This is a genomic window from Collinsella tanakaei (assembly GCF_016902615.1).
GTDB lineage: Bacteria > Actinomycetota > Coriobacteriia > Coriobacteriales > Coriobacteriaceae > Collinsella > Collinsella tanakaei_A.
In genome coordinates this window covers 1-57,671 of record NZ_JACJMB010000013.1, presented here as the reverse complement: position 1 = coordinate 57,671, position 57,671 = coordinate 1, and the positions used below count along the sequence as shown (strand labels likewise).

Sequence of the window (57,671 nt, the reverse complement as noted above, 5' to 3'; positions counted from 1 at the left end):
CCCGACGCCGAGCACCATCACGCCCGAGGCGAGCGGATCGAGCGTGCCGGCGTGCCCCACCCGGCGCTCACCGAGCGCACGGCGGGCGCGCGCCACGACGTCGTGCGACGTGATGCCCACGGGCTTGTTGACCGCGAGCAGAAGATTGATTGTGCTTGGTGTGCGACGTGCCATGCGCATCCCCGCTAGAGCTCGACGCGCAGGCCGGTGGGGTCCTCGCCCACGAGCTCGCAGAGCATCGGCAGGGCGTCGGAGAGCGTCTCGACGATGCTGCCCTCGTAGGTGAAGCCCGCCGCCGCGGCGTGGCCGCCGCCGCCGAAATGCGCCGCGACCCCGGAGACGTCCAGGTCGCACTTGGAGCGCAGGTTGCCGCGCACCTCGCGGCAGCGCTCGGTCTCCTTCACGAACAGGCAGACCTCCACCCCCTGGACGGCGCGGACGACGTCCACGAGGCCGTCGCACTCATCGGGCGTGACATGCAGCGACGTGAGGTCCGAGGCGTAGGCGTAGCTGTAGGCCACGCGGCCGTTGGCCACCGTGTGAATGCGCCCCATGACGAGGCTCTCGAGCTTCAGGTACTCGAGCCGCTGGCTCTGGTACACCTCGAGCGCGACGACCGAGGGCTCGGCCCCCGCATCCACCAGGCGCGCGGCGCACGCGAAGGCGGCCGGGTCGGCGTTTTGGTACTGGAAGCGCCCCGTATCGGTCACAAGCCCGCAGAGCAGGCAGGTGGCGATACCGCTCGAGATGGGGATCTCGCAGGCGCGCAGGAACTCGTCGATGATGACCGCCGTCGCCGCCGCGCTCACGAAGCGCACGCTGACCTCGGCAAACTCCTCGCGTGCCGGATGGTGGTCGAAGCACACGACGTGCCGCGCACGCGCGAGCACCGCGGCGGAATCGGCCAGACGCTCGACGACCGGGCAGTCCACCGAGATGAACAGGTCCGGGTCGAGCGGGTACTCGGCCGCCGGGATGAGGCGGTCTGCGCCCTCCATGAAGCGGTAGATGCGCGGTACGCACCCGCGATCGGCCAGAAGAAACGCGATGTCCTTCTCCGGATAGCGGGCACAAAGCGCCAGGCCGAGGCCGAGCACCGAGCCTAAGGCATCGCCGTCGGGCGAGGTGTGGCCCGAGATGGCGATGGAGGACGCATCCTCGATGAGCTCGAGGATGCGTCGATAATCGTGGAGCGTCTCAGACGGGATGCTCGCACAGCAGCTATTCATCGAGATGTGCCTCCTGGTCGACATCTAGGGAATCCCCGGCGTCCGCCTCATCGTCCGCGGGCGCCACGGGGTAGCCGTCCTCGTCCTTCTCGACGTCCATGGTCGCCGGCACGTTCTCGAGCGCGCGGGCGATGGCCTCGGCCTCGTCGGTCGAGCGGTCGATCCTGAAATCGAGCTCGGGCACGACGCGCCAGTCGAGCGAGCGGGCGAGCAGGCTGCGGATGCGGCCGCGGGCGCTATCCAGGGCCTCGAGGACCTCGGCGTAGCGCTCGGGCTCGCATGACACGTACACGCGGGCGTACGTGCGGTCGACGCTCACCTCGGTGCCCGTGAGGGTCACGAGGTCGAGCCTGGGATCGGAGATCTCGAACAGCAGGATGTAGCCGAGCTTCTCGCGAAGCTGCTCGCCGGTGCGGCGGGTTGCGGCGGTCTGCTTCACATCTACCACCTACTCCGTACGGGCGACCTCGACGACCTTGTAGGCCTCGAGAATGTCGCCGACCTTGATATCCTGGAACTTCTCGATGCCCAGACCGCACTCGTAGCCGGCCTTGACGGACTTGACGTCGTCCTTGAAGCGGCGCATGGAGGCAAACGAGCCGTCGAACACCACGACGCCGTCGCGCACGACGCGCACCGAGTCGGAGCGCTCGATCTCGCCCTCGGTGACCATGCAGCCGGCGATGAGGCCGACCTTGGGCACGCGGAACGTCTCGCGGACCTCGGCCTCGCCGGTGCGGACCTCCTCCTCGGTGGGCTTGAGCAGACCGACGCGGGCCGCGTCGATGTCCTCGATGGCCTTGTAGATGATGGAGTAGGTCTTGATCTGCACGTTCTCCTTCTCCGCGAGGTCGCGGGCCTTACCCTGCGGGCGGACGCCGAAGCCGATGATGATGGCGTTCGATGCGGCGGCCAGCACGACGTCGGTCTCGGTGATGGCGCCGACGGCGGAGTGGATGATGTTGATGCGGACCTCGGACTGGTCCATCTTGCCGAGCGCGTCGGCGAGCGCCTCGATGGAGCCCTGGACGTCGGCCTTGACGACGAGGTTGAGCTCGGCGAGCTCGTTTTCGCTCATCTCGGAGAACAGGGTCTCGAGCGTGACGTGCTTGACCTTGTTCTGCTCCTCGATGCGGGCCTTGAGCGAGCGTTGCTCGGCGAGGTCGCGGGCGTCGCGCTCGTCCTCGAAGACGCGGAACTCGTCGCCTGCGGCGGGAACCGAGTTCAGGCCGAGGATCTCGACGGCGTCGCTCGGCTTGGCCTCCTTCACGTTGTTGCCGTGCTGGTCGAGCATGGCGCGCACGCGGCCGTAGCTCATGCCGGCGACGAGCGAGTCGCCCACACGCAGGGTGCCGCGGTTCACGAGCACCGTGGCGACCGGGCCGCGGCCGCGGTCGAGCTTGGCCTCGATGATGTAGCCCGAGGCGAACGTATCGGGGTTCGCCTTGAGCTCGAGCACGTCGGCCTGGAGCAGGATCGTCTCGAGCAGGTCGTCGATGCCGGTCTTCTGGCGGGCGGACACGTTCACGAACATGTTCTGGCCGCCCCACTCCTCCGGGATGACGCCGTATTCGACGAGCTCCTGGCGCACGCGGTCGGGGTTCGCATCGGGCTTATCGCACTTGTTGACGGCCACGACGATGGGGACGCCGGCGGCCTTGGAGTGGTTGATGGCCTCGACGGTCTGCGGCATGACGCCGTCGTCGGCGGCCACGACCAGCACGACGACGTCGGTGATCTTGGCGCCGCGGGCGCGCATGGCGGTGAACGCCTCGTGGCCCGGGGTGTCGACGAAGGTGATCTGACGGCCGTTGATGGTGACCTGGGAGGCGCCGATGTGCTGGGTGATGCCGCCGGCTTCGTGGCTCGCCACGCCGGTGTGGCGGATGGCGTCGAGCAGCGACGTCTTGCCGTGGTCGACGTGGCCCATGACGGTAACCACGGGCGGGCGCGGCTTCAGGTCGGCCGGGTCGTCGTAGAAGCTGAAGGAGTTCTCCTCCTCCGGCGTGACGATCTTGATCTGGCGGCCGAGGTCGTCGGCCACGAGCTCGACGAGGTCATCGGACATGGACTGCGTCATGGTGAGCGGGGTGCCCAGCAGGAACAGGCGCTTGATGATGTCGTTGGCGGAGACGTCGAGCGCCTCGGCGAGCTCCTGGACGGTCACGCCCTGGGAGACGCGCACGGCGTCGAGGTCCTCGGGGTTCACGCCCTTGGCGATAGCCTCCTCGAGCTTCTTCTCCTCGCGCATCTGCGCTGCCTCGCGCTCGCGCTTCTCCTTGCGCTTCTTGCGGCGGCCGGTGGACTCGCGCGACGCCTCGGCGACGGCGGCACGGGCCTCCTCGAGCACGCGCTCGCGGCTGTATTCCTCCGCCTCGCGGGCCATGCGGGAGTAGTGGTCGCCATGCGTCTCGGAGGCGCCGCCGCGGCGCTTCTTGTTGTTGCGGCCGGCCTTCTCGGGCGCCGGCACGTCCATGCCGGCGGGCACGGCGGGCGCGTTGTTGGAACGGCGCGAGCGAGCAGGCGCCTCGGAGGCGGCACGCTCGTGCTTACGGCCGCGGCCGCGATCGGCGCGATGGGTATCGCCCTCGGCCTTCTTCTTGCCCTCGGCCTCCTTCTTCTCCTTCAGCACGACCTCCTGCTGCGCGATCTGGTCGAGGAGCGACCGGAAGCGCGAACCGGAGTCGGACGCCGGGACGGCGCGGCGCTTCGCCTCGAGCTCAGCCTGGCGGCGGGCCTCCTCGGCACGCTCGCGCTCGGCGCGCTCGGCCTCGGCGGCAGCAGCGCGGGCGGCCTCCTCGGCAGCCTGCGCGGCCTGCGACAGGCGGCGCTCCTCCTCGCGACGGCGCTCGGCCTCGATGCGCTCGGCCTCGGCGGCGGCGGCCTTCGCGGCCTCCTCGGCGGCGGTCGCCTCCTCCTCGGCGCGACGGGCGGCCTCGATCTCGGCGGCGCGCGCCTCGAGCACGGGCGCGAGCTTCTTCTTCACCATCGACACATACGCGTCCTCAAGGGCGCTCGAGGCCGACTTCGCGGGGATCTTCATCTCCGCGAGCTGCTCGAGCAGCTCCTTGGACGTCATTCCGAATTCCTTGGCCAGGCTGGATACACGAACCTTCGCCATATGCCAATCACCTACCTCTCGGGCGCAATCGCCCAGCATCAATCTCAACGGGTACCGACTCTTCGGGTGCGCCCGCAAACCTCGGGCGCGCTACCCGTTAGATGAGGTCCTCGGCATCCTCGAAGGCGTCGTGGTCGCCCATGTCCTCCGGGTCGTGGACGCCGCAGTAGCGCGAACCGGGACGGGCCTGGTTGCGGCAGCGGACGCCGGACTCGGACACATACGCGCAGCGCTCGGGCTCATCGTCGTCGAGCAGGTCCTCGACCTCGGGCACCGCAGGCGCGACGGGGACGTTGCGCAGGATGTCGGCGGCGAGCGACTCGCTCTTGATGTCGATGTGCCAGCCGGTCAGGCGCGCGGCGAGACGGGCGTTCTGGCCCTCCTTGCCGATGGCGAGCGACAGCTGGTCGTCGGGCACGATGACGCCGGCGTAGTTCTTCTCCTCGTCGATAAGCACGCGGGTCACCTTCGCGGGCGACAGGGCGTTGGCCACGTAGGCGGCAGGGTCCGCATCCCACAGGATGACGTCGACGCGCTCGCCGCGCAGCTCGGAGACGACGGTGCGCACGCGGCTGCCCTTCGGGCCGACGCAGGCGCCCACCGGGTCGAGGCGGTCGTCGAGCGAGCGGACGGCCACCTTGGAGCGCTGGCCGGGCTCGCGGGCGATGGACATGACCTCGACGGTGCCCTCGTAGATCTCGGGCACCTCGAGCTCGAACAGACGGCGGATGAGCGCCGGGTGCGTACGGGAGATGACGATGGGCGGACGGGAGTGCTCGCCGCGGACCGGCGGCAGCGTGGAGTTCGGGTCGCGCACGTCGATGATGACGGCCTTGATGCGCTGGTTGTGCATGTAGCGCTCACCCTGCGGGCGCTCGTTGCGCTCGTTCTCGTAACGGCGCAGGTCGAAGTGGGGCAGCTCCGCCTCCACGCCCTCGCGGATCTTCACGATCGTGAAGTCGGGCGTGGACTGCAGCACCGTGCCGGTGATGATGTCGCCGATGCGGCTCGAGAACTCCTCGTAGATCTGCTCGCGCGCGGAGTTGCGCACGATGGCGTTGATCTCGGCCTTCGCGTGCTGCGCGGCGATGCGGGAGGTGTCCTTCGGGGTGACGTCGATCTCCTCGAACTCGGTGTAGTTGCCCTCTTCGTCCATGGAGTCGTCGATGGGAATGAGCTTGTAGACGTAGATCTTGCCGGTGGCGCGGTCGATCGTGACCTTCGCACCCCAGTCGAGGTGCAGGATCTCGGCATAGCTCTTGGCGAGCGACTGCTCGAGCCTGTCGATGAGGTAGAGCTGGTCGATATGCTTCTCCTGGCACAGCGCCATGAGAGCTTCCATCATCTCCGATGCCATTACTTGCCACCCTTTCCGCCCTTGAAGTCATAGACCGGCTTCAAGGTGCACTTCTTGATCTCGTCATGGGGAATCGTCACGGTCTGGTCGTCATCCTCGAGTGCGAGTGTCACGCACGACTCGTCGACGGCGGAGATGGTGCCCTTGTAGCGGCGCCGCCCCTCCACGGCCGTGGTCGTGAGCTCGACCGCCTCGCCCGTGAAGCGGACGAAGTCCTGGGGCCGGCGCAGCGGGCGCGCCATGCCCGGACTCGAGACCTCGAGCGTGTAGGAGCCCGCGATCGGGTCGAGACCCTCCACGGTTTCGCTTACCCAACTGCTCTGCGCGGTAACCTCATCGAGCGAGATGGGATCGCCATCCGCCCGGTCGATGCGCACGCGGACGCAGGGGGCCTTCGTCGCACCCACGATCTCGACATCCACGACGTCGATGCCGTGAGCCGGGGCGACCGCCTCCAGCGCATCGATGATCTGCTGCTCGAGCGCACTTTTGACCATGCAACACCTCCCCAAACAAAAAAGAAGCGCGGGCGGACCCGCACTCCTTTCACGTTACAGCTTCAATTGCGTGCCAATCATAGCATATGCAGGTGAAATGGGTAGTACATCTCCGTAAGCGGTCGATTTCGGTCGTGTCACCCATACAAATTGCACACAATCGATCAGGTCGTCCTCATCGGGGACGGGGCTGTTTGGTGCCATCGGGGCGCGAGCGCGCCCCGATGGCACCAAACAGCCCCGTCCCCGATGAGGACAGACGCGACGGCGCGCCGCGCCTTTCGCACGACTGTATCGCCCACTACCGCTGGAGGCCTTCCGGAATATCATGATGTTCCGGACCTCAAAACGGCATCTTCCCAGATAAAAGCGCTTACCCCTGACGGAACATCATGATATTCCGTCAGGGGTGGCGCAGCGCCATGCCCATTGCGAGGGGTGCTCATGCTTCTGCCGAACCCGACCCCTCGTCGGAACCCTCGGCAGCCATCTGCCGCAGGCGGTCGATAGCCACCTCGACATCTAGCGTATGGAAACCCGGGTACACGCGCGCCATCACATGCACATCTGCCACAGCGTACATGTCGCAACTCGACTCACCGGTATAGAAGTGCCAGTAGCGGTAGGTGTAACCCATCCAGTACATGACATCCTCGGCCAAGATGCCATCCGTGCGAGGCAGACCACCCGCCGCTTCATCGACCTCTTCGAAGAGGTACTCCTCCCCCATCCACTGGGCCCGGTCGTACGGCCGGTCGAGCGCCTCAGCGGTTTTCCCGCGCATGAACGCCTCGACAAACGGGACGCTCGCACACCCCTGCTCGCAGGCGAGCGCAAAAAGCCTTCCCTGGATATCGCACAGCTGAAGCGAAAGCGAATCGAGCATCATGCGTCCTCACCACCGACGATCTCGTCGAAATACCTACCGTCGCGCCGATGCTGGCGCGCGATGCGGTCGGCAATCGAAACGCCGAGCTTGCGGTTCTCGAAACTCATGGCGGCGAATTCCGCGCGCTCGGCTTCGCTCAGACAGCGGTCCTCGACGACGCGAACCCTGCGACATGCCAGCTCGGTTTTCGCGACATACTGGTCCCCGATGTTCAGTGCGGACAGGCATGCGATTAAAGCGGTATCCGTCAGCTGGCCTGTAACGAATCGATCGAACACGACGAACATGCGGTCGTTGGCAATACTTCCGACGATGACATCGGCGCCGTCTGCGAGATGAGAGACGCGATGATAGAGCTTCGAATCCCGCACATGTTCAAGACGACCGCGGTTGTAGGCGATATAAAGTGCCCAATCCAAATCCGAATCAAACCGGATAACGGATAGGCCGCTCATGTCGACATCGAGCGTATAGATATGCGCATCTTCATAGCCACATACGAGCGTCAGGGGCTGAAGGACATCCGTTCCCATATAAAAGCCGCTGCCAAAATCGCATCGATCACGACTCAAGGGCATGATATCGCCCTCTATCCCATGCTTTGATCCATGATAAAGCAGCATGCGTGCACCTCCCGCAGGACTCGATAGCCCCATATTAGCAGCCGGGTCGATGTTTTAGTGGGTGGCGCGTGCCGGTCGCGGCGCATGAGCACACGGTTCGGGCGGCTGGGGTTCGCCAAGCCGAAGTCGTCCGGTACACCCCTGAGTGAGGGCGCGATGAACAGAATACCGCCCCTGATGCAACCACACCGCGCCCTCATCGACCCGCCCCACTCCATCTCGCACGTCATCCATACCATCTGCCCCTTCCGTAAGGCGGCCAAAGAATAAGCCCGCACCCTGAACGTCGGGCACAGGCCATGGAAGCGACACAAAGCCGTGCGGGTGTTAAGCGTGAGCGCGCCAAAACGAAGAAGACGGCGGCCCTGGAAGAGGGACCGCCGCCTTGTCATGGGGCCGAGCAGCTGTCGAATTGGAACGACTCCGATGCCGGATGGGGGCAGGCCCTTCCGATGCCAACAGGAGAAGGGAACAGGGGCCCGCCCCCGGCATACCGGGGCAGATGCGCTCACCGATGACTACCGGCGGCGCTTCCAGATGACCGCGCCGGCACCCGTAAGCGCGGCTCCGGCCGCCGCCACGATGCTAATCACGCCGGAGACATCACCCGCCTGGGGAATGCTCCCTGAAGGTTCGCCGGGACCGGCGGGCTGCCCGGGCTCGGTCGGGTTGTCGGGAACATACGGGTCATCCGGCGTATCCGGATCGTCAGGGTCATCTGGATTACCCGGGTCACCCGGCTTGTCGGGGGTATCCGGCGTGTCCGGCTCCTCGGAACTCGTCCAGACGAGCACGAAGGGCGAGAACCCGTCCGTGGTGAAGCGGATGCCATCCGGGGTTTTGGTCACGTCGACCTCAACGGCGTTCGCGCTCTCGATGCTGTCGATGACGTCGTCGGTGCCCATCTCGCGGTGCAGGCCCTCCAAGTGCACAAGGCGGAACTCGGTGTCGCTGTCGGTGCCCTCGGGATAGGGCCAGTAAGCCGTCACGTCCTCGCTCGCGCGCAGCCACACGTTGGCGTTGTTGGCGTCGACAAGATCGAGATAGCGCTCCTGGAAGTTGAGGCGGGACTTGTCGATGTCCCCGAGGTGAAGGACCTCGGTCGCGCGGTCGCGCAGCGCGGTGCGATACGCGCCCGCGCCCTCGGTGTTGTCGGAGTTCACGACGTCGTCGAACAGAAGCGAAGGCTCCGCCTCGTCGGTCACGTCGATCTCGCTGCCGTTGATGTAGAACTTGGTGCCCGCAGGTACCGTCGCGTGGTACCGTCTGCGTGGAACGCCGGTACCGCTTTTGCAGAACGCTGGTACTAACTAAGTGCAGTACTCAACGGAACGGCGCTCGACGGCTCATGGTGCGCCGTTCATTCAGACGCGCAATACACAAGCTTCTCCGCCACAGCCCTCTTGAGCTGGTTGAAATCGGTGAAGACCTCGTCCCGCAGCGCGGCGATGATCTCCAGGGCGGCCTGCCACACCTCGTTCTCGGCACTCGGCTTGTCGCGTGGCGTCGCGACGCGCGCCGGCATCACCGCCGAGCCGTAGTGGGCGGCCATCTCGCGATAGGCCTCGTTCAGCTCGACCTCGCCCTCGCGCGGGTGGGCCCTCACGCCGGTCCTGAGGTTGTCGGGCACTATGCAGGGCGTCGAGCCGCCCGTGTAGGCGAACGCGTGCACGTGGCAGCGAAGCCATGTATCCTCTCTCATGTCCAGCGTAGGCTCGACGTAGGACAGGCGGCTGAAGGGCAGGCAGGCCACGAACAGGAAGACCTTGGAGACCTCGCCCGTGGCGGGGTCGACGAGCGACATCGTCGGCCCCGCCCAGTCGACCTCAAGAATCCTGCCGGCCCTGTGCCCGACGCGGCTCACGACCTGCTTCCTCACCGTGAACTCGCGGTAGCGCTTGCAGAAGCGGTCGTAGGACATGAAGGGCTCGCCCTTCGACCCCTGCTCGTCGCGGTACTCCTCGTGCAGCCGCTTGAGCGTGACCCCGACCCGGGCGAGCTCGCGGTGCACGCGCTCCCAGTCGGGGTCCGGGTAGACGTCCCGGTCGCGGACCTTCTCGGGGAAGAGCGCGGCGTAGACCTCCGCATCCGACATCCCCTCGGCCTCCGCCCAGCCGATCCCCGCCGCCTCGGCGGCCTCGGACACCGCCTGGACGCTGTGCTTCGACATTCCCTGCGACCTCGCGATCGCGTTTCGCGACATGCCCGACTCGAGCAGTCGCAGGACCTCCCTGGCCCTAATCTTCCTCGCCATGTCTTGCCTCCTTCTCTCTCGGTTGCATGGCGAGCCGAGCGTAGGCGGAGGCGGTGCCGAACGGGAATACGGCTGGTGCCGAACGGCAATATCGGGCGATGGATGGAGCGGTGCCGAATCGCGATACCGAGGGTGCTAACAGGCGCGATTACTCACTCAAGGGCTTCCTCGGCGGGATGAACGGCGCGTCGACCAGGAGGCTGCCGCTCTACCTCGCATGGTTCTGCTGGCTCGAGCGCGTGCGCAGGGCGGGCGGAGGCGCCCGGGAGGCCGTGCGGCGGCTGTGCCTCTCCGGCCGCTACCGGACGCCCGGGAGGGCCCTGTTCGCCGTCCCGCGCTACGACATGGGCTACTGGGAGAGGGGGAACGCCACGTGATCCCTATCTCCAAAGTGGTTTAGAAGCGTTTGCATAGAAAACGTTTGAATAAATTTTTAAAAATACCGAACAGCTCAATGCCTTGAATAAGAGCTACCAATAGTAAACACACCGTTGAGATAATCGTCCACTCTGGAAATTGAACAGCTGTCAACAGAGCTTGCAGCATCAATATAAACATTGTAGGAATGAGCGTCTTCCAACTTGGATCAAAAGCAATATATTTTCGAGAATCCCTGGCACGTAATGCGAAAACAATGCCTTGGCCAATAATAGAAGCAAAACAGGCGCCAATGATACCGAACACAGTTATCAATATAGGAGTAAATATTACGCAAGAAACTGCCCCAAATACTGTTGTTCTCATAATGTAAGCTGTATTCATCGTTGAGGTATAAACAGTTCCATAATATGAATTAAATATATTTAGTAGATTCGCAAATAGAAGAAGAGGGATCATCGGCCACGAACCGTATGTTTCACCTTTAAGCAAAATACTCGCCAAAACAGGGGACAATAAAGAGAGAGACGCACATAATATTGTTAGCGCTCCAGCCATTGTTCTAAAAATCGTCGAAAAGAAATCTGAGATTCCTTTTTCACCGGCTTCCTGAAACGACGAGAGCTGCCAAGCCTGTTGAAATATCCCATAGGCGGTGTTAAGAAGTCCGGGGACTTTTCCAGCTGCTGCAAACATGCCCGATGCAGAAATTCCCAACATTCCTGTAATAAAAAATCGATTGACCGAGGTTCCAAGCCACCAAAATAGCGAATTTGGAATTAATGGAAGCGCGTAATTTACCATTGGGGAAAGGGTCTCGCGAAGCGAAATCTTTCCTTCTTGAAGTGTTGTCTTAGCCCCATGTATAACGGCCTTACCAATGTCACCAATAGTAAGGTATATGCCAATCGCAAACATTGGCCCAACTGAAATAGATATGAAATATCCAATAATTCCTAGACCTAAAGCAGCAATAAAAACCACTGCACACATAAGAGTAACCAGCGATGAAACAACGGCGCATATAGGAATGATTTTTATTTTGCCAGAACCGCGTGAAATCTCCCCACATAAGTTCATAAATGAATATGCCGCATAATCTAAAACAAACCAAGCCTTATATAGTCCAAGCCCACCAAAGACTTCTAGATCCAGTAATGGGGAGAATATCGAAATTGCAAGTACAGATAGTCCCGTAATAAGAAAAGACCAGAAAGCATATTTCTCTCCGTTGGAAGAATCCTCGACGATATACCGAATTGCTGCATCTGAGATATTTAATGTGACAATAGGAAGCAAAAGAGAGATTACAGTAGTTGCCATATCAGTAAGGCCGTATTCGGCTGCCGACATACAGGATGTATATAGCGGCACTAAAAAGAATGATATGAATTTAGTGGCAAATGAGTTTAAAGCAAATAAGCCTGTATTTAATAATAAATATTTATATTTTCCCATAAAGCAACCCAATACATAAAACAGTAAGAAAGGTCGAAACTAATAAGATCACCTAAAAAATAGGCACTTAATTTTACGCTTTGTTTTTAAGAACAGGAGATATGTTCTGTAGTAACCATTTAATATCAAGTAGTAATTTAAATGGTGCATAGTAGGATCAGATTTAAACAAGGAGTTATTCCTCCAGTTGGGAAAATGTAGTTCCATCCATGATAACAATTTAGGAATAGCCGTCGAGCAAGGTCCATCCCACTCTACCGCCCTAGCAATCCCTGCAAAACAAACGTGCTTAATGGCGAGCCTCTCAACTAAGGACATCGATTCCTTATAATCGAATTCACAAATATTAGCATTCTGATTCATCCAAGAAATAATGGATTCAAAAGCTTTCAATATGTCGAGTAAACGATTCGTATTTACCTTATGAGTGACACTGGTCGGTCTTTCAACAAAGTGATAAAGGATACTATCGACAACTCCGAGCGTCTTTGAAGCTAGAATGAGGGGGACAACTGCAGCAATATCTTCACCTATATATATGCTTTCTATCAAGTTGATCTCATACTGTCGAAATATACTGCGCTTATATATCTGCATCCATAACGATGAACACTCCATCAACATTTCGCTTTTTGAGATTTCTCGATAAGCTTCTCCTTCAGCTACCGGACCCCAAGTACATATTGTTTTACCTGAAGCACTCATTTGTTGAGCGCGAAAAGAAAGTAAGTCAGGATGGTAAATCTCAAGAACGCGAATTATTTCCAGTTGTGAATTCCAATCAATATAGTCATCGCTATCGAGAAATTCTATATATTCTCCGATTGCTTCATTTATGCCCGTATTTCTAGCTGCATTTTGGCCACCATTAGCCCTGTGAACAATCTTAAGTTGATTTACACAACCGAAAGTCATATTTGAAAGCAATGCAGCCGTTTCCGAATTTGAACCATCATCGACAACGACAATTTCAATTCGTGGGTCTTCATTCAAAAGAAATGGCTCTAAACATTTTCGTAAGTAATCTTTCTCAGTGTTGTATACGGGTATTATGATGCTAATGATTTTATCGTTCATCTTTTTATCGTTCACCTTAGTCTTCTATGCAAACTTATGCTATTCGCTAGATTCAATAAACTTACTGAGTGCAGAGAATTGGCATTTTGAAAGGGCTTTTTCTCGATCAACGTTGAAAGTTAGCGGGTCAGGCAACGTGTTCAAATCTAAGGATAACCATTCATCACTACTGAGATCAATCGTATTCCTTCGATTGAACCCCAAATCATCCAACACGTGCAAAGTCTTTGTGCTGTAAATAATAGGTACTACTGCAGCCCCAGCAGCTAAGCCGATAACCGTAGCATGAAACCTTGTACCTATTACAATCTCTGACATAGAAATTTCGCTTAAAATCTCTTCTATATTATCTGTATAATACAATTCTTGGATAGAAATATTAGCTTCACTAGCTTTGACAGAAATTCTCTTTACTGCCAAAGAATCCCCATCAGACCCAAAAAAAGAACATAGTATTATTTTATACTCTATATCGGCATATCGTTTGATATATTCCAGAATCATTTGTTCATATGCTTCACATTTTTCAGAAAGTCTACCGAAATGATCACAATTCTGTAGATCAATGACCGAAATAAATACCTGATGTCGCTTTGAGACATTAGGCAATCCCGCTCCAAACAAAATATCAGGGGCATATCTAACATTAGTTACACTAGAGAATTGATTAGCAGAGAATCTATCGCGGAAACATACATCTTCACAGAATTTTTCAAAGAAGCGAGTATAGAACCTAAGGAAAGACTTAGAGGAGTATGGGCCGAAATTTGCTCCCATAACATAGTAATTCTTTGCATTATTTGCTCTTACAACATCTCGAAAATATCTACGGTATTTATCTATTAACAATCGTGGATTACAACCTGAGGGTTTTTCTATATATAAAGAACCACCAATTGTGACAAGTGCATCTGCTTTGTGAATAATTAATAGTTCATCGCGCTTATTCTTAAGCCGCTTCAGTAAATTTAAGCACTTGTCATTGACGCAATGCAAGATATTGATATTGGGACAAAGCCTTTCTATGAAGTTATAAGATTGATTTGCTATTACTTGAAATTGAACCTTAGGGAAATTTGATGCAAGGGTAATTAAGAACAAGTCATCCCCAAAATTATGAGCCAGATAACAGTCGACCATTATTCGTTTCATATTCTCAACTCTGTTTCGATACAATTGATAAATTGATTAACTTTATAATCAGTTGACATTGCTTTTCTATATTGACAGCAATTTGAAACGTAGAAATTTAAATTGCTGTCAATATTTCTTAGATCTGATTCATCCCAATTGTCATTGACAACCCCAAGACTATACATTCGAATATATGATGAATTCAGAGGCACTGAAGTGGTGACAACGGGCGTCCCACTAGCTATTGATTCAACGATTGAAATCATACTATTGTCTTTTTCGGTATATACGAGCATAGCTTTAGCTTCTGAAAGATAATGCTGCAGCTTCAAATGATTTAATTGCCCCATAAAGGACACTACATTTGCTATGCCTAGTTTAGAAGTTAATTGAATTAAACTTTCTTTCTCTGGTCCACTTCCAATAATATATAGCTTGCATGATTGATTGATGCTGTAATGATACCTGGAGAATGCAATTATGATCTTATCAATACGTTTTCTTTTTATAAGTTGCGAAACAACGCAAAATGTATCAGTTTTTCCTTGTGCTAAGGAAAATATATCAAAATCAACACCATGCTCAATAATTGTGGGGGAGACATTATTGCAGTATTTTGAAATAAATTGTCGCGCCTGAGCACTTCTAGCTATCACTGGAATTCCGCGCATAAACGTTCTTGCAATAACATTATACCAAAAACGTGAAAGCAGGCCTTTGCCCATACGATTGTGCTTGGCCATTTCATGCCATATAATTGTTTTTTTACGTGCAAATATCACACAAATCAACGTATCAATAGAAAAAACTTCACTGGAAATAACGGCGTCATAGCTATTTGAAAGCAGTGTATTAATTAGCCCAAGATTCACAGGGATCCTATGTATAGGAAAAAACTTCTTGAAATAACTTTTTAGCCAAATAATTTTATACGAGCATATTGGATCATGCAAAGGTTTCCATTCTGAAGCTGCTGCAAGAGTGACGTCAATTCCTTTCCGTTCAAATGCTCTGCATAAGCTACATGCCATCGTATCTTCTATGCTATTAACTTTAGGTATCTGAGCATTCTCAGGTGTATATAAAATCGGGTTAACAAATAAAACCTTCATTTGAACTCCTAATTTTGATTAATGCATAACTATTGTTATTTTCTTGAAGCGGCAGCACATACACATTGAATGATTTTTTGAGCAACGAGGGAAAACACAGCTGTACCTACCAAGACTAAAACATACGTGAATATATACGACGTTATCCCAAATCCAAACAAATGTGGGATTCCAATAAGATTCACTATTTGAAATATAAATAGATGAGATAAATACATCTCCAAACTAATCCGACTGATAAATGAAGTGAATTTATTGGTGAACAATCTATGTTCTCTATGAATAGCAAGCATCATCCATGGAATCCATATAACTAATTGCTTTATGTTAGAAAGCCAGGAAGGAACGCTAATTACTATCAGCGGCAATACTCCAATACAGAGGATTTTAAGAAGTATTGAATTTCGTCCACTAATTCCCTCGATTTGATTTCTATAAAGAAACAGTAACCCACCAGCCACAAAAAACATTGCCTGATAAATAAATCTTCTGTCATCGATCTGTCCATCGGCCTTATGGAAATAAAATATACACGAAAGACTAAGAATTATAGACAGGGCAAAAGCAATCCAAGCTCGTGGTTTTGAACTAAGAAGAAACACAAAATAAGGAAAAAGCAAATAGAAAAGAAAAATTACACCGAGCGCCCATCCCACTCCGATAACCTGGATGTTTAAGTCAGGCAATAGATTGAAAACAAGCGAAAGATTTGCAATGCCCTCCCATAAAGAACTCGAAGCAAAGCGTTCAACAATAATATCAATAATTACTAATAAGGAAAAGAATGGTAGTATTTTTTTTATTCTTCTACTATAAAATGTTTCAACGGATATTTCGCTATTCTTGATTTTTTCAAAATACCCACAGCACATTCCGAATCCGCTAATTATAAAGAATAGGGTTACAAATATTCCAAGTTTCGAAATTGCCAAACTAATTGACGGCTCTATATCGGTATACTCGCCTTTAACATATACATGCATTGCGATAATTGAAAGTGCAGCGATACACCTGTACCCATCTATATCTCTATAAAAATTCTTTTGTATCTTTACGCTTGAACTTGTATTCATACTATTACCCAATAATCTTCCAAAATATACAAACGGCTTTAATCTCTAATATCGATCGCCATCTAAGTGCCCTGGCAATCAAATGAAGATACTCACACAGCCCATAATTCCACGGTTTAGTTTTTCCAACATAATGCAGGACATAGACATCGTTTAAATTATGTAAATAACCATAATGTTGGTACTGAGGTAACAATGTCACAAATTGGTTATAAGACTCGGGTAAATGAAGTTTCGAAATCTGTGGCCAATCTGAATAGTACCAATTTATTACATCCTGATCCCCAATTCCTTTTCCATTAAGCATCTGATTAAGAAACTCACTAGATAGAAGCGCGATTAATTCTTCCTCAAGTTGTTTCTTAGGATGTACTACCATTAATCCAGAATTTAACTTAACCCAAGAATTGTCGAACATATTGCCAGCTTGAACACTGGTCATATGTTCTAGGGAAAATAAACTATCGATATTTTGAATGATTATCATATCGGAATCTAGATATATTATTTTATCGAATTGTTCGAGTCCAAATATTCGTAATTTGAAAAGAGTGTTACTCCAATTAGGTGACTGGTTTAGTGTGTTTTGTTTTCTAATGTAGTCATTAATTTCAACATGTTCAGCAAAAATGACAGATACATCAGCATTTTTTAAATGTCTAATACAATTTTCTGACACAGAAAGAGGATCCACAAGCACGTTGAGGTTATATTTTGACGCCACCATGTGCAGGGACTTATTTAGCGCAATTACTCCTGGAACGTAAGTATCGTCTGTACAAATTGTAATATATGAAAACATACATTCTCCTAGCTCGGTAAATTCTTTCTTCTAGAATTCATTTCAATAATCGCATAATTAATTCCGGTGTCATTTTTACAAGTTCCATGAACTAAACCAAGCAATATATACATTACTTCCCATGCAAATATCGCACTAATTGAATCTGCTGTTATTAAATTGATTAATTGGAAGATTATGAGTATTACACAGTATATATTTGTCCATGCAATATTCATCATGCACGTAATAAATACAATAACTGCAATAGGTGATAGCTCTAAGCACAGCCGAATCAAATACATCTCTAGACTGTGACCCAGTGTTGCTTCCACTGAACCATAGCCAAAAGATTTATAGTTGTTTATAAATAATTCAGTTAGAAAATGAGCTCTTCCCATTGATAGATATTTCAAATTGTAGCCAAAGATTTGAACATCCGGACTAAATGGTAACAATAGATATAAATATATAATTGTTATTAGTGTAAGAACAATTACCAATAAGAATCTATAGCCTCTTGGAATGGCCTTTCTTGTATTAATGATTTTTGGAAGAACAAAGGCGAGTAGGGCAAAGATCATTGCAAGTCTTTTAAATGTAGCTATAGCAAACAAAAATGAAGCAATTGTATCGATTTTATTGTCGCGAATATAGCAGAAAAAGAAGCACAGCATAATTGATAAAGCTGCGAAATCGTTAGACTCAAGGGGCGAAAGCGATTTTGAATAATCTGATGCTGATATAATTTCTTGTATAGTCGTTCCTTTTAAAATTAGTTGGATAACGTATCCACATATTGAAAAATATAATGCTATTCGCATCCCTTTAACAATATCTCCACTATCAAGGGTGTTGAGCACGACATATGCAAATATCATTGGCGTAAAGAGATTTAATAAATCTCTTATCTGCCATGCTGCATAATTCCTTCTGTATATGATTAACACACACGTAAAAAATGCTATAGCTGCAAATAGTGCAAACAATTGCTTAAATTCATTCCAAAAGTTATCGAATCTCCGATTTTTTATCATATAGCCCAGGCCAAAAAAAATTACACCGCCCATTGCCATATACTTAGAATTTGTAATTAACCCTTTTTGACCTAATGTAATGAATATTCCATCTGTTAACGCCTTAGCTATGAACGTTAGCAGAAAGAATGAATAGGTCAGTTGTTTATATACATCAAGTTCCAGACTTCTTATATGTTTTTTTTTCTTCTCTTCTAAATTCTTATCAGTCATATTATCAGCCACTTTATCAATATTCACTCTATAGACTTATATGTTTCACATGTGCGAACTAAACATCACCCAGAAAGCGTTGTATTAGTCAGCGTTATTCTTTATACCCGCGATAATCCAAGAATTCCAATCTTTATTTTCAACTGTAAGCTGCGCTAACACCGTTTAATTTCGATTTCCTTCTGATATATTTCAACAAGACGCTCCATGAAATGACTTTGGTCACAGTTCTCCACCACGTAGTCACGGCAGCGACCTTGCATAGCGCGATACGCGTCAAGGTCACCACAAAACGACACGCCTCGAATAATCGCCTTAGTAAGCGATGAGACGTCACCTGGCTCGCACAAGAAACCTGTCTCCCCTTCGGACACCAGCTCCGGAATGCCGCCGATGCGAGACCCCACGACGGGCGTGCCCGCCGCAAACGCCTCGATTACCGAGAACGGCATGTTCTCCCGGCACATGGAGTTCGTGACCGCGAGAGAGGCTCGCCCGACGTAGTTCTGCAGTCTCTCGCTCCTCTGGTAGCCGACAAGCTCGACGGAGCAGCGAGGGCCTAACGAGCGGACCTTATCCTTCAACGCCCCGAACTCAGGTCCGTCTCCAGCGATTACCAAGCGCCAGCCCTGAAGGAAGGGCATGGCTGCGAGAAACGCATCCAAAAGCATGCCGACGCCCTTCTCCTTGGAAATGCGCCCGAAATAGAGAAGGTAGGGGTGTTCTCGATCAGTCTGATCCAGTCCGCCCGTACGAGCGCGGTCGAGAATGGCGTCGCTTGCAAAGTTTTGCAGAACAGTAACCTTGTCCTCGGGCCACCCACCCTCCAAGAGCTTCTCAGCCATGAAGCGCGATGGGGCTATGACGCGATCAATTCGGTCATTCATATGCCTCGACCGGTTGAAGAAAGCCTCGAGAGCTGCAAGCGCGCTCTTGGAACGAGAACCCTTGATGCATTTGTTCTCGATGCAGTGCCGGTAGCGCCCGTCCTCCAGACAGCGGTCGCAGACCCTGCCCTGCCCGTCAAGCATGAGATAGCCAGGGCAAATGGTAACGTAGTCATGCGCCGTGTAGACCACTGGGATGTGGTGCTCATTCAAGTACGGCACATCCAGAATGGACAGGGTTATCTGCCGGTGCACGTTGTTGAGGTGGATGACGTCTGGGCGGAAGTCATCGCAAAGCGCTTGAAAATTGCGCTTCGCCTCAAACGAGTAGACCAACGCGAGGCCGTCTGCAACCGCCTTGAAGGGGTTTCTAACGTCGTTGTACTCGCGCTGGGTAACGAAGTACCTCTCCTGATCGCACGAAAGATTGTTAGGGTGGTGCATAGAGAAGTAGGCAACTTCATGGCCCATGTCCTGAAGGGCAGAGCCGATTTCAAAGTAATACGTCTCGGCCCCACCCTTGCGATAGTGGAACTTGTTGACGAGCAGTACTCTCACTGATCTCCTCCGTAGAGCTCGAGCGTCCAGCGAACGACGTTGTCCCAGCCGAAGGATTCGCGGGCGCGCATCCGTGCGGAGTCGCCTTTCACCTCGGTTTCCTCCGGGTTTGCAAGAAGGAAGGCGAGAACCCCTCGCAGCCCTTCTGCGTCTCCCTTGGGGAACGTGATCCCCGTCCCCCCGGTCACGTCCGCGCACTCGGGGATGTCGCTCGTGACGCAGCAGCGCCCGTACGCCATGGCCTCCAAAAGGCTCATCGGCATGCCCTCCACGTCGGAGGGCAGCACGTAGCAGTAGGCGTTGGAGTAGAGCTCCTCCAGGGCCTCCCCCTGGACGAAACCCGTCAGGATGATCCGTGGGTCGCCGGCGGCGAGCCGCTCGATCTCGTCAAGGTACTCAGAGGTATCCGATGACCCGCCGGCGATGACCAAGCGCTTGTCGGTGTCGAGACCGCGGAAGGCCTTGATGAGAAGCTCGGGGCGCTTCTCGGGCACGATGCGTCCGAGGAAGAGCACATAAGAGCCTCGTGAGAGCCCCCAGCGCTCGGCGATGACGCGCGCGGGACGCGGCTCCTTGGGCTCTATGCCGTTGGGGATGAAGCGGGTCTCACGTCCATACACCTCTCTGAAGTAGCTCTGGGCCGAGCGGGAGAGCACGATGACCTCGTCGGCGCGACGGGCGGCGTTCCTCTCCCCCATCTTGATGTAGGCGCTCGCCAGCTTGCCCCACTTGGCACGCTGCCAGTCGAGCCCGTGGATGGTCGAGACCGTGCGGATTCCCGCGCGACGCGCGAGCGGCAGCGGGACGCAAGGGCCCTCGGCGTGGTAGTGAATGACGTCAGGATGGTCCTTGATCGCCGCAAGCGTAGCAAAATAGCTTGAACTCAGTGCCGCCATGCCCTTGGCATCTATGGTACGGACCGGCACCACGCGGACGCCGTCGAGCTCGTAGGGCTCGCTCGGCGCAGGCCTGCCGTTGACGTCGGTACCCGAGCGGTCGTAGCAGGTGACCTCGTGGCCGAGCACCGCCATACGGCGAGCAAGCTCGGTCACCACCACCTCCACGCCGCCCTCGCGCGACCCCGTGCGCTTCTGTCCGATCATCGCTATGCGCACGCTCTACTCCCCCTGGAAGGTAAGGACACAGCCCACGGTCTGGATAATAAGCTTGAAATCGGTCCAGAGACTGCACTTCTTGATGTAGAGAAGGTCCAGGTCGACCCACTCGTCGAAAGTGATTGAGTCGCGGTTTCTGCGCGTCTGCCAATAGCAGGTAATACCCTGCTTCACGAGAATGCGCTGGCGCTGGTACGGCGTGTACTCCGCGACCTCGGAGGGCAATGCGGGCCTAGGACCCACCACCGAGAGGTCGCCCTTCAGGACATTGACGAACTGAGGCAGTTCGTCGAGCGAGACGCGACGCAGCACGCGGCCCACGCGTGTCACGCGCGGATCGTCACGCATCTTGAAGACAGGCCCGGTCTTCTCGTTGAGGGCTCTGAGCTCTGCGAGGCGCTCCTCGGCGTCAGCAAACATGCTCCGAAACTTGTAGATGGTGAACTCCCGCCCGTCCTTGGTGACCCTCTTCTGCCTGAAGAGGACAGGGCCCTTCGGGTCGTCGAGCTTGACGGCGATAGCAACAATGGCGAAGAGCCAACAGAAGCAGATCAGGACTATCAAGCTGAAGATGATGTCGAAGGCGCGCTTGACGAAGCGGTATGCGTAACGCCTCGAGAGCCTCTCGGCGGCGGCCACGACCTCGGGGTCGTATCCCTCAGTGTCAGTTGCATTGGCCATCATGGAGTCATGGCAGCAAAATGCTTCGCTTTGGCCACCGGTGAGATCGCCGAGCTCAATCAAGGCGTCATCGTCCCGGGCCGTGGCAGCCGCGGTCCTCCTCATGACGTCATTCGTCATCTATGCCACCACCATAAAGACTTTGAAAGGAGCCGCATCACAGGCGCAGAGAGGCCGTCCCAGGCGGCCCCGTGACCCTCGAAAACGGCGAAATACAGGTATTGAAAACTGCTAGAATGGGCTTGCGTAACCAGGAAAGGTACCGGGTCTGCTTGGCAGGGAAGCAACGTGTTGGCCTTGAATTGCTCGAGTGACGCGTCGATAGCCTCCCCTCCATCATGACCAGTATGCGAATAATGACCAAATAATTCCATTTTCAAAGTCTCAAACCCTAATTTGCGTTTTTACAAGCGTCTCAGCACTTCATTTGTCTTATTAGAATCTATAGTGCCGCTCGACCGTTAACTCTTCTTGGATACAAACATCGATGCTCATGCCAACTCAGAAAACAGAAGTACTTAAGAACGGCTCTTTGCATATTTCTAAGTTCTCAGCTCTCACCAACGCACGCAAACGACATGGCGACCACATCGCACACGAACGCCGCGCTCCGTCACTCCTCAGCAACCGGCGTGTAAAACACATCAAGCACCGTCTGATAGACACTCGCCTGATCCAGCTCATACTCCACATACTGGACACCCTTCGAAGGCGTACCAGCAAGCGTAGTCACATCAAGACTGTCCATACCATGCTCAACGAGCAAGCTTGCCAGATAGGCAAACTCACTTGCCCCGAGATTAGTGAATCCATACTCAAGCGCCGTCTGATACAGTCCGATAAGTACCGCGGGATCACCCTTCGCAGCGGAAAGAGCCTGCGAGAAGAACGCCTGCAAATACTGCGATTGTCGTGCCTGACGATCGAGCGAACTCTCCAAATACGAAGTGTCGCGATACTGCACATATCGCATCGCCTCATATCCGTAAAGCGTCGTCTCTACACCCTCGATAATTGATGTGTCGGGAATCGTAGCCAACGGCGTCAACGTCACGCCACCGATGGCATCGTTAAGAGGACCGATGCCGCTCATGTCGAGCGCCACATAGTAATTCATGGGCATGTTGTACAGGATACGAGACACCGCACGAACGACATTGTCTGCACTCGTCCCGTATCCATCGCCGTAGCTGAACGACAAGGCAAGCTGCATCCTATCCTGGCCGATAAATGCATCGCCAACCTTCTCATCCACATCCACCATGGTGTCACGAGAAATACCGATGACACGCATGCCGCCCGTCTCGGTATCGAATGCCACCACCATCACGGCATCAGCCTGTCCGGCAGCACCGGTGACGCTCACATCAGCGCGACGGTCGTATCCCATGACAACGATTGAAACGATGTTCTCGTTGTAGCGATACGTCGTGCCGTTGTACTCAACCGTCAAACCCTTGTCTTCAGTGGAGGCATCTTCTGCCGTCTGAATGTCTTCCGGATTAGATGCTTCACGAATCGCCGATGCGCCTTGATCGACCATGAATCGCAGGGCAAGGGCAGTACCACCGCCCGTGACCAGCAAAACGGCGACAACGATAATCGCAATCTTTGCCGGAAGAGGCATCTTGCGGCGCCTTCTACGTTTCGTCCCTGCGTGGTTGGTTTCCGGCAATTCAGAGATTACCGCGAAGCCAGAACCTCCACCGGACACATCGCGAGAAGAACGTTCTAGCTGAGATGTCTCCTCCGCTGTGCGCACAACTACCTTCGAGCTTTCACCGCCCTGAGGCTCGTTGCCATCTTGGGTGGTTGCCGCGCGCTTGAAACGCTTTCCTCTGACAGGGGCTTCTTCCACCGCAGGAGAATCAGGCTTCCGTTCTGAGGCCACTACACCGCCCAGATCCGACGAAACCGTAGCATCAACCATCTGTTGTGAAGATGGCTGCTTGAAGTGACGTCCTGCGTGTCGCGAAGTATTATCGTTATGCATGGGGTCAAAATCCACACCCGATGTCATTTTGCTTCCCATGTCATTAGGATGTTTGCTGGTCGTCAACAAGTACCCCTGTCACGATATAGCGATTTCCGCTCGCAGATCCTTCAGTGGGGCAAGTGCTCAACTGCACGATTTTGTCGTCGACGCTGAGCGTAGCCCCCTCGCGAACATTCACCACCATGGATGTGGGAGCGAGCACGAAATTGAAGTACTCCTGCCGCACGTCCACATCACTCATATTGAAGCTGTTGAGGATGTGGCGGTCATCATAGCGATACGCGGAAATGATGCGATACGTCAGGATGTGACCCGGCGTATAGATGTACATCTCCTCATGCTCATCGAAGAACGTTTTGTCCTCGAACCGGTGAAGCGTGCCGAACATCATGCCATCGATGGAGTTATGCCCGTACAGCACCGTCACCGGATCTGAAAAGTCAGTCGCGTTCATGCTCTGACTATAGACGGTCCCGTACTCCGAAAACTCCCCATCGAGATTACGGCGCAGGTAGTAGTTGTCATCCACCTGGCTCTGCGCAACGGGGTAGTCGACATTCGTCCCAGGGATAGTAATCCATGCATACACATCGGGATTCTCAGCCTGGAGCGCAGCGAAGTCAATGGGATTGGCGGGCAGATCCTCAGTAGTTTCTTCCTCGGCATCTTCCTCGGGCCTTGCCAGCTCCTGCTGGCGCTCGATATCCCGCTCGGCAGACATATGGGAAGAAACAAGGTAGAACGCACCTGCCCCGGCAATCAGCACAAGGACAATAAGGGCACCAACCAACAGGATGATGCCCTTACGCTTACCCGTGGTTTCGTTCTCAGACGATTCTGACGTTGAATTCTTATCCACGCGGTCCTCAATCCGTTGTCTCTACTGGACACGGTGCTACCGGCTATGAACTCCAGGATGCATGAACATGCGCAGCGAAAACCTACTTGGAGATCTTCTTGCGAAGCTCGACGGCGACAGCGGCCGCGCCGGCAGCGGCGGCAGCGGTCACGCCAGCGATCGGAAGAATGACAACGCCGGTCGCCGGAGAAGTGGCCGAGGTGTCCTTCACGGTGCCGGTGGTACCGGCAGCAGAAGTGGAACCGGTGGAAGCGCCATCAGCGGAAACCGTGGACTCGTCGACCACGATACTGAAGACGGACAGACGGTCGACATCGAGCGTGACTGTACCATCGGAAGCAACGGTCGTCTCCACGACCTCGCTGGTACCATCGCTGTGGGTGATGTACACCGTCGCCTTTGCACCGGCATACTGGGCGCCAACAGAGAAGGTCAGCGTCAGCTTGGTGAACTGGACGTCGCCCACGGCAACGACCTCGAAGCTCGCCAGCGGCGTCACGCCAGCAGGTACATTGCTGGCAACGGTGGAAACCGGTTCAACCGAGATGTAGCCGCTACCGCTTGCGCTCGTCACGTCACCCGAAACAGAGAGGGCAACGTTCGTGTTCGGAGCGGTCACCGTCGTGCCGTTCGGGCTATTGAACTGGGCCGCCATCGCAACGCCCGGCAGAGACGCCATAAGGACCATTGCGGTAGCGACAACCGACAATACCTTCTTCTTCATCGGCCATTCCTTTCTATCCGTAAAGCGAAACCCTTGTTTCGCTTAAACGACTTATGCAGGAAGAATCTCTCTCCTCCTGCCGTCTAGGTTTTCCTGACAATCTCGACGCCAACCTTGACAACCTTGACGCGCCCCAGTAGGCGCACCTCGATGTAGGCGAGCTGCTTGTGCCGGTCGATCTTCACGATCTGCGACTCAAGGCCGACGAGCGGTCCCTGCGTGATAACGACGCGGTCGCCCTCGATAAACCCGACCGATGGATCCACCACACGTGAAGTCCCGGTCAGCTTATCAAGCCACTGCGTCTCATCGGCGCTGAGGGGAACGATTCTGCCGTTTTGCGCAAGCACCCGCGCGAACGCGGGCGCCTCTCGAATAACACGGGCAATATCCTCGATATCCGTCATTGAGGATTCGATAAATACGTAGCCCGGCGTCAGGAGCTGTTCTGTCATCTCCCAGGTGCCTTTGATCCTTTTCTTGAAACGATATCGCGGCACGAAGAGCTTTCCCCGCAGCCGATCGCCCAAAAGATGCTCGAGCTCTGCCACGGTCTTGTGCTCCCGGCCGGTTACAACCTGCAACACATACGTACGCATGGCATCACCCCCTTGCTCGAATTCCAGCTCAAGCAAGGCTCCGCCCACGGCGAGCCTAAGCGCACACGGCATATTCATTCCCCCGTGGAGACACAACGCGCGCCAGGCGACGATTGCTCACCATCGAGATATGTCATGCAGATTCCCTGCACAAGGCAGTTATCTGCCATAAAGAGACCATGCGTAACGTGGCGGTCTCCTTGCGGCGGATAACTGACTGACTCCCCTACCTGCTGGCCGGTCCACCCAGCCGCTCGCCATAACGCCCCTTCACCTTCTCGAAGGTTCGGTAGTGAGCCGGGCAGTGGGCGTCGCTCGCGATAAGGCGATAGAGCCCCTCGTCGAGCAGATGCTTTGCTGATCGCCGCGTCCGATCGAAGGGTGAGAGCGCGGCGAAGTCAGCCGACGCGCACAGCGCGCATCCCTGACGGACCAGACGCCTTGCCACCTCCGGATCCTGCTGAATGGCCCGATAGCGCTCGGGATGCGCGATGATGACGCTGTAACCCCGTCCACGCAGCTCGAAAATGGTCTGCTCGAACATGCGGTACTCCCTGGAATCCGCACCGACGGGGAGTTCGAGAAGGAACTCCCGCGTGCCCTCGAATGCCAGCCGATCGGCCCACTCCATCCCAAGCTCCATGAACTTGTTGTGGTACACCTCAAAGCCCAAGCTGAGGGGGAAGCCGTCGGCATGGGCCCGAAGCCGCTCAAAGGCCTCGCACATCGCGTTATAGTCGAAGTACGGGTCGCGACAGTGGGGCGTGCACACGATTTCGGTGATGCCGGCGGATTTCGCCGCCCGTAGCATCTCGAGGCTCTCCTCCAGATCGCGCGCACCGTCGTCCACACCGGGAAGGATATGGCAATGCATGTCTCTCATGCCTTACCGCCTCACACCGAGCGGCCGGGTGCCATCCGCTGACCGACCGTACCGCTATGCCTGCCGACCGGCTGCACCACCGGCTCGACACCCGCGGCAGCACTCGAATTCGTTACGAGAGATGCATACTCGAGCGTTGCGCCGGGATCAGCCTTACGTACCTGCTTTGGCTGAGCGACAACAGGTTGGGCGGCGACTTTGTTCATGTCGACACCCTGGTCCTTCGGAAGTGACGGGCCCTCATGACCGCTGCCCCCAGCTGACCCGCGCTTGCCATCCTTGCCGTAATAGGAGTAATAACTGTTGGTCTCCATATCACACATGTTCATGACGACACCCGCCACATGCGCACCGGCCTTCATGAGCTGATCGTATGCGGCAACGAGCTCGCCGCGCTTGACGAAGTTCTCGCGCACGACCATCACGGTCGTATCGGCAAGCTCGGCGATGACGGCAGCGTCGACGAACGCCCCCACTGGCGGCGTATCCAGCAGCACGTAATCGAATTTCTGCTCCATGACGCTCATAAGGCTACGGAAGCGCATGGAGGACAGGATGTCGGAGGGATTCGGAATCTGAGGCTCGGAATCGAGGAAATAGAGGTTACTCCACTTGGTCTGGACGACCGCCTGCTCCAGCTCGACCTTGCCGGACAGCACGGCATAGATTCCAAAACGGGCGGTCGTACCCAGAACATGAGCTGCAGAGCGATTCCTCATATCGCATTCGACCACCAGCACGCGCTTGCCGCTTGAGGCAATAGCGCGAGCAAGGTGATAGGTGACCGTTGTTTTGCCTTCATCAGCAACCGAAGAGGTCACGACGATGGACTTGATCGGCTTATCCACACCGCCGAAGCGGATGTTCGCCAGAAGCGTGCTCGCAGCATTTTGCAGAGCGCGCTCGTCGGCATCAGCGTTCCTTCTGCGTCCCATGCGCTATCGACCTCCCTTCACCTGGGGAATGCGCCCGATCACGGGCAGACCCAACAGCTCCTCGACCTGCTCCGCATTACGAACGCGCGTGTTGAGCATGTCGACAAGAACAACAATCGCCACAGCGGCGAGCAGACCGGCCATGAAGGCAACGGCAACGTAGAGCACACGGTTCGGGCCGCTCGGGCTGTTGGGCACAGAGGCGAGGTCGACGATGTTCACGCTCTCGACGTTCATGACTTCCTGAGCGATCGACGACACGTTGGTTGCCAGGGCATTGGCAATATCCGCCGCGACCACGGGGTTCTCGCCCGTCACGGATACCGACAGCACGCGCGTCGTGGTCTCGCTTGAAACGGAGATGTCGAAGTCACCGAGATTTTCGAGGCCTAGCTCTTGCGCCGCATCAGCCACCACACGGTTGCTCGTCAGCAAGGTGGCAACGTCGTTGGTGATCATCTGACTGGCGGACAGGTCCGTGGACAGAGCCGATCCGCCCTGATCCTCCGATGACGCAAGCACGTACATGCTCGTGACGGCCGTATATTCGTCTGCCATCATGAAATACGCAACGAAGAACATGGCGACCGCGCACACCACGGGAAGCACGATCACGAATTTGAGATGCTTCCGAAGAAGCGTGAGCAACTCGAGGAGCGTCATGCGACATCACTCCCCCAGCCCATGCGTCCAGGTGCGCACATATTGATTTGTCGGGTGGATTCCAAGAGAGGCAGTGCCGTGCTCTCATGTACCGGGAATGAGAAAACCGCTCCGCAGGATACTCCGCAAGCAGCGCGAGCACCTACCGTATGGAGCGACCCCCACCCATTACGATTTTTTGTTTGCTGAGGCGAAGCCACGGGCTGCTCTCCTCTACTCTCTTCCGAACGGATGCGAACAAAGTCTCGGAATCCGATCATATCACACATGAGACCTTACCGCATTCAAACGTAAACTATACGTACCTTCAGTCCATAACCATAGCATAGAACCAAGAAAAGTGCGATTTGATAGCACAGGGGTAACATATGGCCTTCTGTAGCTCGATATGACCAACTACGCGACAATCCACGCAGCATGTTGCCAAAGACATGATATCGGCTCCGACCTGCTGATACCAGGTAAGTTTACGGTAAGCACTTGTCCTCATCGGGGACGGGGCAGTTCGGTGCCATCGGGGCGCAGCCGCGCCCCGATGGCACCGAACTGCCCCGTCCCCGATGAGGATACGGCGCGCTATCCACACGCAGCAAGAAGCCCCGCGCAGGCAGGGGCTTCGGTGGTCCGTATGGGTAAACGGCGCTTTACGCTACTTCTCCAGGTAGGCTGACGGCGCTGCGGGCACGCCGCGCTTCCACTCGATGGCGTTCACGATGAAGAACACCACGACGGAGACCGCGCAGCCGAACACGACGGGCAGGATACCGAACAGGAAGTCGCCGCCGGAGAGGATCTGCCAGAAGACGAAGCCGATGGTGCCGCCGATCAGCGAGATGATACCGGAGTTCTTCGTGGCGTTCTTCACCACGAGACCCAGGCCGTAGGCGGCAAACGGGCCGGCGCAGCGAATACCGAACGCGAACGTGTTCATGGTCACGATTGGGACGCCGAACATCGAGATGCCGATGGCGATAATCGCGAACACGACGTTGCAGGCGCGGGTGTAGAACACCGTCTGCTTATCGGTGAGCTTTCGGCCGCCGTACTTCAGGTACAGGTCGTTCATGATGATGGTCGACATGCACAGCAGGTTGGAGTCGGCCGACGACATGGTGGCGCAGATGATGGCCGCGCAGACGATGCCGGCGACAAACTCGGGAGCGTGCGTCGTCGTGACCTCGAGCATGGCGTTGGCGCCGGCATTCGGCAGATCGGGCATGGTGGCGGCGGCGCACAGGCCGAGCAGGGTCGGGAAGAACGCCATGGCGGCCATGAGGACGGCGGACAGCCAGGCGGCGTGCGTGGCGGTCTTCTCGTCCTTGGCGGACTCGAAGCGCGAGACCATCTCGGGGCCGGCCAAGAACGTGCAGAAGTAGTTGAAGATGTAGCCGATGATCGTCACGACGCCGATGGTCGTGAAGTCGAGCTTCGCCGGCGGCAGGGCCGCGGACACGGCCTCCCAGCCGCCGCAGCCGTTGATGACGATCGGCGTCGCGATGGCGAGGCCGACGAGGATGACGCAGAACTGGATGAGGTCGGCCACCTGGTCGGCGATCATGCCGCCGAACGTGGTGTAGAAGATCACGACGAAGCCCGCGGCGACGAGTGCGACGTTCGTGGGGATGCCGAGCAGTGTGGAGACGACGCTTCCGGCGGCGGCGATCTGCGAGGAGGTCAGGCAGAACAGCGACAGGACCGACAGCACAGCGGTGATGGAGCTCGACACGTTGCCGAACCGGCGCCCGACGACTTCAGGAATCGTCACGGCCATGGTCTTGCGAATCTTCGGCGCGAAGTACGCGAGCGGGATCATGGCGATCGACGCAGCGAGCACGTACCACACGGCGCTGATGCCCCAGTCGCCATAGGCGCGCTGCGCGAGACCGGTGGTGGAGCCGCCGCCGATGTTGTTGGCCGACAGCGAGAACGCGACGAAGAACAGGCCCATCCTGCGGCCCGCGATCATGTAGTCCTCGCTGCTCTTGATGTTGAGCTTGCCGACGATGAAGCCGATGCCCAGCATGACCACAAGGTAGACCACTACGATGACCAGCGCTTGAGTCTGAAGATGCATGTCATCCCCTCTTCCCTTTTCCGATGACGTGATACAGGCAATAAGAATTTATTGCATCTGATAATGAAATCTTAGAACTATCATCACCGTTTGAACCCATTTGATGGGTGAACGGTCGCTTGGGACACGCGAATGTAACAAAGGGGCCGGGCCGCGATCCGTTGCGCTACGGAATCGCGACCCGGCCCTTTATGCACCTTGGCTGGATAGACGGACTACTTCAACACGAGGTTCACGAGCTTGCCCGGCACGCAGATGGCCTTGACGAGCGTCTTGCCCTCGAGCCACTTGGCGGCAGCCTCCATGGCGGCCTGCTGCATCTGCTCGGTCGTGGCGTTCGTGGGCACCGTGGTGTGCGCGCGCATCTTGCCGAGCACCTGGACGGCGATCTCCACCTCGTCCTCGACGGTCTCCGCCAGATCGAACGCAGGCCAGCTCGCCGTGTAGGCGTAACTGTCGTGGCCGAGCGCGGCGTGCCACAGCTCATCGGCCCAGAACGGGCAGATCGGCGCCATGACCGACACGATGTCGGTGGCGACCAGCTGGCAGAGCGCGCCGTCGAGCTCCTCACCCGCGTTGATATAGGCGCTCGCGGCGTTCACGAGTTCCATGATCGCCGAGATGGCGGTGTTGAACTGCTGGCGGTCGAAATCCTCGGTGCACTTGGCGATCGTGCGATGGCGCTCGCGGTAGAGCTTGAGCGCGGCGGCGGACAGTGTGCCCTTATCGAGCGCAGCGTCGGCATCGGCGGCGTTCGCGAGCGTCCAGACGATGCGCCACGCGCGCTTCAGGAAGCGGTTCGCGCCGGCGACCGCGTCCGGATCCCAGTCGAAGTCCTTCTCGGGCGGCGCGATGAAGAGGATCGCCAGGCGCATCGTGTCGGCACCGTAGGGCTCGATGACGCTCGAGGGCGGCACGACGTTGCCCTTGGACTTGGACATGGTCTCGCCGTTCTCGTCCTTCACCATGCCCTGGCACAACAGGTTCGTGAACGGCTCGTCGACGTCGAGCATGCCCATATCGCGCAGCGCCTTCGTGAAGAAGCGCGAGTACAGCAGGTGCAAGATCGCGTGCTCGATGCCGCCGATGTAGTTGTCGACGGGCATCCAGCGGTCGGCCGCCTCGCGCGAGAACGGCAGCTCCTCGTTATGCGGGTCGCAGTAGCGCAGGTAGTACCAGCTGGAGCACGTGAAGGTGTCCATGGTGTCCGTCTCGCGGCGGGCGGGACGGCCGCAGACCGGACAGGTCGTCTCGTAGAACTCCGCGCACTCGGCGAGCGTCTCGCCCGCGCCGAGGTCGAGGTTGTCGGGAAGCATGACCGGCAGCTGGTCCTCGGGCACCGGCACGATGCCGCAATGCTCGCAGTGGATGGCCGGGATGGGGTTGCCCCAGTAGCGCTGGCGGCTGATGAGCCAGTCGCGCAGGCGGTACTCCACCTTGCGGCGACCGGTGCCGGCGGCCTCGAGGTCGGCGACGATGGCCGCCTCGCCCTCGGAGTGCTTGCCGCCGCGCATGCCGGTGTACTTGCCGGACTGCACGAGGGTACCCTCGGCGGCATGCGCGCTGTCCCAGTCAACCGTCTCGGCATGATAGGTGTCGATGGACTCGCCGGCCTCCTCGAGCGCAGCGAGCTCGTCGTCCATGAGGATGATCGGCACGATGGGCAGGTCGTACTTGCGGGCGAACTCGAAGTCGCGCTGGTCGCCGCAGGGCACGGCCATGACCGCACCGGTGCCGTAGTCGGAGACGATGTAGTCGGCGACCCACACGGGCACCTTCGTGCCGGAGACCGGGTTCACGACGTAGCGACCGGTGAACGCACCGTGCTTCTCGAGCGTGCCCTGGGCGCGCTCGACGGCGGAGATCTTTTTCGCGCCCTCGACGATCGCCATGACGTCGTGCTCGTACTCGGTGCCGCACACCAGGTCGTGAAGACCCTCGTACTCGGGAGCGAGCAGGAAGAACGTGCAGCCGAACAGCGTGTCGGCGCGCGTCGTGAAGACGGTGATCTTGCCCTCGTCGCCCTCGATGGGGTTGCCCTCGGCGTCGCACAGCGTGAAGTCGACCTCGGCGCCCTCGGAGCGGCCGATCCAGTTCGCCTGCATCTGCTTGACGCGCTCGGGCCAGCCGGGCAGCTTCTCCAGGTCGTCGAGCAGCTCCTGGGCGTAGTCGGTGATCTTGAAGTACCACTGCTCCAGGTCGCGCTTCTCGGGCTCGGAGCCGCAGCGCCAGCACTGGCCGTCGGTCACCTGCTCGTTGGCGAGCACCGTCTTGCAGGTGGGGCACCAGTTGACCGGGCTCTTCTTGCGGTAGACGAGGCCGCGCTCCCACATCTTCTCGAAAATCCACTGGCCCCAGCGGTAGTAGTCGGGGCTGCAGGTCTTCACGAGACGATCCATGTCGTAGGAGAAGCCCATGCGCTTCATGGTGGCGAGCGCCTGGTCCATATTCTTATAGGTCCACGCGGCGGCCTGGGTGTTGTGCTTGATGGCCGCGTTCTCGGCGGGCAGACCGAAGGCGTCGAAGCCGATCGGGTGCAGCACGTCGAAGCCGCGCATGCGCGCCTGGCGCGCCATGGCGTCGCCGATGGTGTAGTTGCGCGCATGGCCCATGTGCAGATCGCCCGACGGGTACGGGAACATCTCCAGCACGTACTTCTTCGGTTTGTTCGGATCGATGTCGACCGCGAAGACGTTGTCGCGGTCCCACGCCTCGATCCACTTGGCCTCGATCGCAGCCGCGTCGTAGGCGGGGATCTCCTTATGGTCGGTGCAGTCGCACATACGGGCTCCTTTGCGGATACGGCGAAACGAAAAGCACGGCCCCGTCCGCCGTCGATACGGTAACGTTCCAGATTCTAGCAAAACTGCATGGACCGCACGCGACGACCCGGTTATTTAAAGATCGATGGGGCGCACGGGCGCGGGCTTGCGGGTGCCCGGCCCCGCCCGGCAGCCATAAATCGCGCCCAACCGCCCTGGCCGCCCTTCGCGCGGAGGGTGACGCCGGTCCATGTGCAACGTATTACCGTTATTAGGTTGGCCAGATTCAACGCTCGTACTCACGGCATTCAAGGGGGCCTCGTTTTCGCAGGTAAATCACGTGCAGGGGTTCGTTTGCGGTGGCCAGGTCCCCAAAGGTCGAAATCGGGCGCCTAATACCGTCAATACGTAGCAGTCGCCTTGTCATCCTCCTCCCCCGGCAAGACTCCCGCCACGGGAAACACAGGCTTGCGGGTTTCGCTGGCGGAGCTGCAGACGTTACGGCTGCATGCGAGAAGCAAGGAAGACGCATAGGCAGGGCGCCGGCGCTGCACGCGTCCGCGCACCCGCAACGAGCGCGCCAGCTGCAGGATGCATTGACCAGCGTTTCTAGAAGGGCATCCGGGATACCACGACCTCCTGCCACACCCGCTCCTGGCGTTCGCGGTACTCCGCAAGAAGGCGTCTTCCCTCCGCGCTGCCGCGGGCGACCTGCAACGGGGGCCGGCTCCGGAGCTTCAGGGCACGTCGGGCGCGATCACCCAACAGCCGAAGGTAGGTGATGTCATCTAGGTCGGTGGTGGATACCGAGAAATGGAGAAGGTTATCGACCGTGGCGATGGAGTTCGTCCGCCGCCGGTCCTCGAGGGCTTTCTCTGAGCCCGCATGCACAGAGTCGGCATCGTAATCGAACGCAACGGCAAGGAGCCCGCCGTCGATCAGGGACCGCGAGATCAAAATGTCCGGATAGCGCTCCTCATAGCGCGCATGCCCCAGCATATCGACGCCCCCGAACACCCGGACACGCGGGTTCATCGTGACATCCCCCAGGCTCATGCCCCCGAAACGAACGGGCATGCCATAAAACAGCGCCAGCCCCGATTCCTTGGGAGACCGCGAGCGCTCCCACACGAAATCGAGCGCGGCCGCCGCCCGTTTGCGGCCGCAGACGCGAGCCGCTCGCTCGACATAGTTCCTCAAGCGCGCGACCGTCGTCACGCGAGCATCGGAGCTCTGGCGCTGCAGCACGCCGCCCACAGAGAAGGGATCGAGTCGGTAGTCGGCGCAAAGCGCCATGCCGACATACGCTGCCATCTGCATCGATGCCCCGTAGGCGAGCTGGACATACGTCAGCTCCGGGCTGGTGACGTAGAGCTCCACGTCAATGGAGCCGCTCGGGACCTGAATGAACGATCCGGCCGGTAGGTCGCACGTGCAGAGATGGGCGACCGCATCGGCGTTGCGGCGCAGGTCGCCCGGCCGCTCCACGAGAAAGTCTACCGGCCCATCATGCAGATCGAGCATGAAGCGAAGCTTCTCTCGATACGAGGCAGGCGGAACGCACGCGCCGGTGATGCCGGCGCGCGACGCACGGTCCCCCGTGGTGCGAGGAGTCGCATGATGGACGAGCCACGCGCAAGCCGATGTATGTGAGACAATGCACTTCATGGATTGAATATAGCATATTATTTTGCTGCTTTATGTTTTGTTTTACGTTTTATATCTCTTTTTTTCTGATACTTCATGCCGAGAGCCCTACACTGTCGGACATGCGGCACTTGGCCCACCTCACGAGGAGGCTACCGGGCCGGGATGTGCAAGCTATTTCCGACATTAGGCGCTCTCAGCGGCGCATCGAATCCAAGAACACCCTCCTGACAGTTCCGACCTGCGCAAACACGCCTGACTTACATGCCTTCTGCCCAAGCCCCTAAAAACATGGACCTAATATCGTCGTAGAGAAGCAACACGGACGCGTCCCGCAACCTCGCGGACAACCACCCCAGCGACATGGCCGCACGAACAGCTAGATCGGCATAGAAAACGGGGTCCGCGGCCCATATGCCGCAGACCCCGTTACGCACTCAAAGAGAAAAACGGATGCGCAGGATGGCGAAATCCTAGTTGTAGCTCACCGACTGCTGCGAATCCTTCACGACGACGTCGTGCGCACCGCCCTCGACGATGGACGTCGAGGAGACGAGCGTCAGGCGCGCCTTGTCCTGCAGCTCCTTGATGGTGAGCGCACCGCAGTTGCACATCGTGGACTTGATCTTGTAGATCGTCTGGCGCACGCCCTCCTTCAGGGAGCCGGCGTAGGGCACGTAGGAGTCGACGCCCTCGACGAAGCCGAGCTTCGTCTCGCCGCCCTGGTCGTAGCGCTGCCAGTTGCGGGCGCGCGCAGAGCCCTCGCCCCAGTACTCCTTCATGTACTGGCCGTTCACGTTCACGCGCTCGGTCGGGCTCTCGTCGAAGCGGGCGAAGTAGCGGCCGAGCATCATGAAGTCGGCGCCCATGGCGAGCGCAAGCGTCATGTGGTAGTCGTAGACGATGCCGCCATCGGAGCACACGGGCACGTAGATGCCGGTCTCCTCGAAGTACTCGTCGCGCGCGCGGCAGACGTCGATGACCGCCGTGGCCTGGCCGCGGCCGATGCCCTTCGTCTCACGCGTGATGCAGATGGAGCCGCCGCCGATGCCGACCTTCACGAAGTCGGCGCCGCAGTCGGCAAGGAAGCGGAAGCCGTCGGCGTCGACGACGTTGCCCGCGCCGATCTTGACGGAGTCGCCGTAATTCGCGCGGATCCACTCGATGGTGCGCTTCTGCCACTCGGAGAAGCCCTCGGAGGAGTCGATGCACAGCACGTCGGCGCCCGCCTCGATGAGCAGCGGCACGCGCTCGGCGTAGTCGCGCGTGTTGATGCCCGCGCCGACCATGTAGCGCTTGTTGGCGTCGAGCAGCTCGTTGGGGTTGGTCTTGTGCGAATCGTAGTCCTTGCGGAACACGATGCCGACCAGGTGATCGTTCTCGTCGACGCACGGCAGCGCGTTCAGCTTGTTGTCCCAGATGACGTCGTTGGCGCGCTTGAGGGTGATGTTCTTATCGCCCACGATGAGCTTCTCGCGCGGCGTCATGAACTCCGCGACCTTCTTGGAGTGGTCGTCGCGGGAGGGACGGTAATCGCGGCTCGTGACGATGCCGAGCAGGCGACCGCGCGGCGTACCGTCGTCGGTCACGGGCATGGTGGAGTGACCGGTCCTGTTCTTCAGGGCGATGACCTGCTCCATGGTCATGTCGGGCGTGAGGGTGGAGTCGGACTCGACGAAGCCGGCCTTGTGGTCCTTGACGGCCTTGACCATGGCCGCCTCCTGCTCGGGGGTCTGGTTGCCGTAGATGAACGACATGCCGCCCTCGGTGGCCAGCGCGATACCCATGCGCTCGCCGGAGACGGACTGCATGATGGCGGAAACCATGGGGATGTTCAGGCTGATCGCCGGCTCCTCGCCGCGCTTGAAGCGCACGAGCGGGGTCTTGAGCGAAACGTTCGCGGGGATGCACTCGGAAGACGAATAACCAGGAACCAGCAGATACTCAGAGAACGTGTGGGACTCGCCGGGGAAAAACATTGCCATAGGTACTCCTCTTCAGATCGTGGTGCGATCCAGGCACGAGCACAGCGGCACGTGCCACGCCGCACGGTTTCGCGGATGGACCGTATGAGCGGTCCTCGGCTATTGTAGAGCAATCGCCGCTGCTACAATGCTATGGGTAGGAACTTCACGCGGATTTTGCGGCGTGTGTGGCAAAATGCGAGCGAGGGCTTTAGCGTAAGGGAGCGCACCGGATGACGATCAAGCCGAAAACACGCCTCACCTTCATCAGCGATGAGAATCTGCCCGGCGCATTCGGCCACGGCATCGCCCTTCTCATGGAGGGTGTCGAGCAGGAGCACTCACTCAACCGCGCGGCGAAGCGCATGGGCATGGCGTACTCGAAGGCCTGGCGCATCATCAAGGAGGCCGAGGCGCAACTCGGCTATGAGTTGCTCGCCCGCGACGGCGCGCGCGGGTCGACGCTCACCCCGCAGGGCAAGCGCGCCCTGGAGGTCTACCGCAGCATCCAGCAGGAAATGGACGAGCTGTTGTGCCGGCGCGCCCATGAGCTCGAGCCGGAAAGCGTCTTCGACGACCAAGGGAAATAGCGCGGCCACGGACGCTAAGGGGGCGGGCGCGTCGCAGCTCGGCGCCGGCAGGATCCCGCCGGCACGCATGGACCCTGCCGCGCCGCGCCGTCGCAGGTCCCGCACTCCCCCTGCGCCCTGATCCCGCCACACACGCGAAGCGTCGCATCCACCGGCATCGCATCCGTTTCAACTCTCGGTTCCCATGCCGCGATGAGAGCTCGATATTGAGCACCATACGTTGCGCAACATGTGTTACTATTCAGAGGCGAACTTCTGAGGAGGTACCATGCCGCCGCAACCCAAACTCACCCGTGACACCGCCATCGCCGCCGCCGTCGAACTGGTCCGCGCCAGCGGGCTGGAATCCGTGAACGCCCGGTCCCTTGCCGCCAGGCTCGACACCTCGACCAAACCGCTGTTTCGGCTCTATACGGGGATGGACGAACTCAAACGTCACCTCATCGACGAGCTCAACGTCTACTACAACGCCTATATGGACGAGCGGATGACCGATGGCAACAGGCTGGTGAGCCAGGGCATCGCCTACATCTCGTTCGCCCGCACCGAACCGCATATCTTCAACGCGCTGTTCATGAACTGCACGATGGCGGGCTCGACCCTGCAGGGGGTGTCGGAGGCGGAATGGAACCGTGCGACCATCGAGAACGTCCAAGCCGTCACGGGCGGCACCGACGCCGACGCGAGGGCGACCTTCCTCAAGGTCTGGCTGTTCTCGCACGGCATCGCCACCCAGATCGTCTCCTGCGAGATCGACATCCCCGACGACACGGTCGCCGAGCTCGTCGAGGATGCGTTCTGGCGGTTCGCCCAGCCCGCTCCGCCGCGGAAGGGCCGGACCCACTAGGGAGCACGCGACCTCGATCGAAAAGAAAGGACGGCCATGCTCGAGAAGATGGGCGAGTTCTTCGACTCGCGCCTCGATATATACGACGAGCACCAGCTCACCGCCATAGAGGGCGCCCGGGAGTTCTACCCGTTTACCGCAAGCCTGCTCCCGACGCATCCCCGCGCGCGCGTTCTCGACCTCGGCTGCGGGACAGGCCTCGAGCTCGAGTGGTACTTCCGACGAAACCCCACCGCGCGCGTCACGGGCATCGATCTCGCGCACGGCATGCTGCAGGCCCTGCGCGAGAAGTTCCGCGAGCGCGACATCGAGCTCATCTGCGGATCGTACTTCGAGGTGCCGCTCGGTCGGAATCGGTTCGACGCGGCCGTGTCGGTGGAGTCGCTCCACCACTTCACCCAAGAGCAGAAGATCGCGCTTTACCGGCGGGTGCGCGACGCGCTGGCGCCGGACGGCTACCTCATCCTGACCGACTACTTCGCCCGGACCGAAGAGGAGGAGGCGCAACTGCGAGGCGAGCTTGCCCGGCTGAGGCGCGAGCAGGGCGCGGGCGATGACGAGCCCTACCACTTCGATTGCCCCCTGACCGTCCCTCACGAGACGGAGGCGCTGCTTGCCGGCGGGTTCGCATCCGTGGAAAAGCTCAGCTCCTGGGGCTCGACCGCGACGCTTAAGGCGCGCCCGTAGGGAAAGGCAGCGCGAAGGGTCTCGCATCCTGCGCGTCCCGCGCCGGGCGCAGGCGAGTCAGGACCCGCCCGCAAAACGGCCCGCCTTACCCCAAAAACGCCTTCAGGCCGATGACGATCAGGACGATACCGCCGGCGAGCTGGGCGCGGGCGCCGAAGTGCTCGCCCAGGCGCCTTCCGATCGCAAGCACCGCCAAGCAGCACAGAAGCGTCGTGATACCGATGGCGCCCCCGTAAAGAACGATGTCCTTGCCGCTCGCCGCGAACGACACGCCGACGACGAAGGCGTCGATGGAGGTCGCGACGGCCTCCATGCCGATGGTCGCCCAGCTGAGCCGAGCCGTGCTGCAGCTCTCGGGTTCGCGCATCTCGCCGACAGCCTCGACGACCATCTTTCCGCCCACGAAGGCGAGGATGGCGAGCGAGACGATGCCGGCGTAGGCGTCGATGAGCGGCGCGATCAGCGTCCCGCCGAAGAAGCCGGCGATGGGCATCGCCATCTGGAACAGGGCGAACGCCATGGGCATGGCGAGCTTCTTGGAGCGCGGCATGTCCGGCTCGCACAGCGTGTTCGACAGCGTGACGGCCATAGCGTCCATGGCGAGCGCGACGCCCAGGACGAGCGCCTCGATGAGATTGGCGATGGAAAACGAAGCGTCCACTGCATCCTCCCCGGTGCATGGATCGAAAAGCGAGCGTATCCGGTTGTCGGGCGCGGGCGGCTGCCCGCCGCCCATCAGGCGTGAGGAGGATTGCAGTACAGGCGCATCGCCTGGTCGAGGCTGTCGACGATGTCGAGCGGATCGTCCACGCCGGCGAACAGGCGGATATAGTGCCCATCGTCGCCATCAAGAGCGGACATGCGGGTATGGGGGCCGCCGGCGGCATACGACCGGCCGGACCGGCTACAGCGCTTCAGGAACCCGCCGGCCGTCACGCCATAAGGCAGCTCGAAATCGAGCGCGGGGCCGAAGCCGTGCTGCAGGATGCGCGCCGCCGTCTCATGGCAGGGATGGCTTTTGAGCCCGGGATAGGCAACGCGGGGCACGAAGGGGCTGGCGGCGAGGTACTCGGCGATGACGCGGGCGTTGTCCATGTGGCGCTGCATGCGCGCATCGAGCGTCTCCATGCCCTGCGCGATACGCTCCAGGTCATCTTCGGCCACGTTGAAGCGCACCTGGGAGAACTCCCCGCCCAGGCGCTGCGCGAGCAGGCAGTACGCATCGTGGGCCAAGGGCTCGGCGTGCTGCTTCCTGCCCTTGCCGACGACATCGCGCGCCACCGAGATAGCGACAGCCTTGCTGAACAGGCGCCCTTCCGCCACGCGGTCGAGCGCTTCGAAGACGACGTGCGCACCGAGCGCGAGCGGCTGGCAGCAAAACGATGACGCCACGGTGTTATCAACAAGGAGCATGGCGCCCGCCTCGCGGGCAGCTTCAGCCACAGCACGCAGGTCGGGCACCGCAAGGCCGCGGCATCCGATGGAGTTCACGAACCAGAACACGCGGTCGAAGCGCGCGCCCGCCCCGTCGGCGTACGAAACATGGCCGGCCTCGCGCGGCTCCATGGAACCGGTCGCTGCGGGATGGACGGGTGCCCAGGTCGCAGCGCGGAAAGCCTCGGGCGTGACATCTTGGGCAAAGGTGAGCGAGCGGGAGCCGAAAGAGCGCAAAAACGCATCGGCGAAGTCATTCGCGCGGACAACGAGCCGATCAGACGGGCCGATAAGCCCGAGCTTCGCGATGGCCTCCGGCACGTTGCGCGCCGCAACGAACCACGAGGCGCGGGCACACTCCGCCCGGGAGAACTCACGCGCGAGCATAGATGACGCCTGCGACACAGCCGATTCCCCCTCCCCTGTTTTCGTACCTGCTCAGTATACCTGCCGCGCTGTCCCCTCCCGTCGGTATCGCGAGATTCGCGCGTTCCGCACGGCAGAAAACCTGACGGAAACGGTGTCTCCTTCGGGGACGGGGCAGTTCGGTGCCACGCTGCGCCCGGCCGGGCGCAGCGTGGCACCGAACTGCCCCGTCCCCGAAGGAGACAAAAAGCGTCCCATCGGGCACAGTGCCCGATGGGACGCTTTCAAGCCTGATCGAACCTAGCTCAGGCGTTCGGCGATCTCGGCGGAAACCTTCTCGATGAAATCCTCAACCGAGGACTCATGCGTCTCGTTCGTGCGGTCGCGCACGGAGATGTTGCCGGCCTCGGCCTCCTTCTCGCCCAGGATGAGCATGTAGGGCACGCGGTCGATGCTGCGCGCCTCGCGGATCTTGTAGCCGATCTTCTCGTCGCGATCGTCCACCACCACACGGATGCCCGCGGCGTCGAGCTGATCGGCCACGGTATGCGCGTAGGCGCGGCTCTTCTCGGAGACGGGCAGGATCTTCACCTGCACCGGCGCGAGCCACGTGGGGAACTTGCCGGCGTAGTGCTCGATCAGGATGCCGATGAAGCGCTCGATGGAGCCGAAGCAGACGCGGTGCAGCATGATCGGGCGCTTCTTCGTGCCGTCGGCATCCGCATACTCGAGGTCGAAGTTGAGCGGCATCTGGAAGTCGAGCTGCACGGTGCCGCACTGCCAGGTGCGGCCGAGCGAATCCTCCAGGTGGAAGTCGATCTTCGGGCCGTAGAAGGCGCCGTCGCCCTCGTTGACCACATACTCCTTGCCCAGGCGCTCCAGAGCCTCGCGCAGGCCCGCCTCGGCGGCCTCCCAGTCCTCATCCGAGCCCATGGAGTCATCCGGGCGCGTGGAGAGCTCGAGGTGATAAGTGAAGCCGAACTTCTGGTAGACGGAGTCGATGAGGTTCACCACGCCCACGATCTCGTCGGTCAGCTGGTCGGGACGGACGAACAGGTGCGCATCGTCCTGGTTGAAGCAGCGCACGCGGAACAGGCCGTGCAGCGCGCCCTTGAGTTCGTGGCGATGCACAAGGCCGATCTCGCCGGCGCGGATGGGCAGCTCGCGATAACTGTGCGGGCGGCTCTTGTACACGAGCACGCCGCCCGGGCAGTTCATCGGCTTGATGCAGTACTCCTCGTCGTCGATGATCGTGGAGTACATGTTGTCCTTGTAGTGGTCCCAGTGGCCGGAGGTCTTCCACAGCTGCTTGTTCATAATGAGCGGCGTGGAGATCTCGACGTAGCCCGCCTTGTGGTGGATCTCGCGCCAGTAGTTCAGCAGCTCGTTCTTGAGAATCATGCCGTTGGGCAGGAAGAACGGGAAGCCGGGCGCCTCGTCGCGCATCATGAACAGGTCCATCTCGCGGCCGATCTTGCGGTGGTCGCGCTTCTTGGCCTCCTCGAGCATGCGCAGGTGCTCCTCGAGCTCCTCCTTCGTGGCGAACGCGGTGCCGTTCACGCGCGTGAGCATCTTGTTGTTCTTATCGGCCTTCCAGTAGGCGCCCGACACGCCCGTGAGCTTGAAGGCCTTCAGGGCCTTCGTGTAGGTGATGTGCGGACCGACGCACATGTCGATGTACTCGCCCTGCTGGAAGAACGTGATGCGAGCGTCCTCATCGAGGTCGCCGATGTGCTCGACCTTGTACTTCTCGCCGCGCTCCTCCATGAGCTTGATGGCCTCGGGGCGGTCGAGCTCGAACGTCGTGAACTTGAGGTTCTCCTTCACGATCTTGCGCATCTCGTCCTCGATGGCGGGCAGGTCGTCCTCGGAGAGCTTCGTGTCGCCCAGGTCGACATCGTAGTAGAAGCCGTTGTCCGTCGCGGGGCCGTAGGCGAAGTCGGCCTCGGGGTACAGGCGCTTGATGGCCTGCGCCATGATGTGAGCGGCGGAGTGACGGATGACGTGCGTGACCTCGTCTGCGGGCAGTTCGGCAACCGTGCCGTCGTTATACAGCGCTTTCATGTGAATCCTCTTTCTGAAAGACATCGGGTATGTGCGAATCAACAAAAACGCTCGCGCCATGACGGATGGCGGCGAGCGCTATGCGGCGCCTGTCCGTGGCCTGCCGGCCATAGGATACGACAGACGCCTAGATAGTCTGAGTTCGAGCGATATGTGCAAGCGCACAGGGCATGGGGCCAAGCTCCTTCGGGTCGTTGGTGCATCAGTTGTACCACTGATGGCGTGCAAGGTCTAGCGTCGTCTCCATCGGGGGCGGGGCACCGAGGCGCCCCGTCCCCGATGGAGACAGAAACGCCCTCCGGGATGCGGAGGGCGCAGTGCTACTGGATATGGGTGCGACAGTAGGGGCAGACCTTCCAATGGGCGTCAAGCGGGCGATGGCAGCTCGGGCAGACGTTGCGGACCTGCGTGTTGCACACCGGGCACACCACGAAATCCTTCTCGATGGGGCTACCGCACTGCGGGCACGTGCCGTACTGGGCAAGCTGGCGCTCACGCAGGGCCATGTCGAGCTCCTGCTCCTCGCGGTCGGCGAGGTAGGAGTTCGGGCGCAGCACCAGGTAGGCGATGAGACCGACGAACGGGATGAGCGCGACGATGCCCCACAGCCAGAAGACACCCACGCCGCGGCGCTTGGCGTCGATGAACACGTACACGACGGAGAGCACGTACAGCGCGGCGATGAAGCCGACGAGCGCGTAGATGGCACCCATGAGCTCGGGCGACATGATCTCCTGGATGTATTGAGACATGACAGAACAACCTTTCAGTCCCGGTCGAGATACACAGTGTGCTTCATTCTAACGCGCACCGCGGCATACCCGACAGATGACACGCTTTCGACATAGTGTATCGTGCTGCGCACGATATGCGAAGGCAACAGGCGCCCCTCACCTACCGGTCGATGCGCTGCGGCACCTTCGGATAGGCGTTCAGAATCTCGGCACCCTGCTCGCCCACGAGCACGAGGTCCTCGATGCGCACGCCGGTGCGCCCGGGCAGATAGATGCCGGGCTCGATGGAAAACGTCATACCCGGCTCCGCAATCGCATCGTTTGCCGCCGACACATCGCCCGGCTCGTGGTCCTCCAACCCGATGGAGTGACCGAGTCGGTGCGTGAAGTAGGGACCGTAGCCGGCGTCCTCGATGACCCGGCGCGCCGCCCGGTCGAGATCGCACATGCGCACGCCCGGCGCCACCAGGGCCTCGGCCGCCTCGTTCGCGCGGCGCACGATGTCGTAGATGCGGCGCGACTCCTCATCGGGCTCGCCCCAGAAAAACGTCCGCGTCATATCCGAGCAGTAGCTCTGGTAGCGCCCGCCGATATCGAACAGCACGACGTCGCCGTCCGCGAGCACGGTGGCGTCCGGCTCGTGGTGCGGGTTCGCAGCGTTCGCCCCGAAGCTCACGATGGGCGGGAACGAAAAGGCCTCCGCCCCCTGCCCGCGGTACAAATCGAGCATCTGCGCGGCGATCTCGTGCTCGGTCACGCCCTCGTGGACCAGCTCGGGCAGCTTCGCCATGACGGCATCGTTGATGGCGCTCGAGCGCCGCATGAGCTCGCGCTCGCGCTCGTCCTTGTGCGCACGGGTCTCGGCGACGGTATACGAGCCGAGGAAGAACGATGAGGCGGCGCCGCGCTCCTGCAGCGGCAGCAGGAAGCCCGAGCGCATCTGCGCGTCGACGCCGAGCGGAAGCGTCGGGTCGATATGCGCCATGAGCACCTCGGACAGGTCGTCGGTGTCGTTGAACACCACGACGTCGGCGTTGTCGTAGGTATCGATGGGATACAGGGCGTTGTCGAATATCACCGGGCGCGCGCCGGGCGCGAGCAGCACACCGGAGAAGCGCTCGAACATCTCCGCAAAGAAGCCCGTGAGGTAGAAGATCGACCACGGATCGGTCACGAGCAGCTGGCTTTCGGGATGCGCTCTCCCCAACCGCTCCATCACGCGCGCGACGCGCGCCTCATCAACCTTCGCCACGATACCCTCGATTCTCTCGGCCGTCTTGCGTTCGCGCCCATTCTAGCGCAGGGTGCGCCGCGCGGGCCCGTCGCGTGCAAGCGATGCTCCCGAAGCGCGCCGCACCCCTACACGGGACCGAAAGAGTCGCCTCACGACATTCGCGACAAAAAGCCGCGGCTGCATACGCCTGCTCGCGCATGCAGCCGCGGCTTGACGGGCATGTTTTCGCCCTGCTACAGGAAGCGGTATTCGACCGTACCGACGCCGACCGAGAGGAACCCGAGCGCGCGGGCGACGGCCGGCTGCATATCGATGACGCGGCCGTGTGCGTACGGCCCGCGGTCGTTCACGACGGCGATGACGGACTTGCCACCATAACGGATCTCGACATAGGTGCCGAGCGGGACGTTGAGCATGGCCACGCCCATGGAGGTCTCGGTCACGATGTCACCGCTCGCGGTGGTGCCGCCCATCAGGCCGTCGCCCGTACCGTAATGCGAGGCGACGCCGGTCATCCAGCCAGATGAGTCAGATGTATCGGTGGATTCCTGGTCGGTGGTGTCATCAGGCCCGGTCGTCGCGTCCTGCTCGGACTGAGACGGCGTCTCGGCCGCGGTGTTCTGGTCGGGCGCCTGCGGCTGCTCGGCTGCCTGCTCGTCCTGCTGCGCCTGCTCTTGCTGAGCTTGCTGCTGCTGGGCCTCGGCTGCAGCCGCCTGCTCGGCTGCCTGGCGCTCCTCCATCTGACGCTGCAGCTCGGCGGCATCCTCGGCGGCGCGGCGCGCTGCCTCGGCCTCGGCGGCATCCTCGCTGTCGGCGCGCTCCTGCATGGCCTGCTGCGCTGCGGACACCTGCGACAGGGCGGCAGAGGCGGTCTGCTCCTGTGCGACCGCCTCGTCCTTCATGGACGAGAGCTCGGCCATGCGCGCCGACAGCTCGGCGCTCGTCTCCTCGAGGTCCTGCAGGATCTCGACGTTGTCGTCCTGGATGGTCGTCAGGTACTTCATCGAGGTGATGAAATCGGTGAGGGAGTTCGTCGAGAACAGCATCGAGACGATGTTGCCCGACGACTCGCGCATCTTGTAGAGGTGCGCGGCCGCCTGCGCGGCGCGCTGGCGCTGGGCCGGCAGAACCTCCTGCTCGATACGAAGGATCTCGGCCGCCTGCGCGCTGATCTGGCTGTCGAGGTCGGAAGCCGCGGCGATCGCCGCATCATGCGCTGCGGCGGCTTCGCGCACCTGGGCGCCCAGCTGCTCGAGCTCTGCTGTCGTCTCCTCCGAGGCGGCATAGGCCGCCTGGGTCCAGGGGCCGAGGGCGCCCGCGCATGCGAGGACCGCCGTGAGGCCGGCAGTGCAGGCGATGCGTGCAAACGGGCGGGCGTCCGCCCGACGCGAAGGTGAGAACGTACTCATACGGTAGTGCCGCTCCAATCGGTAAACCAACGGTTTCAGTATAGAGCAGACATTCACCCTAAAGTTCAACTTGACGGTTTGACCACACCTTGCGCGCAGGAAACGCAAAACGGGCACACGAGCCCAACGCGAGGCGTTGAGCATGACGATCGGCGGGGCCTCGCTTCTGAGGTGCGGCCCACGCGGACGGCAGACGAAGCGCGTCGCCGCCCAAAGGACGTCCCCTTCCCGTTCCCGATGCGAAACGGGGCCGCCAGACCTGCCCGCCCGGTGCAAGCGGTCGTCCCACGGCGCCTGAATGCTCCCCATTTCCGATATTAGGCACCCCTGTGAGCGGGTCCTGTCCGAAGGCACCGCGTGAGCGCAGATGTGCCCAGATGGGCGCCTTCCGTCCAGTCCGTCCACGCCGGCCGCATGAACACGGGCGCCTAATATCGGCGAGGGCAAGCAACAGGCGGGCGCGGGCCCTCCGCACCCGTGCGCCACCCTCGCATGGAGGGGCAGAATCCGGCGTCATTCGGCGCGCAGCAGGCCCGCGACCTCGCCGGCGAGCGTGATCGTGCCCGCAGCGACCAGCGGCTCCCCCGCCTCCTCGAACGCCTGGAGGGCGTAGGCGACCGTGGGATACACCCCCGCGAGGTCTGATGCCGCCCTACCCTCCTCGGCGAGCTCGGATGCAACGATGTCGCGCAGGTCCTCGGGCGGCAGCGCGCGCTCGGAAGCCGTCGCGGTCACCGCGACGCGCGGAAACGCCGGCACGAGCGCGCGCACGATGCCGCGGACGTCCTTGTCGGACAGCGCGGCGAGAAGCAGGCACGGGCGGCTCGCCACATCCTGGCCGAATTCGTTCAGGGCGTCGACGAAGTTCTCGCAGCTCTGGGGGTTGTGGCACGCATCGATGAGCACAAGCGGATCGATGCGGACCACATCGAAGCGCCCCGGCGTCGGACACGCGGCGAGGCTTGCCTGCAGGCGCGTCTCATCGAGCGCACGGCCCAGGTAGGCCTCGGCGAGAACGACCGCGCAGGCGGCGTTTTGCGGCTGATAGCTCGGTTTCGGGATGCTCAGCTCATAGCTTGCGAGCGGGGTGCGGACGGCAAACGTGATGGTGTCGCCCAGAAAGCCCGGCAGCGAGATCACCTCGTGCGCCACCACGAGCGGGTCCACGTGGCACGCGGCGCAGCGCTCATCCATGACGCGCTGGACGCTCGGCTCGTGCGTCCCCTCCCCGAGCACGACCGCACGCCCCGGCTTGATGACGGCCGCCTTCTCCGCGGCGATCTGGGCGAGCGTGTCACCGAGAATCCGCATGTGATCGAGACCGATGCCCGTGATGGCGACCGCCACCGGGTCCGTCGCGCTCGTGGCGTCCCAGCGGCCTCCCATGCCGACCTCAAGGACCGCCGCGTCGACGCCCGCCTCGGCGAAGATGACGAGGGCGGCGACGGTCAGCAGGTCGAACGGCGTGATGGTATAGGCCTGCTTGCGCGCCGCGACCCGCGCGGCGTTCACGCGCCTGCCCGCCTCCACAGCGACAGACACCCCGTGGGCAAAGACCGCATCGCTCACGACGCGGCCGTCGACCTCCATGCGCTCGGGGTAGCGCACGAGCTGCGGCGAGGTGTAAAGCGCGCACAGCAGGCCCTCGCCCCGAAGGATGGCGGCGCAAAAGCGCGTGGTCGACGTCTTGCCGTTCGTGCCCGCAACCTGAATGCAATCGTAATGCTCGTCGGGCCGCCCGAGCTCCTCGAGCATGTCCACGACGGTCTCGAGCAGGGGCCCGGCGTCGCCCGAGATGCGACCGGTATCGGCGGCCAGGGCGACCGCCTCATCGAAGGGAAGCTCCGGCACCTCGAAGGGCACCGCGTACGCGTGCGTGCGCTTGGGCATGTGCAATCAACTCCTACGTGTCATGTGATCCGGAGTGTGTCGAATCTCGTGTCCGCAAATAAGCCGTTTCGGCGGCAACGATGGTAGCACGGAGCGCACGGGCGGAAACCCATGTGCGCCGCCTGCCCCCGCCCGTGCGGCCACGAGAAAGGGGCGCAGAACCGCCTTCGGCCTGCGCCCCTGCATCCATGGTCGCTCCCCGATACCGGCCGCTCTTATGCGAAGTCGGCAAGCTGGGCGGTGAGGGCCGCGATCTCGGCCTCGAGCTCCTCTGCGCGCTCGCGCTTCTTGGCGACGACCTCGGGTGCCGCCTTGGCGATGAAGCCCTCGTTCGCCAGGGTCTTCTTGGCGCCGGCAAGCTCCTTCTCGTTCTTGGCGATTGTCTTCTCGATACGCGCACGCTCGGCGGCGAAGTCGACGAGGTCGCCCACGATAACGTAGGCATCGAAGTCGGGACCGGCGAGCGCGATGGACCCCTCGGGCTTCACGAACTCGGCCTCGGTGAGCACAGCCAGCTCGGCGAGGTTCGCGTTCGCGCAGATGAAGTCCGCCATGCCCTCGATCGCTTCGCGGACCTCGAGGCCGCTCGCGCGGACCACGCAGCGCAGCGCCTCCTTGGGGCTGATGCGATAGCGGGCGCGCGTGGAGCGCACGTCGGTCACGACGGCGCGCGTGAGCTCGAAGGCGCGCTCGGCGGGCTCGTCGATCCAGCGCTCAAAGTCAGCGGGCTCGGGCCAGGCGGCGACCATGAGGGCCTCGGCGCGCTTGCCGTCCATATCCAGGCAGCTCGCGGGCATGGCGTCCCAGATGGCCTCCGTCACGAACGGCATGAGCGGGTGCATGAGGCGCAGCGAGGTGTCGAGCACGAAGATGAGGTTGCGCTGCGCCTGCAGGCGGGCGTCGGCGTCCTTCAGGCGGGACTTCGTGACCTCGACGTACCAGTCGCAGACCTCGTTCCAGAAGAACGCTTGGATGCTGCGGGCAACATCGCCGAACGTATAGCCCTCGATGCCCTCCGTCACGCTCTTCACGGTCTTGGCCAGACGGCTGAACATCCAGGCGTCCGCCGCGGTCTCGGCCGCGGGCTCGCCGGGCGTGTAGCCCTCCATGTTCATGAGCAGGAAGCGGCTCGCGTTCCAGATCTTCGTCACGAAGGCGCGCGCCTGCTCGGTGCGGGGGCTGCCCAGAAACTCGTGCGTCTTCTTGTCGATGTCGGCGTCGAACTTCACGTCCTGGTTGTTCGTGAACAGCGACAGCAGGTTGAAGCGCATGGCGTCCGCGCCGTACTTGTCCATGAGGTCCATGGGGTCCACGCCGTTGCCCTTGGACTTGGACATGCGGCTGCCGTCCTTGGCGAGGATCGTCGGGTAGATGACGACGTCGTGGAACGGCTCCTCGTGCAGGAAGTACTCAGAGCTCATGATCATGCGGGCGACCCACAGCGCGATGATGTCGCGCGCGGTGACGAGCGCCGTCGTGGGATGATGGCCGCGCAGCGCCTCGGGGTGCTGCGGCCAGCCCTGCGTGGCGAAGGTCCACAGCTGGCTCGAGAACCAGGTGTCGAGCACGTTCTCGTCCTGATGCACATGGTGGCCGCCGCACTTCGGGCACACGTCGGTGTCCTCCATGAGGGCGTCCTCCCAACCGCAGTCCTCGCAGTAGAACACCGGGATGCGATGGCCCCACCACAGCTGGCGGGAGATGCACCAGTCCTTCAGGTTCTCCATCCACGTGAGGTAGGACTGGCGCCAACGGTCGGCGTTGAAGCGGACGCGGCCGGACTCGACGGCCTCGATCGCGGGACCCTTCAGCTTGTCCACAGCGACGAACCACTGCTCGGAGAGCCACGGCTCGAGCGTCGTGTCGCAGCGGTAGCAGTGCATGACGGAGTGGTCGTGGTCCTCGATGTGGTCGAGCAGACCGTGCTCCTCGAACCAGGCGACGACGGCCTCGCGGCACTCGTCGCGCGTCATGCCGGAAAACTCGCCGTAGCCGTCCACCACGACGGCGTGCTCGTCGAAGATGTTGATCTGCGGCAGGTCGTGCGCCGCGCCCATGGCGTAGTCGTTCGGGTCGTGGGCCGGCGTGACCTTGACGAAGCCGGAGCCGAAGCCGGCGTCGACATGCCAGTCCTCGAAGATGGGGATCTCGCGGTTCACGATGGGCAGCATCACGGTCTTGCCCACGAAGGCCGCCTTCTCGGGGTCCTTCGGCGAGACGGCGACGCCGGTGTCGCCGAGCATGGTCTCGGGGCGCGTCGTGGCGACGACGATGTAGTCCTGGCCGCACACGGGCTCGGTCAGCGGATAGCGCAGATGCCACAGATGGCCGGACTCCTCCTTGTACTCCGCCTCGTCATCCGAGATGGCCGTCGTGCAGGAGGGGCACCAGTTGACGATGCGCTTGCCGCGGTAGATCAGGCCGTCGTGGTACCAGTCGCAGAAGACCTTGCGAACCGCCTCGGCGTAGTCGGCATCCATCGTGAAGCGCTCGTGCTCGAAGTCAACCGAGCAGCCCATGCGCTTGATCTGCTCCTTGATGGTGCCGCCGTACTCATGTGTCCAGTCCCAGCAGGCGTCGATGAAGGCCTCGCGGCCCATCTCGAGGCGGTTTTTGCCCTCGGCCTTGAGCTTCTTGTCGACCTTCGTCTGCGTGGCGATGCCCGCGTGGTCGGTGCCGAGGATCCACTGCGTCGAGCGGCCGCGCATGCGCGCCTCGCGCACGATGGCGTCCTGGATGGAGTCATCGAGGGCGTGGCCCATGTGGAGCTTGCCGGTGACGTTGGGCGGCGGGATGGTGACGGTGCAGTCGCCCACGCCCGGACGGCGCTGGTAGTACCCGCCGTCGAGCCATTTCTGGAGGATCTTGGGCTCGTTTTCCGCCGGGTCGTATGTCTTGGGCATCTCTTCCATGAATGCTTCCTCTCGCTGTCGGAAATGGAGGTTGCTGGCGAATTTTTCAACCATCGAGGTTACCACGAAGTCCCGCCGGCGCAGAAGGGCGGTGCGATATGTCACAAAAACGGCCGCGCGGGAAGCGTATGCCCGCGCGGCCTCATGGTGCAAAAAAATGCGGTTGAGCCCGTCGCTATCGGTAGCGCTTCTGCGCGACGTCCACCTCGGAAAAGCCGATACGGCGGATGCGGCGGAACACGCGTAGCGCCAGCCCGTATACGCCGTAGAGGTGCAGCACGTGCATGCCCTCGCTCATGAGGTAGCGCATGCGCTCGCCCGTGAGCTTCAGCTTCGGGCAGGCCTCGCCCTTCACCTCGAAGTAGAACTTCTTGCGCCCCTTGTTGAGGCTCACCATGGAGAGCACGAGATCGTCGTCCATCATGTCGAACAGCTCGCGGGTCTTCTTGCGCACGACGGGGTTGTCCGCGCCGTCGTCGGTGATGGCGCCGCGCACGTAGTTGAAGCCGCGCATGTAGTGGGCCTCCCACACGCCGCGGTCCGCAACACCGATGCGCCGCATGATCTTCGTCATGGTCATCCAGCGGTCGAACGGGCGCGCGATGAGGTCTTCGGTCTTGTGGTTCCACGTCGAGCCGCGCAGGTCGCAGCGGTAGTTGTAGTAGGGCTTGTCGAGGTAGACGATGGTATCCGCCTGGCAAAACGCCTCCACGAGGAAGGGGTTGTCCGCCCAGCCGCTGCCGGGATACTCGATGAACTTGATGCCCTTCTCCTCCAGAAAGCCGCGACGGTAGATGGCCGACCAGATGGAGGGGTGCATCTCGATGAGGCGCGGCATGGCCGTAAGCGGCGCCGGCGCGGTCGAGGTCGGGTACACGCCGTCGAGGGTGCAGCGAACCTCGTCTTGCTTCTTGGGGTCATCCCAGTCGACGATATCGGTCCAGGGGCACTTGACGATGTCGATCGTCTCGTCGAACGAGGCGGCGAACGCGAGCATGTCGCCGTACATGCCCGGATCGATCCAGTCGTCGGGCTCGATGATGGAGATCCACTCGCCGCGCGACTCGGCCAGGCCGCGGTTGCACGCCATGCCGTAACCGCCGTTCTCCTTGTCGATCAGGCGGACGCGGGGGTCGGCGGCCGCAAAGCGGCGGATGATCTCGGGCGAGGAGTCGGTGCTGCCGTCGTTGATGCACAGGACCTCGAGGTTGCGATAGGTCTGGTTAAGCACGCTCGCGAGACACTGATCGAGGAACTTCTCGACGTTATAGATGGGGATGATGACGGAAACAAGCGACTGGGCGTCTCGATGCATCGAGGGGCCTCCAATGGTTAGGTAATCTGTGCGGGGCACTCGGCTGTTGCGCGCGAGCGCCTGGCGTCTGACAGGTCAACTGATTCAGGATACCACCGCGCGGATGCGCGCGGTGATGCCGTCGAGCAGGCGCTCCATGTGCGCCACGTCGTCAAAGCGCAAAAAGAAGATGCCGAGCGCCTTGCCGGCACCGTCGAAGCGCTCGACCGGCTGACCGGGCTCAACGTACATGACGGTGCGGTAGATGCACGGCGCGATCTCGGGGGCGATATCCACGCCCGCCAGCGTGCCCGCGCGGTCGGCATGCAGCACATAGGTGGCCGCCGCCGCGTCCGAGCCGTCGAAAGCGACATCGAGCGCAGCGTCTCCCATGGCGGCGCGCACGTTCGCCTCGATGAGGTCGATGCCGGAGATGTCGGAGAGCTGGACCGGGATCATGTTGCCGCCAGCGCGCGCACCGAGCTCGAGGAAGTAGGGCGTATCGTCCTCCCCCACGATGATCTCGACGTTGAACTCGCCGAAGCGAAGGCCGAGCGAGTCCACGAGCGCCTGGATCTGGTCGCGCACCGCGCGCTCCTGGGCGCAGGACAGCCCCGAGGGGCAGCGCTCGCCGATGGGAACGAGGCCGCCGAGCGATTCGTCGCGCAGACATGACATGAGGCCCCAGAAGCGCACCATGCCGTCCACGACGAAGATGTCGCCGCCGATAACGCGCGGGAAAGCCGCGCGGATGTACTCCTCGAGCAGCAGCACGCCGTTGCGCGAGAAAGTCGCGGCCGCCTCGAGCGCATCCCACACGGCGTCTGCATCCGGATGGTCGAGCACACTCACGCCCTTCGATCCGCTCGAGTCGGTCGGCTTGATGACGACCGGCTGACGCATGTGCGAGGCGATCTTGGCCACCTCGTCCGCATCCGAACCGACCGGCACGGGATGCGCCGCCGGCGCCGGGAACCCGTGGTCGGCGAGGTAGGCGCGAAACAGGTGCTTCGTGCTCAGGGTCTCCACCGCCGCAAGCGGGTTCGTGGGAAGCCCGAGCGCCTCAGCCACATAGGCCGCCGTGAGCGCCGCGGGATCGGATGCATAGGCGAGCACGCCCGAGACGCCCTCGGCGCGGGCGATCTCGAGCATGCGGTCGCGGTCGGTCGTGCTCTCCTGATAGAACACGTCCGCCGCGAACTGGCCGGGGTTGTCGGGCAGGTAGTCGCACAGGATGGTGCGATACCCCAAGCGCTTGGCGCACTCGATTGCCACCACCTGCTGGCGGGAGCCCCCGAGCAGAAGAATCGAGCGCTGTTCGCGTTCCATGGCGTCAAACACCCGTATCCTAGCGCGCCAGCGCGTTGCGGCGCGCGATGCCCGCCTCGTCGAGCGCGTCGATCTTGGCGAGCTTATCGGAGAAGAACTCGTTCATGAAGGCGTCGACTCGGTACGGGCGGAACACCTGCAGGTACTTGCAGCCGGAGTGGGAGTTAATCTCCATGAGCTTCACGCCGCGGTCGGTGATGCCCACGTCGTAGCCCAGGTACTCGAGCGGGCCGATGCGCAGCGACATCTCGGTGAGCATGCTGCGGATCTCCGGCCACTCCTCGATGGTGCCGGCAGCCTCGACGCCGCTGTCGGGGTGCAGGTCGGTATCGATGCGCTTGTAGCCGTAGATGATGTGACCGCCGCCGAAGTGACCGGTCTCCATGTCGAAACCGACGTTGTAGGAGCTGATGTCGCGCGACTCAGGGCGATGGTAGTTCGCCTTGGAGTCGTCGCCGCCCGTGCCCATGGCGAAGCGCAGGTAGGCGGACGCCGGATACGGATGCGCGCCGTCGCGGTTGACCATGAGGATGCGCAGCGTGTGGATGAGCGGGTCGATACGGGCCATCTCGGCGCTCGGATGGAAGAACTCGGTGTAGAGCAGGTTCTTCTTCTCCTCCACGAACGCGCGCACGTGCGCCTCGTCTGAGGGCTTGTTGTCGATGAAGTAGGTGCCATCCACGTAGCTGAGCTTGTGGAAGCCACGTGCCCACTCGCCGTTGCAGGGCTTGGCGGCATACTCGCCCTTCTCGCGCAACAGGGAAAGGAAGCCGTCGATGGTCGGGTCCATCTGGCTGTCGAGCAGGGGCACGAGGCGGTCCTGCGCGCAGTAGTAATAGGACTCGGGCAGGTACTTCTGGAACTTCGTGCCCCAGAACATGTAGGCGAACGTGAGCTTGTCGTTGATCCAGATGCGCTGCCAGTCGTTCAGCGGCCAGACGCGGCAGTAGTCGTAATCGGACAGGTAGTTGTCGATCGTGTCCTCGGTGAGGTTATAGGCGGTCGCCGACTCGCCGTAGAAGCCGTGCTCATGCGCCCAGGCGAGATAGTCGGCGTCGAAGAAGCCGTCGCGCTTCTCGCGCTCGAGGTTGTTGAGATACAGCGTGGCCATCTTCTTCGAGAAGCCCCGCTTGAGCATCGCATCGAGATTATTCTCCACTGTAGCGGCCATATCAGACCCTCCCATAACGATTGACGTTATCCCCATTATGACACAGCCGTGGATGTCCTCCGGGGGGACGGGGTTATTTGGTGCCACGTGGCCCGCATGCGGGCCACGTGGCACCAAATAACCCCGTCCCTGCGGAGGACATCTAAAAAGAACGACCCCGCCTGCAAGCAGACGGGGTCGCATAGGCGCTCAAAGATGATGGGCGCAGGCGCTCTGGCTAGTAGCGACGCCAGATATAGACGCGCGTGCCGTTCGCGCAGTTATCCCACAGCCACTTCGCGTCGGCGTCGAGCAGGCGCACGCAGCCATCAGAGATGTAGCGCTCGAGCTGCTGCTCAGCCGGAATGGAGCTCGTGTACACAGTGCTGTGGAAGCCCTGATCCCAGATGTAGTGGATCCTCCAGCGGACACCGGAGGTGGTGTCATTCTCCATGCGGGGATAGTTTGCACGCCACAGCTCATCGGGCACCGGGTAGGACGGCACGTTCTCGCCGAGGGTCCACACGCCCTCCTGCGTGCCGCGGCCCATGTTGGCGTCGGGACGGCCCAGACCGCAGCGGAACACCTTCGCGACGTCCCAATCGTTGCCCACGCGCTGGAAGATGATGGTGCGGAAGTTGTCCTTGTCGACGACGATGTACTTATCGGTCTTGCTCGTGCCGTCGTACATGCGCAGCCAGCTGTCGTGCGCGGCGTTGCCACGGTCATCCTTCGTCATGCACTCGCCGGTGTAGCGGTTGAAGAAATGCCAGTTCGTGTTGGTGCCGACGGCGTTGTCGCCCGTGTCGACCCAGTTGTACATCATCCAACCCGCGACGCGATCGTAGAACACGAGCTTGCCGGAGGTGGGAATGGTCCACCAACCGTACGTCACGGCGCCGGTGTAGTCGTTCAGGTAGTACCAGTGGTAGGTGCTATCGGTCTTGTTGGAGGTCTTGTACTGCTCGCCATACAGCATACGGCCGGTGATCTCGTCGTAGAAGACCCACTTACCCTGGGTGCTGTTCTTCGGGGTGATGTAGGCGAAGTGCTTCACCATCTCGCTCGTCACGGGATTGAAGTAATACCAGCCGCCGTCGTAGAGGTTCTCGCCCTTGACCATGACGTAGTTGTCATCGAAGCGGACCCACTTGCCATGCGAGTCACGATAGGCGGTATCGCTCAGGAAGAGGTTCATGTCCACGGAGCTGTCGGTGGGGATGAACGCGTCCTTGCTGCGCGCGATGGTGCCATCAGCATCGGCCCAATACCAGTTATTGGTCGCCGGATCATAGAACGAGTGGCTGGAAACGGTCTTGCCGCCCTCGTACCAATAGCGGGTGCCCGTCGTCGGGTCCTCGAAGAACACGCAGTCCGGGCTGGTGGCGACACCGTTCTTGTAGTAGGTGCGGTTGCCGCTCTTGTCTACGGTCCACACGAGGACGTTGTTCTCGTAGTAGTACTTGTTGCCGGAGGCATCGGTGCTCCAACCCGTGCCGCCCGCGGGCTTGTTGTCCGGGTCGCTGGGATCGGGGTCCTTGTCGCCCTCGGGGTCCTCCTCAGGATCCTTGTCGCCTTCTTCGCCCTCTTCCCCCTCGCCGGGCTTCTCCTCGGCATCCGGGTCGGTTTCGTCCCCCTCGGACTTGTCGGTCTCGGGATCGGCCTCCTCCTTATCGGAGGTTGCGTCCTCATCGTCGCCCTTGTTCGTGCCGGTCGCGGTCTCGTTCTCATCAGGGTCGGTCGCGACCTCGATATCGCCGGCGACGGAATCGGCCATCTCGTCCTCGCCCAGGATAGCGGGCTTCTCCGGGTCGCCTGCAGCATCGATCTGAGGGGTCTCGACAGGCGTCTCCGTGACGGCGGAACCCTCGGACTCGGTCTCGACAGCAGGCTCGACCTCGGTAGCGCTGAGTGCAACCTGGTCGGTCTCGGAGACGACCGCGAAAGAGGTCGCCTCGATCTTCGCGACATCGGAGGTGGTGGCCGGCTCGGCGGCGTACGCAGCGGTCGCACCGAAGGCAAGGCCAACGGACATGGTGGACGCAAGCGCGAGCTTCACCGCGTTGCGGCGCCACCAAGAAGTGGAACAATCTGCCATAGCACAGAACCTTTCTACAGATGCGAAAACGTCCGAGCGAACCCGGACGTACAACGCCCTTTATACTAGCACAGCTATCGTAACTCCAGCATCCTCCCACATGTTGCGCAACGCTATGCAACATGTGCACGCGCGCCGTTCGCCTAGTTGGCGCGGCCACAGACACGACGCGCCAGAATCAAGTACGCGCGAGTGGGGTATGGTGGTCCACACGGGACAAGGCAGACTCCGCCGAATCCAAAGGTTCGGCTGGCGTCACGCACCTCCCGCACGTGTCCATCAGGCGACGGCGCAGACCCGCCCTCGGCGAAAGGAGCTCGATATGACCAAGAAGGTCCTCATGCTGTGCGGTGACTTCACCGAGGACTACGAGACGATGGTGCCCTTCCAGGCGCTGTCCATGATCGGCTACCAGGTTGATGCGGTATGCCCTGACAAGAAGGCCGGCGATACCGTGGCGACCGCTGTCCACGACTTCCTCGGCGAGCAGACCTATACCGAGCTGCGCGGCCACAACTTCGCCCTCACCGCCGATTTCGACGCCGTCGACACCGCGGACTACGAGGGCCTGTTCATAACCGGCGGCCGCGCGCCCGAGTACATCCGCCTGAATGAGCGCGTGCTCGAGATCGTGCGCGAGTTCTTCGCCGCAAACAAGCCCGTCGCCGCCATCTGCCACGGCCCGCAAGTTCTCGCCGCAGCCGGCGTCCTTTCAGGCTACAAGGCAACGGCCTATCCTGCCGTCGGGCCGGACATCACGCTTGCGGGCGGCACCTACGTGCCCGTCGACACCGACCAGGCCGTCGTCGACCGCAACCTCGTGACCGCCCCCGCATGGCCGGGCGACACGGCGATCTGCCGTGAGTTCGCCAAGCTCATGGGCGCGCACTTCGAGGTGTAGCCCAAAACAACCGGCAAAACGCTCGGGGCCCCGTGTCACAACGTGAACTGCCTCCCATTTCTTGGACATGGAAATAAAAGTCCGAGAGATGGGAGGCTTTCTCATGTCCGTCGGCCTACGATGCAGGCACGACCGCAAGCTCAGGGAGCTCG

General features: G+C 59.9%; 48 protein-coding genes (1 of these 48 running past the window's edge). 5 read left to right on the top strand and 43 right to left on the bottom strand.

What is annotated here, in order from left to right:
• The 10 genes from truB to istA all read right to left on the bottom strand — a co-directional run.
• Positions 1 to 174, bottom strand: the 5' end (the start) of a protein-coding gene (gene truB / locus H6A21_RS06080) for a tRNA pseudouridine(55) synthase TruB (RefSeq protein ID WP_204561370.1). The gene continues 768 nt to the left of window position 1, outside the view; only the first 174 of its 942 coding nucleotides appear in the window; its start codon is at positions 172 to 174; its stop codon lies beyond the left edge, outside the window.
• Between the two features lie 11 nt (positions 175 to 185).
• Positions 186 to 1,229 carry a DHH family phosphoesterase gene (locus tag H6A21_RS06075; RefSeq protein ID WP_204561369.1) on the bottom strand — a complete coding sequence of 348 codons (1,044 nt, stop codon included), beginning with the start codon at positions 1,227 to 1,229 and terminating at the stop codon, positions 186 to 188.
• Positions 1,222 to 1,668 carry a 30S ribosome-binding factor RbfA gene (rbfA, locus tag H6A21_RS06070; RefSeq protein WP_204561367.1) on the bottom strand — a complete coding sequence of 149 codons (447 nt, stop codon included), beginning with the start codon at positions 1,666 to 1,668 and terminating at the stop codon, positions 1,222 to 1,224. The genes H6A21_RS06075 and rbfA overlap by 8 nt, the downstream gene beginning before the upstream one ends.
• Before the next feature lie 9 nt (positions 1,669 to 1,677).
• On the bottom strand, positions 1,678 to 4,350 hold the full coding sequence (infB, locus tag H6A21_RS06065; RefSeq protein ID WP_204561366.1) for a translation initiation factor IF-2: 2,673 nt from the start codon (positions 4,348 to 4,350) through the stop codon (positions 1,678 to 1,680).
• Positions 4,351 to 4,447: 97 nt separating this feature from the next.
• Positions 4,448 to 5,707, bottom strand: coding sequence for a transcription termination factor NusA (nusA, locus tag H6A21_RS06060; RefSeq protein ID WP_204561364.1), 1,260 nt, complete (start codon positions 5,705 to 5,707; stop codon positions 4,448 to 4,450).
• On the bottom strand, positions 5,707 to 6,204 hold the full coding sequence (gene rimP / locus H6A21_RS06055; protein ID WP_204561362.1) for a ribosome maturation factor RimP: 498 nt from the start codon (positions 6,202 to 6,204) through the stop codon (positions 5,707 to 5,709). Before rimP ends, nusA begins: the two co-directional genes overlap by 1 nt.
• A gap of 442 nt (positions 6,205 to 6,646) precedes the next feature.
• Entirely contained in the window at positions 6,647 to 7,090 is a 444-nt protein-coding gene (locus tag H6A21_RS06050; RefSeq protein WP_204561360.1) for a hypothetical protein, read from the bottom strand.
• On the bottom strand, positions 7,090 to 7,716 hold the full coding sequence (locus H6A21_RS06045) for a DUF3990 domain-containing protein (RefSeq protein ID WP_204561358.1): 627 nt from the start codon (positions 7,714 to 7,716) through the stop codon (positions 7,090 to 7,092). Before H6A21_RS06045 ends, H6A21_RS06050 begins: the two co-directional genes overlap by 1 nt.
• Before the next feature lie 518 nt (positions 7,717 to 8,234).
• On the bottom strand, positions 8,235 to 8,921 hold the full coding sequence (locus H6A21_RS10935; protein ID WP_239462697.1) for a hypothetical protein: 687 nt from the start codon (positions 8,919 to 8,921) through the stop codon (positions 8,235 to 8,237).
• A gap of 155 nt (positions 8,922 to 9,076) precedes the next feature.
• Positions 9,077 to 9,970 carry an IS21 family transposase gene (gene istA, locus H6A21_RS06035; protein WP_204561356.1) on the bottom strand — a complete coding sequence of 298 codons (894 nt, stop codon included), beginning with the start codon at positions 9,968 to 9,970 and terminating at the stop codon, positions 9,077 to 9,079.
• A gap of 110 nt (positions 9,971 to 10,080) precedes the next feature.
• Here istA and H6A21_RS06030 point away from each other — a divergent pair, with 110 nt between their 5' ends.
• Positions 10,081 to 10,347: a hypothetical protein gene (locus H6A21_RS06030; RefSeq protein WP_204561354.1), complete on the top strand. Its 267-nt coding sequence runs from the start codon at positions 10,081 to 10,083 to the stop codon at positions 10,345 to 10,347.
• Between the two features lie 19 nt (positions 10,348 to 10,366).
• Here the strand turns inward: H6A21_RS06030 and H6A21_RS06025 are convergent, their stop codons facing one another.
• The 21 genes from H6A21_RS06025 to H6A21_RS05925 all read right to left on the bottom strand — a co-directional run bounded on the left by H6A21_RS06025 (position 10,367) and on the right by H6A21_RS05925 (position 36,601).
• Complete coding sequence (locus H6A21_RS06025) at positions 10,367 to 11,806, bottom strand: lipopolysaccharide biosynthesis protein (RefSeq protein ID WP_204561352.1); 1,440 nt, start codon at positions 11,804 to 11,806, stop codon at positions 10,367 to 10,369.
• A 48-nt stretch (positions 11,807 to 11,854) separates the two neighbouring features.
• Positions 11,855 to 12,883, bottom strand: coding sequence for a glycosyltransferase family 2 protein (locus H6A21_RS06020; protein WP_204561350.1), 1,029 nt, complete (start codon positions 12,881 to 12,883; stop codon positions 11,855 to 11,857).
• Positions 12,884 to 12,922: 39 nt separating this feature from the next.
• Positions 12,923 to 14,023 (bottom strand): polysaccharide pyruvyl transferase family protein, encoded by a 1,101-nt coding sequence (locus tag H6A21_RS06015; protein ID WP_204561349.1) that lies wholly within the window; start codon positions 14,021 to 14,023, stop codon positions 12,923 to 12,925.
• Positions 14,024 to 14,031: 8 nt separating this feature from the next.
• Positions 14,032 to 15,129 (bottom strand): glycosyltransferase family 4 protein, encoded by a 1,098-nt coding sequence (locus H6A21_RS06010; protein WP_204561347.1) that lies wholly within the window; start codon positions 15,127 to 15,129, stop codon positions 14,032 to 14,034.
• Between the two features lie 35 nt (positions 15,130 to 15,164).
• On the bottom strand, positions 15,165 to 16,202 hold the full coding sequence (locus H6A21_RS06005; protein WP_204561345.1) for an acyltransferase family protein: 1,038 nt from the start codon (positions 16,200 to 16,202) through the stop codon (positions 15,165 to 15,167).
• A 4-nt stretch (positions 16,203 to 16,206) separates the two neighbouring features.
• Complete coding sequence (locus H6A21_RS06000) at positions 16,207 to 17,004, bottom strand: glycosyltransferase (RefSeq protein WP_204561344.1); 798 nt, start codon at positions 17,002 to 17,004, stop codon at positions 16,207 to 16,209.
• A gap of 8 nt (positions 17,005 to 17,012) precedes the next feature.
• Positions 17,013 to 18,233 (bottom strand): hypothetical protein, encoded by a 1,221-nt coding sequence (locus H6A21_RS05995; RefSeq protein WP_204561342.1) that lies wholly within the window; start codon positions 18,231 to 18,233, stop codon positions 17,013 to 17,015.
• A gap of 155 nt (positions 18,234 to 18,388) precedes the next feature.
• Positions 18,389 to 19,678 (bottom strand): glycosyltransferase, encoded by a 1,290-nt coding sequence (locus tag H6A21_RS05990; protein ID WP_204561340.1) that lies wholly within the window; start codon positions 19,676 to 19,678, stop codon positions 18,389 to 18,391.
• A complete protein-coding gene (locus H6A21_RS05985) occupies positions 19,675 to 20,793 on the bottom strand; it encodes a glycosyltransferase (RefSeq protein WP_204561338.1) in 1,119 nt (372 codons plus the stop codon). Before H6A21_RS05985 ends, H6A21_RS05990 begins: the two co-directional genes overlap by 4 nt.
• 3 nt (positions 20,794 to 20,796) lie before the next feature.
• Positions 20,797 to 21,594, bottom strand: a complete 798-nt coding sequence (locus tag H6A21_RS05980; RefSeq protein ID WP_204561336.1) for a sugar transferase — start codon at positions 21,592 to 21,594, stop codon at positions 20,797 to 20,799.
• 493 nt (positions 21,595 to 22,087) lie between these two features.
• Complete coding sequence (locus H6A21_RS05975) at positions 22,088 to 23,533, bottom strand: LCP family protein (RefSeq protein ID WP_204561334.1); 1,446 nt, start codon at positions 23,531 to 23,533, stop codon at positions 22,088 to 22,090.
• Positions 23,511 to 24,329, bottom strand: a complete 819-nt coding sequence (locus tag H6A21_RS05970; protein ID WP_204561332.1) for a sortase domain-containing protein — start codon at positions 24,327 to 24,329, stop codon at positions 23,511 to 23,513. The genes H6A21_RS05975 and H6A21_RS05970 overlap by 23 nt, the downstream gene beginning before the upstream one ends.
• An 82-nt stretch (positions 24,330 to 24,411) precedes the next feature.
• Positions 24,412 to 25,053, bottom strand: coding sequence for a hypothetical protein (locus H6A21_RS05965; protein ID WP_204561330.1), 642 nt, complete (start codon positions 25,051 to 25,053; stop codon positions 24,412 to 24,414).
• Between the two features lie 83 nt (positions 25,054 to 25,136).
• Entirely contained in the window at positions 25,137 to 25,724 is a 588-nt protein-coding gene (gene loaP / locus H6A21_RS05960; protein WP_239462696.1) for an antiterminator LoaP, read from the bottom strand.
• 154 nt (positions 25,725 to 25,878) lie between these two features.
• Entirely contained in the window at positions 25,879 to 26,535 is a 657-nt protein-coding gene (locus H6A21_RS05955) for a tyrosine-protein phosphatase (protein ID WP_239462695.1), read from the bottom strand.
• 11 nt (positions 26,536 to 26,546) lie between these two features.
• A complete protein-coding gene (locus H6A21_RS05950) occupies positions 26,547 to 27,470 on the bottom strand; it encodes a CpsD/CapB family tyrosine-protein kinase (protein WP_204561328.1) in 924 nt (307 codons plus the stop codon).
• Between the two features lie 3 nt (positions 27,471 to 27,473).
• Positions 27,474 to 28,133 carry a YveK family protein gene (locus H6A21_RS05945; RefSeq protein ID WP_204561326.1) on the bottom strand — a complete coding sequence of 220 codons (660 nt, stop codon included), beginning with the start codon at positions 28,131 to 28,133 and terminating at the stop codon, positions 27,474 to 27,476.
• 649 nt (positions 28,134 to 28,782) lie between these two features.
• Positions 28,783 to 30,207, bottom strand: a complete 1,425-nt coding sequence (locus H6A21_RS05940) for a sodium:solute symporter family protein (RefSeq protein WP_204561325.1) — start codon at positions 30,205 to 30,207, stop codon at positions 28,783 to 28,785.
• A 215-nt stretch (positions 30,208 to 30,422) separates the two neighbouring features.
• Positions 30,423 to 32,990, bottom strand: a complete 2,568-nt coding sequence (leuS, locus tag H6A21_RS05935) for a leucine--tRNA ligase (RefSeq protein WP_204561323.1) — start codon at positions 32,988 to 32,990, stop codon at positions 30,423 to 30,425.
• A gap of 588 nt (positions 32,991 to 33,578) precedes the next feature.
• Positions 33,579 to 34,493 carry a hypothetical protein gene (locus H6A21_RS05930; protein ID WP_204561316.1) on the bottom strand — a complete coding sequence of 305 codons (915 nt, stop codon included), beginning with the start codon at positions 34,491 to 34,493 and terminating at the stop codon, positions 33,579 to 33,581.
• Positions 34,494 to 35,089: 596 nt separating this feature from the next.
• The gene (locus H6A21_RS05925; RefSeq protein WP_204561314.1) at positions 35,090 to 36,601 is read right to left on the bottom strand and encodes an IMP dehydrogenase; all 1,512 of its coding nucleotides are present in this window, start codon (positions 36,599 to 36,601) and stop codon (positions 35,090 to 35,092) included.
• A 212-nt stretch (positions 36,602 to 36,813) separates the two neighbouring features.
• Between H6A21_RS05925 and H6A21_RS05920 the strand changes: the two genes are divergently transcribed.
• The 3 genes from H6A21_RS05920 to H6A21_RS05910 all read left to right on the top strand — a co-directional run bounded on the left by H6A21_RS05920 (position 36,814) and on the right by H6A21_RS05910 (position 38,704).
• A complete protein-coding gene (locus H6A21_RS05920; RefSeq protein ID WP_204561312.1) occupies positions 36,814 to 37,170 on the top strand; it encodes a winged helix-turn-helix domain-containing protein in 357 nt (118 codons plus the stop codon).
• Between the two features lie 268 nt (positions 37,171 to 37,438).
• Positions 37,439 to 38,017: a TetR/AcrR family transcriptional regulator gene (locus tag H6A21_RS05915; RefSeq protein WP_204561310.1), complete on the top strand. Its 579-nt coding sequence runs from the start codon at positions 37,439 to 37,441 to the stop codon at positions 38,015 to 38,017.
• 36 nt (positions 38,018 to 38,053) lie between these two features.
• Entirely contained in the window at positions 38,054 to 38,704 is a 651-nt protein-coding gene (locus tag H6A21_RS05910) for a class I SAM-dependent methyltransferase (RefSeq protein ID WP_204561308.1), read from the top strand.
• Positions 38,705 to 38,789: 85 nt separating this feature from the next.
• Here H6A21_RS05910 and H6A21_RS05905 read toward each other — a convergent pair whose 3' ends face one another.
• From H6A21_RS05905 to H6A21_RS05850, 12 genes are all read right to left on the bottom strand, one after another.
• Entirely contained in the window at positions 38,790 to 39,365 is a 576-nt protein-coding gene (locus H6A21_RS05905) for a manganese efflux pump MntP family protein (RefSeq protein ID WP_342636069.1), read from the bottom strand.
• Between the two features lie 74 nt (positions 39,366 to 39,439).
• The gene (locus H6A21_RS05900) at positions 39,440 to 40,525 is read right to left on the bottom strand and encodes a PLP-dependent transferase (protein WP_204561304.1); all 1,086 of its coding nucleotides are present in this window, start codon (positions 40,523 to 40,525) and stop codon (positions 39,440 to 39,442) included.
• 279 nt (positions 40,526 to 40,804) lie between these two features.
• A complete protein-coding gene (thrS, locus tag H6A21_RS05895) occupies positions 40,805 to 42,568 on the bottom strand; it encodes a threonine--tRNA ligase (RefSeq protein WP_204561302.1) in 1,764 nt (587 codons plus the stop codon).
• 320 nt (positions 42,569 to 42,888) lie between these two features.
• Positions 42,889 to 43,320 (bottom strand): double zinc ribbon domain-containing protein, encoded by a 432-nt coding sequence (locus H6A21_RS05890; RefSeq protein WP_204561300.1) that lies wholly within the window; start codon positions 43,318 to 43,320, stop codon positions 42,889 to 42,891.
• A 142-nt stretch (positions 43,321 to 43,462) separates the two neighbouring features.
• Positions 43,463 to 44,554: a M24 family metallopeptidase gene (locus H6A21_RS05885; RefSeq protein ID WP_204561298.1), complete on the bottom strand. Its 1,092-nt coding sequence runs from the start codon at positions 44,552 to 44,554 to the stop codon at positions 43,463 to 43,465.
• 215 nt (positions 44,555 to 44,769) lie between these two features.
• A complete protein-coding gene (locus H6A21_RS05880) occupies positions 44,770 to 45,945 on the bottom strand; it encodes a septal ring lytic transglycosylase RlpA family protein (protein WP_204561296.1) in 1,176 nt (391 codons plus the stop codon).
• A gap of 513 nt (positions 45,946 to 46,458) precedes the next feature.
• Positions 46,459 to 47,835 (bottom strand): bifunctional folylpolyglutamate synthase/dihydrofolate synthase, encoded by a 1,377-nt coding sequence (locus tag H6A21_RS05875; protein WP_204561294.1) that lies wholly within the window; start codon positions 47,833 to 47,835, stop codon positions 46,459 to 46,461.
• A gap of 215 nt (positions 47,836 to 48,050) precedes the next feature.
• Positions 48,051 to 50,747: a valine--tRNA ligase gene (locus tag H6A21_RS05870; protein WP_204561291.1), complete on the bottom strand. Its 2,697-nt coding sequence runs from the start codon at positions 50,745 to 50,747 to the stop codon at positions 48,051 to 48,053.
• Between the two features lie 175 nt (positions 50,748 to 50,922).
• A complete protein-coding gene (locus tag H6A21_RS05865; RefSeq protein ID WP_204561284.1) occupies positions 50,923 to 52,062 on the bottom strand; it encodes a glycosyltransferase in 1,140 nt (379 codons plus the stop codon).
• An 84-nt stretch (positions 52,063 to 52,146) separates the two neighbouring features.
• Positions 52,147 to 53,370 (bottom strand): hypothetical protein, encoded by a 1,224-nt coding sequence (locus tag H6A21_RS05860; RefSeq protein ID WP_204561282.1) that lies wholly within the window; start codon positions 53,368 to 53,370, stop codon positions 52,147 to 52,149.
• 19 nt (positions 53,371 to 53,389) lie between these two features.
• A complete protein-coding gene (locus tag H6A21_RS05855; RefSeq protein WP_204561280.1) occupies positions 53,390 to 54,541 on the bottom strand; it encodes a sugar-transfer associated ATP-grasp domain-containing protein in 1,152 nt (383 codons plus the stop codon).
• Positions 54,542 to 54,758: 217 nt separating this feature from the next.
• Complete coding sequence (locus tag H6A21_RS05850) at positions 54,759 to 56,618, bottom strand: L,D-transpeptidase (protein ID WP_204561278.1); 1,860 nt, start codon at positions 56,616 to 56,618, stop codon at positions 54,759 to 54,761.
• Between the two features lie 322 nt (positions 56,619 to 56,940).
• Between H6A21_RS05850 and H6A21_RS05845 the strand changes: the two genes are divergently transcribed.
• Entirely contained in the window at positions 56,941 to 57,519 is a 579-nt protein-coding gene (locus H6A21_RS05845) for a DJ-1/PfpI family protein (protein ID WP_204561276.1), read from the top strand.
• Positions 57,520 to 57,671: the final 152 nt, after the last annotated feature.

What these genes read in the sequence shown, in the direction of transcription:
- H6A21_RS05890 (WP_204561300.1), bottom strand. Translation starts at nt 43,320, where the DNA reads ATGTCTCAATACATCCAGGAGATCATGTCGCCCGAGCTCATGGGTGCC.
- H6A21_RS05915 (WP_204561310.1), top strand. Translation starts at nt 37,439, where the DNA reads ATGCCGCCGCAACCCAAACTCACCCGTGACACCGCCATCGCCGCCGCC.
- H6A21_RS06025 (WP_204561352.1), bottom strand. Translation starts at nt 11,806, where the DNA reads ATGGGAAAATATAAATATTTATTATTAAATACAGGCTTATTTGCTTTA.
- H6A21_RS05870 (WP_204561291.1), bottom strand. Translation starts at nt 50,747, where the DNA reads ATGGAAGAGATGCCCAAGACATACGACCCGGCGGAAAACGAGCCCAAG.
- thrS (WP_204561302.1), bottom strand. Translation starts at nt 42,568, where the DNA reads ATGAAAGCGCTGTATAACGACGGCACGGTTGCCGAACTGCCCGCAGAC.
- H6A21_RS05995 (WP_204561342.1), bottom strand. Translation starts at nt 18,233, where the DNA reads ATGACTGATAAGAATTTAGAAGAGAAGAAAAAAAAACATATAAGAAGT.
- rimP (WP_204561362.1), bottom strand. Translation starts at nt 6,204, where the DNA reads ATGGTCAAAAGTGCGCTCGAGCAGCAGATCATCGATGCGCTGGAGGCG.
- leuS (WP_204561323.1), bottom strand. Translation starts at nt 32,990, where the DNA reads ATGTGCGACTGCACCGACCATAAGGAGATCCCCGCCTACGACGCGGCT.
- H6A21_RS05900 (WP_204561304.1), bottom strand. Translation starts at nt 40,525, where the DNA reads ATGCTCGCGCGTGAGTTCTCCCGGGCGGAGTGTGCCCGCGCCTCGTGG.
- H6A21_RS05945 (WP_204561326.1), bottom strand. Translation starts at nt 28,133, where the DNA reads ATGACGCTCCTCGAGTTGCTCACGCTTCTTCGGAAGCATCTCAAATTC.
- H6A21_RS05910 (WP_204561308.1), top strand. Translation starts at nt 38,054, where the DNA reads ATGCTCGAGAAGATGGGCGAGTTCTTCGACTCGCGCCTCGATATATAC.
- H6A21_RS06010 (WP_204561347.1), bottom strand. Translation starts at nt 15,129, where the DNA reads ATGAAGGTTTTATTTGTTAACCCGATTTTATATACACCTGAGAATGCT.
- infB (WP_204561366.1), bottom strand. Translation starts at nt 4,350, where the DNA reads ATGGCGAAGGTTCGTGTATCCAGCCTGGCCAAGGAATTCGGAATGACG.
- H6A21_RS05850 (WP_204561278.1), bottom strand. Translation starts at nt 56,618, where the DNA reads ATGGCAGATTGTTCCACTTCTTGGTGGCGCCGCAACGCGGTGAAGCTC.
- istA (WP_204561356.1), bottom strand. Translation starts at nt 9,970, where the DNA reads ATGGCGAGGAAGATTAGGGCCAGGGAGGTCCTGCGACTGCTCGAGTCG.
- H6A21_RS06015 (WP_204561349.1), bottom strand. Translation starts at nt 14,023, where the DNA reads ATGGTCGACTGTTATCTGGCTCATAATTTTGGGGATGACTTGTTCTTA.
- nusA (WP_204561364.1), bottom strand. Translation starts at nt 5,707, where the DNA reads ATGGCATCGGAGATGATGGAAGCTCTCATGGCGCTGTGCCAGGAGAAG.
- H6A21_RS05940 (WP_204561325.1), bottom strand. Translation starts at nt 30,207, where the DNA reads ATGCATCTTCAGACTCAAGCGCTGGTCATCGTAGTGGTCTACCTTGTG.
- H6A21_RS06005 (WP_204561345.1), bottom strand. Translation starts at nt 16,202, where the DNA reads ATGAATACAAGTTCAAGCGTAAAGATACAAAAGAATTTTTATAGAGAT.
- H6A21_RS05845 (WP_204561276.1), top strand. Translation starts at nt 56,941, where the DNA reads ATGACCAAGAAGGTCCTCATGCTGTGCGGTGACTTCACCGAGGACTAC.
- H6A21_RS06050 (WP_204561360.1), bottom strand. Translation starts at nt 7,090, where the DNA reads ATGCTCGATTCGCTTTCGCTTCAGCTGTGCGATATCCAGGGAAGGCTT.
- H6A21_RS06000 (WP_204561344.1), bottom strand. Translation starts at nt 17,004, where the DNA reads ATGTTTTCATATATTACAATTTGTACAGACGATACTTACGTTCCAGGA.
- H6A21_RS05965 (WP_204561330.1), bottom strand. Translation starts at nt 25,053, where the DNA reads ATGAAGAAGAAGGTATTGTCGGTTGTCGCTACCGCAATGGTCCTTATG.
- H6A21_RS06075 (WP_204561369.1), bottom strand. Translation starts at nt 1,229, where the DNA reads ATGAATAGCTGCTGTGCGAGCATCCCGTCTGAGACGCTCCACGATTAT.
- H6A21_RS05925 (WP_204561314.1), bottom strand. Translation starts at nt 36,601, where the DNA reads ATGGCAATGTTTTTCCCCGGCGAGTCCCACACGTTCTCTGAGTATCTG.
- H6A21_RS05880 (WP_204561296.1), bottom strand. Translation starts at nt 45,945, where the DNA reads ATGAGTACGTTCTCACCTTCGCGTCGGGCGGACGCCCGCCCGTTTGCA.
- H6A21_RS05860 (WP_204561282.1), bottom strand. Translation starts at nt 53,370, where the DNA reads ATGGAACGCGAACAGCGCTCGATTCTTCTGCTCGGGGGCTCCCGCCAG.
- H6A21_RS05950 (WP_204561328.1), bottom strand. Translation starts at nt 27,470, where the DNA reads ATGGGACGCAGAAGGAACGCTGATGCCGACGAGCGCGCTCTGCAAAAT.
- H6A21_RS05875 (WP_204561294.1), bottom strand. Translation starts at nt 47,835, where the DNA reads ATGCCCAAGCGCACGCACGCGTACGCGGTGCCCTTCGAGGTGCCGGAG.
- H6A21_RS05920 (WP_204561312.1), top strand. Translation starts at nt 36,814, where the DNA reads ATGACGATCAAGCCGAAAACACGCCTCACCTTCATCAGCGATGAGAAT.
- H6A21_RS06020 (WP_204561350.1), bottom strand. Translation starts at nt 12,883, where the DNA reads ATGAACGATAAAATCATTAGCATCATAATACCCGTATACAACACTGAG.
- H6A21_RS05930 (WP_204561316.1), bottom strand. Translation starts at nt 34,493, where the DNA reads ATGCTCGATCTGCATGATGGGCCGGTAGACTTTCTCGTGGAGCGGCCG.
- H6A21_RS06045 (WP_204561358.1), bottom strand. Translation starts at nt 7,716, where the DNA reads ATGCTGCTTTATCATGGATCAAAGCATGGGATAGAGGGCGATATCATG.
- H6A21_RS05855 (WP_204561280.1), bottom strand. Translation starts at nt 54,541, where the DNA reads ATGGCCGCTACAGTGGAGAATAATCTCGATGCGATGCTCAAGCGGGGC.
- H6A21_RS05865 (WP_204561284.1), bottom strand. Translation starts at nt 52,062, where the DNA reads ATGCATCGAGACGCCCAGTCGCTTGTTTCCGTCATCATCCCCATCTAT.
- loaP (WP_239462696.1), bottom strand. Translation starts at nt 25,724, where the DNA reads ATGCCGTGTGCGCTTAGGCTCGCCGTGGGCGGAGCCTTGCTTGAGCTG.
- H6A21_RS05955 (WP_239462695.1), bottom strand. Translation starts at nt 26,535, where the DNA reads ATGAGAGACATGCATTGCCATATCCTTCCCGGTGTGGACGACGGTGCG.
- H6A21_RS05980 (WP_204561336.1), bottom strand. Translation starts at nt 21,594, where the DNA reads ATGACGAATGACGTCATGAGGAGGACCGCGGCTGCCACGGCCCGGGAC.